Origin of the sequence: Mycobacterium sp. GA-1285 (assembly GCF_001499905.1) — a bacterium.
Lineage (GTDB): Bacteria > Actinomycetota > Actinomycetes > Mycobacteriales > Mycobacteriaceae > Mycobacterium.
The window spans coordinates 1-55,951 of the sequence record NZ_LQIS01000019.1; the positions used below are offsets into that span (position 1 = coordinate 1).

Consider the following 55,951-nt stretch of genomic DNA (forward strand, 5'->3'; position numbering starts at 1 on the left):
CATCAGACAACAACTCAAATCGCGACATCCCTCAAGCCTCAGGCACAACACCCGAAACCTTTGTCAGACACGCCCTAGTCGAACGACTGCCACCCGGGATTCCCTGGCCACACCGCGCCGTCGACCAACACCCGCTCGGCGCCGTCCTGCACTCGGCCGATCTCTCTCCAGCCGGACGGCGGTGCCCCCGGGAAGGTCGCGACCAACGCATGGTCCTCTCCGCCCCCGAAAACCCACGCCCACGCATCGGCACCGACCGCTTCGGCCGCGCCGGCGAGCAGGTCGCGGTCGGCGGTCAATGCCGTGGTGGACAGGTCGATGCCGACGCCGGACGCCTCGGCGATGTGGCCGAGGTCGGCCAGCAACCCGTCGGACACATCGGTCATCGCGGTGGCACGGCTCTCGGCGGCGACGCGGCCCTGACCGTACGGCGGCCGCGGCGCGACATGGCACCGACGCAGCTCATCGAATCGTCGAATACCGGTGCGCCACAACTCGAATCCGGCCGCCGAACGACCGATGTCACCGACGACGGCCACCACGTCACCGGGCCGTGCCCCGCTGCGGCGCACCGGCTCACGGCCGCCGAGGTCACCGAGCGCCGTCACCGAGATCACCCATTGCGGCGCGCTGACGAGGTCGCCCCCGACGATGCCCGCGCCCATCGACTCGGCCTCGCGCCACATTCCGTCGGCAAGCTGCAGTGCGTGATCTGTCGGCGTATCCGAGGGTGCGCCGAACGCGACGACGAACGCCGTCGCGCGTGCACCCATCGCCTCGAGGTCGGCGGCGTTCTGCGCGATCGCCTTGCGCCCCACGTCATGCGGCGTCGACCAGTCCAGCCGGAAGTGTCGCTCGGCCACCAGCATGTCGGTGCTGACAACCGTCTTGCCGTCGGGCGCGAACAGCACCGCGGCGTCGTCACCGGGCCCCAGCGCGACGGTGTCCGGCTGGCGGCGCCCGGCCACCAATCGCCGGATCACCGCGAACTCGCCCACTTGCGCCAGGGTCTCGGCGTCGGACGCCATGTCACCTCCCGTCGCGGCCGCACCGTGTCCGTTTCGTGCCGGCCTGAACACCGGCCGCACCTGCGGTACGTTAAGCGCCTGCGGCGTGGAGTCTATGCAGCGATGTGGAGGGACAGCGGAGTGGTGTCCGCGGAGTCCGTGACGGGACAACAGGTGAACCGGTATCACCCGCACGCTGACCTGTCCGATTGGCGACGGGATGCCACCCTAGGGTAGGGCCGTGGCTTCGCAGACCGGTGACGGGCCGCCGCGGGCACTGCTGATCGCCGCTCTGGTGGTGGCGCTCTCGGCGATCGTGACGATTCTGGTGATCGCCGCGCTGCGCCAGAATCCGGCGCAGCAGCGGGCGGTGCCGCTGGTCTCGGTGCCCGCGCCGCAGGCCACGAGCTCCGAATGCACCGAGCTGATCGCCGAACTGCCAGAGGAACTCGGCGAAAACACCCGCGCACCGTTGGTCGATCCCGCGCCCGCCGGTGCGGCGGCGTGGCGGCCCGAGGGCGAGGGTGAACCGATCGTGCTGCGCTGCGGAGTGGATCGGCCCGCCGAGTTCGTCGCGGGCGCGCCGGTTCAGGTGGTCGACGACGTCCAGTGGTTCCGGGTGAGTGAGGCCGCCCAGGATGCGGGCGCAGAAGAGTCGCGCAGCACGTGGTACGCCGTCGACCGCGGCGTGTACGTTGCGCTGACACTGCCGCAGGGTTCCGGACCGACGCCGATTCAGCTGCTGTCCACGGTTATCGCCGAGACACTTTCCGCCAAGCCGGTCGCTCCCGCGCCGGTGCGTTGATCGTGCGCTGCGGCCGCAGACGACCTGCGAACCCCGCCATGGTCGAAGGTGATGACCGCTCAGCGCAGACCGGTACCGCGTTCGAGCGCGGTCTCCACCATCGTCGCCAGCAGGGTCGGGTAGTCGACGCCGCTGGCCGCCCACATCCGCGGATACATCGAGATGGTGGTGAATCCCGGCATGGTGTTGATCTCGTTGATCACGGGCCCGTCATCGGTGAGGAAGAAGTCGACGCGCGCCAGCCCCTGACAGTCGATCGCATCGAACGCCTCAATCGAGAGTTGTCGGACCGCGTCGGCCACGTCGTCGTCAACCTTTGCGGGCACGTCGAGTTCGGCGGCGTCCTCGAGGTATTTCGTCGCGAAGTCGTAGAAGCCGTCCTCGCGGCCGCGCACGCCGGCGACCCGGATCTCGCCCAGCGCACTGGCCTCGATCCGGCCGTCGGGGAATTCGAGCACGCCGCATTCCAGCTCTCGCCCCGGCACCGCGGCTTCGATGATCACCTTCGGGTCATGGCGGCGCGCCTGTTCGATCGCCGACGCCAGCTGATCCCACGCAGTGACCCGGCTGACGCCTATCGACGACCCCCCGCGCGCCGGCTTGACGAAAACGGGGAGGCCCAGCCGCTCGCGCGCCTCGAAACTCAACGTGTCCCGGCGGGGCCGAAGGACCTCGTGATCTCCGATCGGCAGCCCGGCGGCGCCCAGCAGCTTCTTGGTGAACTCCTTGTCCATGCCAACCGCGCTGGCCAGGACACCCGCCCCGACGTAGGGCACCCCCGCCAACTCGAGCAGACCCTGGATCGTGCCGTCCTCGCCGTACGGACCGTGCAGCACGGGAAACACCACGTCGACGGTCGCCAACGTGTCCCCCGCCTCGCGGCCGAGCGACAGCAGCTGCCCGCCGCGGCCCGGATCGGCGGCCAGGGCCAGTTCGGTGCCCGACGCGGCGGTCACCTCCGGCAACCGGCCGTCGATGATCGCGAGGGTGTCCGGCTGCGCGTCGGTCGCCATCCACGCCCCCTCCGGGGTGATGCCGACGGCGACGACGTCGAACCGCTGCGGATCAAGATTGCGCAGGATGCTGCCTGCGGATACGCAGGAGATCGCGTGTTCGGAGCTACGTCCGCCATAGACGACGGCAACCCGGACGCGTCCGGTGTCGGGGTCATGGCGGGCAGTCACAACCTAGAGAGGCTACCGTCCGTGTGCTCGGCCGGTCGTCCGGCGACGGCCGTCTGCGCGGTCAGCCCAGCGCCTGCTCGATATCGGCGACCAAGTCATCGGTGTCCTCGATCCCGAGCGAGATGCGCGCGAACCCGTCGCTGACGTCGTCACCCCAGCGGGCGCGACGGTCCACCGAGGTATGAATTCCGCCGAAACTCGTCGAAGCGATCAACAGCGCGCTGCGCTCGACCAGGCTGTGCACCGCCGCCGCGTCGGGCAACTCGACGGCGATCAGGCCGCCGAACCGTTTCATCTGCGCGCACGCGATGCGGTGCGAGGGATCGTCGGGCAGACCGGGATAGCGCACGGCGCGCACGGCGGGGTGTGCGTGCAGGGCCACGGCGAGCGCCGCCGCGTTGTGGCATTGCCGTTCGAACCGCAGCCCGGCGGTCCCCAGGCTGCGCAACAGCAGCCACGCCTCGAACGCGCCGAGGATGGCACCGGAGTGCAGTCGTTCGCGATCCACCTCGACCATCAGGTCGGTGTGCGCACTCGCGACATAACCGGCGAGCAGATCACCGTGGCCCGCCAACGCCTTGGTCGCGCTGGCGACGACCACGTCTGCGCCCAGCGAAAGCGGTTGTTGGCCGAACGGGGTGGCAGTGGTGTTGTCGACGACGAGCGTCGCGCCACGGCTACGGCACTGCATCGCGAGCCGGTGCAGATCCACGACATCCAGCCCCGGATTGGCCGGGCTTTCGGCGAGCACGACATCCGCGTCCGCCGACGCCGCACACATCTCGTGACTAGCGGCTTCCACCACCGTAACTCCTTGCTCAGCAAGGTATTCCGAGGCATATCGGCGGACTTGGTAATAGCCGTCGGCGGGTACGACGAGCCTACTTCCCGGCTCGGCCAGCACCCGCAGGACGGACGTGATGGCGGCCATCCCCGACCCGAAGGCCAGCGCGGACGGCGCGCCCTCGAGCTGCGCGAGTGCCGACTCCAGGTGGCGCCAGGTCGGATTCGAGCTGCGGCCGTACGAGTCCAGCGGTTCCGAGTGGTCGGACGACAGGTGGAAGGTGGACGCCGGAACCGGTGACGGCGCCACCGCTTGTCCTGGAATGCGTTCAGAGGCAATGGATTTGACGCTGCGAGTGGAATCGCCGTACTGACCGTCCACCGGTCACTCCGGTTTGGTGCTGCGCCCGAGCAACAGGATGACGGCCTCGTCGACCGACAAACCCCTGTGACACACCCGGAATACGGCATCGGTCAGCGGCATCTCGACGTCGTAGCTCTCGGCCAACGCGAGCACCGATTCACACGATGCGACGCCTTCGGCGACGTGGCCACCGGTGGCGAGCATCGCGGACTCGATCGTGCCGCCCTGACCCAGGCGCAGCCCGAATGTGCGGTTGCGCGACTGCGCGGATGTACACGTCGCGACCAGGTCGCCCACCCCGGCCAAGCCCGCGAGGGTCGCGGGCTTGGCGCCCAAAGCGATTCCCAATCGCATGATCTCGGCCAGCCCACGGGTGATGATCGCCGCGGCGGTGTTCTCCCCCAGTCCGACCCCGGCCGCCATCCCGCACGCGAGTGCAATCACGTTCTTGCACGCACCACCGACTTCGGCGCCGATGACATCGGCATTTGTATAAGGCCTGAAGTAAGCCGTCGAAAGGGCCCGCTGCAAGGCGACGGCCCGTCCGGAGTCATTGCAGGCGACGACCGTGGCCGCCGGTTGCTCGTCGGCGATCTCGCTGGCCAGGTTCGGGCCCGAAACCACCGCGACGCGTGCCGGATCGGCACCGGTCACCTGGACGATCACCTGGCTCATGCGCATGAGCGTGTCCAGTTCGATGCCCTTGGCCAGGCTCACCAACGTGACTTCGTCGTCGATCAATCCAGACCACTGCTGCAGGTTGGTCCGAAGCGTCTGGGCGGGCACCGCGAACAGCACCGTGCATGCCCCGTCCAGCGCTTCGCCCGCATCGCTGGTCGCCCTGATGGCCTTTGGCAGTTCGGTGTCACCGAGATATCCCGAGTTGCGATGGGTGTCGTTGATCTCGTCGGCGACTTCTCGGTGACGCGCCCAAAGCGCCACCTCGTTGCCCGCATCGGCTAGGACCTTCGCCAGTGCGCTCCCCCACGCACCGGCCCCCATCACCGCCGCCTCGACCACGCCTTCAGCGTAACCCGAGGCCGACTGCTGGCAGGATTACGCACATGAGCGGGCCACCCGACGGCGACATCGCGTTGGTGATCGCCGTAAAACGCCTCGCCGCGGCCAAGACCCGGTTGGCTCCCGTGTTTTCCGCTCCCACCCGCGAGAAGGTCGTTCTCGCGATGCTGATCGACACGATCACCGCCGCCTCCGCGGTTCCGGCCATCGGCTCGGTCACGGTCGTCACACCGGACGAAGCCGCCGCCGAGGCCGCGGACCGACTCGGTGCGCGGGTGCTCACCGACCCGACGCCCGAGCGCCACCACGACCCGCTGAACAATGCGATCGCCGCCGCCGAAGCCGAAGTCCGTGACGAGACAGCGAACGTCGCTGTGTTGCAAGGGGATTTGCCCGCGCTGCAGACCCACGAACTGGCGGCCGCCGTCGCGGCGTCCCGCAAACACCTACGCAGCTTCGTCGGCGACCGACACGGCACCGGCACGTCGGCGTTGTTCGCGTTCGGAGTCGCCCTGAACCCGCAGTTCGGCGCTGACTCCGCTCGACGCCACCGGCGTTCCGGAGCGCTTGAGCTCACCGGCGCGTGGCCCGGACTGCGCTGCGACATCGACACACCCGACGACCTGCTGGTGGCGCGCCGGCTCGGTGTCGGTGCGGCGACGGCAGCGGCCATCGCCGTTTCGAATTGAACCGTTCAACTGCGCGCTGGCACGAAGACCGTTGGATAGGGAATCATCGCAGGCATGACGAAAGCCGGGATCGAGGTTCGTGACAGCGATGGCGAACCACCATCGGCAAGCATCCGAACGATGCCGTCGGACTCCGGTGACTCGGCGCCCGAAGCTCCTCCCGCGGCAACCTCCCCCGCGGTCGAGAACGCGCTGCCCGACGATCGCTACCTGAACCGCGAGCTGAGTTGGCTCGACTTCAACTCCCGGGTGCTGGCATTGGCCGCCGACCCGTCGCTGCCCTTGCTGGAGCGGGCGAAGTTCCTTGCGATCTTCGCGTCGAATCTCGATGAGTTCTACATGGTCCGGGTCGCCGGGCTCAAACGCCGCGATGAGACGGGGCTTTCGGTGCGCTCCGCCGACGGGCTCTCTCCCCGCGAACAATTGCGCCGCATCAACGAGCGAACCCAGCACATCGCCGACCGGCACGCCCACGTGTTCCTCGATTCGGTGCGCCCCGCGCTGGCCGACGAAGGCATCGTGATCGTCACCTGGGCCGAACTCGACGAAGCCGAACGCGCGCGGCTGTCCACCTACTTCCACGAGCAGGTGTTCCCGGTACTGACGCCGCTAGCAGTGGATCCGGCCCATCCGTTTCCGTTCGTGAGTGGCCTGAGCCTGAACCTTGCGATCACCGTCAAACATCCCGACGACGGTGGGCAGCATTTCGCCCGAGTCAAGGTGCCCGACAATGTAGAACGGTTCGTCGAACTGGCCGCCCGCGAAGGCGATGCCACGATCGTTCGCTTCCTGCCGATGGAGGAACTGATCGCGGCGTTCCTCCATGTGTTGTTCCCGGGGCTGGAGATCGTCGAGCACCACGCGTTCCGCATCACACGCAATGCCGATTTCGAGGTCGAAGAGGATCGCGACGAAGACCTGCTACAAGCGCTCGAACGGGAACTGGCGCGGCGCCGCTTCGGTTCTCCCGTCCGCTTGGAAGTCTCCGACGACATGACCGAGAGCATGCTCGAGTTGCTGCTGCGCGAACTCGACGTCGCCCCGGGCGACGTCATCGAGGTGCCCGGGTTGCTCGATCTGTCCTCGCTGTGGCAGATCTACGATCTGGATCGCCCCGCCCTCAAAGACCGGCCGTTCGTACCCGCCACCCCTCCGGCGTTCGGCGAGCGCGAGACACCCAAGAGCATCTTCGCGACGCTGCGCGACGGCGACGTGCTGGTGCACCACCCGTACGACTCCTTCTCCACCACCGTGCAGCGGTTCATCGAACAGGCCGCGGCAGACCCGAACGTATTGGCGATCAAGCAGACTCTGTACCGCACCTCGGGTGACTCGCCAATCGTCAACGCGCTCATCGATGCCGCGGCCGCGGGCAAGCAGGTCGTCGCGCTGGTCGAGATCAAGGCCCGGTTCGACGAGCAGGCCAACATCAAGTGGGCGCGTGCGCTCGAGCGTGCGGGCGTGCACGTGGTGTACGGGCTCATCGGACTCAAGACTCATTGCAAGACGTGTCTGGTGGTGCGCCGGGAGGGCTCGCTGATCCGGCGCTACTGCCACATCGGCACCGGTAACTACAACCCCAAAACCGCGCGGCTGTATGAAGACATCGGGCTGCTGACCGCCGCGCCCGACATCGGCGCCGATCTCACCGACCTGTTCAATTCACTGACGGGTTACTCGCGCAAGGGCTCCTACCGCAACCTTCTGGTGGCTCCCCAGGGAGTCCGAAGGGGGATCATCGAGCGCATCGAACGAGAGATCGTCGCCACCCGCGACGGCGCCGACGGGCGGATCAGGCTGAAGGCCAACGCGTTGGTGGACGAGCAGGTCATCGATGCGCTGTACCGCGCTTCGCAGGCCGGTGTGCGCGTCGAGGTGGTGGTCCGGGGTATCTGCGCGCTACGACCCCATGCCCCTGGCTATTCGGACAACATCGTCGTCCGCTCGATCTTGGGCCGGTTCCTGGAACACTCGAGGATCATTCACTTCCGCGCAATCGACGAATTCTGGATCGGCAGCGCCGACATGATGCATCGCAATCTCGATCGGCGCGTCGAAGTGATGGCCGAAGTCAAGGAGCCGCGGCTGAAGGCGCAACTGCACGACATCTTCGAATCGGCGATGGACCCCTCGACCCGGTGTTGGGAGTTGGGCGTCGATGGTAAGTGGACGGCGTCACCGCAGGAGGGTCTGACGGTTCGCGACCATCAGGTCTCGTTGATGGAACGCCACCGGCAACCATGACGGACCTCGTCAACGTCAGCGACTTTCAGAATTGTCGTCGTGGGCCGCTGGTGCCCGGAAATATCTGCAGGAGTTGAGGTGCCGAAGCGGACATCTGAGACCGGCTCCGAGGCGGAGAAGATCCTGGCCGCCGGAGCGGTGTTGTGGCGGTCGAATGGCGAACCCGATGCACCGGAAGTCGCGCTGATCCATCGCCCTCGCTACGACGACTGGTCGCTACCGAAAGGCAAGGTGAACCCCGGCGAGACCGAGCCCGTCACCGCCGTTCGCGAGGTATGGGAAGAGACCGGATACACGGCACATCTCGGCCGACGACTCAGTTCGGTGAGCTATCCCGTCGAAGGCGGTGTGAAGAAGGTGCGCTACTGGGCGGCGCGGATGGTGCGCGGCGAGTTCCAGCCGAACGACGAGGTCGACGAGCTCAAGTGGTTACCCGTGCGGGCGGCGATCAAGCAACTGGACTATCCGCACGACCGAAAGGTGCTGCGCCGCTTCGCGAAGTATCCGGCCGACACCAAGACGGTGCTGATCGTCCGCCACGCCACCGCTGGGAGCAAGTCCCGGTTCAAGGGCGATGACCGCAAACGGCCGCTGGACAAGAACGGCCGCACGCAGGCGGAGTCACTGGTCGGGATACTGCTCGCCTTCGGCGCCGACCATCTGTTCGCGGCGGACAGGGTGCGCTGTGTGTCGACATTGGAACCACTGGCAGAAGAACTCGGGGTGACGATCCAGCGCGACGGGCTGCTGACCGAGGAGGCGTACGCGGAGAACCGCAAAGCGGCCCGGCAACGCTTCCTCGAAATCGCCGACACCGGTGGCACGCCGGTGATCTGCACTCAGGGCAAGGTGATTCCGGACCTCATCGAATGGTGGTGCGAACGCGACGGCGTGCGGCCCGACAAGTCGCGCAATCGCAAGGGCAGCACGTGGGTGATGTCGCTTCACGACGGTCGGTTGATAGCGGCGGACCACATGGGCAGCCCACTCGCTGTGAAGTGATGCCCGAACATTGAATGCAAATTCCGGCGGATCCGCGCTCGGAAGCGGTGAGCCATAGAACTTTTGGCGGGCATGCGCCGCGGATACGCCGTGGGTCGTGTAGACCCACGGCGTATCCGGTCGAAACTACTTGCGGCCGCGCTTGGCCGGCGCCTTGCGAGCCGGAGCCTTCTTCGCGGTCTTCTTGGCTGCCGTCCGCTTGGTCGCGGCCTTCTTGGCCGGAGCCTTCTTGGCCGCACTCTTCTTGGCCGGTGACTTCTTGGCGGCGGTCTTCTTGGCTGCCGTCCGCTTCGTTGCCGCCTTCTTGGCCGGTGACTTCTTGGCGGCGGTCTTCTTGGCTGCCGTCCGCTTGGTCGCGGCCTTCTTGGCCGGTGACTTCTTGGCGGCACTCTTCTTGGCCGGTGACTTCTTCGCGGCCTTGCGGGCACCTCCCGCCGTAGCGCCTCTCTTCACTGCTGGTCCTTCCGCCGGGAGGCGCTGTGCGCCAGAGACAACCGCTTTGAACTGAGCGCCGGGCCGGAAGGCCGGCACAGACGTGGGCTTGACTTTCACGGTCTCGCCGGTGCGCGGATTACGCGCGACGCGGGCGGCGCGGCGGCGCTGTTCGAAAACGCCGAAGCCGGTGATGGTGACACTGTCACCCTTGTGAACCGCACGCACGATGGTGTCAACGACATTCTCCACCGCGTCGGTCGCCGTCCGGCGATCGGTATTGAGCTTCGTCGTGAGTACGTCGATGAGCTCTGCTTTGTTCATGCATAACCTCCGGAAACCAGTGGTCCTCTTTGGACCGACTAGGGGACACGGTAAACCCATTCCCTATTGATTTCCAAGAGCCACGCGCAGTTTCAGGCGAAGCCAGCGAACTTTCTTGCCCCCCTTGACCTCCAGAGCAGGCCTCGGAGAACCGGGTCTGGGGGTGGTGAATTCGGCTCAGCGGTGGCCGTTATCCGGCGGGCAGAGTCCGCGGTTTCCAGTCCGGCCTGCGCGCTTCATAGGCCTCGATCTCAGCGCATTTGCGCAGCGTAAGACCTATATCGTCGAGTCCTTCGAGCAATCGCCAGGCCGTATAGTCGTCAATTCTGAACGGCACCATAACCGTTCCGGCGGCGATGGTTCGATCTTGAAGATTCACAGTGATTTCCAGCCCTGGCTGCTGCTCGATGAGCTTCCATAAAATTTCCACATCATCTTGCGGAATTTCGGCCGCCAGAAGCCCGGCCTTGCCCGCATTGCCCCGAAAGATGTCGGCGAAGCGGGACGAGATGACGACCCGGAAGCCGTAATCCATAAGTGCCCACACGGCATGTTCACGTGACGAGCCGGTGCCGAAATCGGGGCCTGCGACCAATACCGAGCCCTTGTCGAACGGGGGCAGATTCAATACGAATGACGGGTCGTTGCGCCAGGCGGCGAAAAGGCCGTCCTCGAAACCCGTTCGTGTAACTCGTTTCAGGTAGACGGCCGGGATGATCTGGTCGGTATCCACATTCGACCGGCGCATTGGCACCCCGATGCCGGTATGGGTATGGAAAGCCTGCATGGCCTGTGCTCCTATCAGTCGGTCAGGTCCGCGGGTGAGGACAACGTGCCGCGCACCGCGGTGGCCGCCGCGACCGCGGGAGACACCAGATGAGTACGACCGCCTTTGCCTTGCCTGCCCTCGAAGTTCCGGTTGGAGGTCGACGCACAACGCTGACCCGGTGACAGCTGGTCGGGATTCATCCCCAGGCACATCGAGCAACCCGCCTGACGCCACTCCGCTCCCGCAGCGGTGAAGATTTCTCCGAGCCCTTCTGATTCGGCCTGCAGCCGCACGCGCATGGACCCCGGCACGATCAGCATGCGCACCCCGTCGGCGACCGTGCGTCCGCGCAGCACGTCCGCGGTCACCCGGAGATCCTCGATGCGGCCGTTGGTGCACGAGCCGACGAAGACGGTGTCGACCGCGATGTCACGCATAGCTGTGCCGGGCCGAAGGTCCATGTAGGCCAACGCCTTTTCCGCCGCTTGGCGTTCTCCGTCGTCGAACATCAATTCGGGGTCGGGCACCGAGCCGGACAGCGGCACCCCCTGGCCCGGGTTGGTACCCCACGTGACGAAGGGACTCAGCGTCGAGGCGTCGATGTAGACCTCGGTGTCGAATTCGGCGCCCTCGTCGGTGCGAAGGCTGCGCCACGCGGCGACCGCTTCGTCCCACTGTGCGCCCCGCGGAGCGTGCGGGCGTCCGCGCAAGAACTCGAACGTGGTGTCGTCCGGTGCCACCATGCCGGCCCGCGCACCCGCCTCGATGCTCATGTTGCAGATCGTCATCCGGCCCTCCATCGACAGCGATTCGACGGCGCTGCCCCGGTATTCGATGACGTGTCCCTGGCCTCCGCCGGTGCCGATCTTGGCGATCACGGCCAGAATGATGTCCTTGGCGCTCACTCCGTCGGGAAGTTCACCGTCGACGTTGACCGCCATGGTCTTGAACGGGCGCAACGGCAGCGTCTGCGTGGCGAGTACGTGCTCGACTTCCGACGTGCCGATCCCCATCGCCAGTGCGCCGAACGCGCCGTGCGTCGAGGTATGGCTGTCGCCGCACACAACGGTCATGCCGGGCTGCGTCAATCCGAGCTGCGGACCGATGATGTGCACGATTCCCTGCTCGGCGTCGCCCATCGGATGAAGCCGGATACCGAATTCTTCGCAGTTGCGCCGAAGGGTCTCCACTTGCGTGCGCGACACCGGGTCCGCGATCGGCTTGTCGATGTCGACCGTCGGCACGTTGTGGTCCTCGGTGGCGATGGTCAGGTCTGGCCTGCGCACCGGACGCCCCGCCATCCGCAGCCCGTCGAACGCCTGGGGGCTGGTCACCTCGTGCACGAGATGCAAGTCGCTGTAGATCAGATCGGGTTCACGGGCAGCGCCCTCACCGCCCCCTTCGACGACGACGTGATCGGCCCACACCTTTTCGGCCAACGTGCGGGGCCTCTCACCGCGTCCGCCCGCGGCACTGGAAACATCGGTCGACATCTTGACTATCTCACAATCTGGGAAGTTAGTATCTCTTTGTGAGACAGGATAGCGGCATCGGCGTTTTGGACAAAGCCGTGGGAGTTCTGCATGCGGTGGCCGACTCGCCCTGCGGGCTGGCTGAACTCTGCGAGCGCACGGGATTGCCGAGGGCCACGGCGCACCGCCTCGCCGCGGGGCTGGAAACCCACCGCTTGCTGGCGCGCAACGGCGACGGCCGCTGGCGACTCGGTCCGGGGTTGACGGAGTTGGCCGGCCAGGTCAACGATCCGCTCGCGGCCGCGGGTGCGGCGGTGCTGCCCCGGTTGCGCGAGATCACCGGCGAGAGCGTGCAGCTCTACCGCCGCGAAGGCACCTCGCGGATCTGCGTGGCGGCGCTGGAACCCCCTGCCGGACTGCGGGATACCGTGCCGGTCGGCAGCACGTTGCCGATGACGGCGGGATCCGGCGCGAAGGTTCTACTGGCGTATGCCGACCCGGCCACCCAGCAGGCCGTGCTCCCGAACGCGAAGTTCACCGATCGCACGCTCGCCGAGGTGCGCAAGCGCGGCTGGGCGCAGAGCGCCGCCGAACGCGAGCCGGGAGTGGCGAGTGTCTCGGCCCCGGTGCGTGACGGTCGCGGTGTGGTGATCGGCGCGGTGTCGGTGTCGGGTCCGATCGACCGGATGGGCCGGCGACCCGGTGCGCGGTGGGCTGCCGATCTGGTGGCCGCTGCCGACGCTCTGACGCGGCGCCTGTGAAGGGGGCGCAGTTCGCTGTGCGAAACCTGTACCCCCGATGGGATTCGAACCCACGCTACCGCCGTGAGAGGGCGGCGTCCTAGGCCGCTAGACGACGGGGGCTAGAACTTTCGGATGGCCAGCATAACTCAGCGAGATATGTCGGCCTAATCACGGTCATTGGCTGGGGTACCAGGACTCGAACCTAGAATGGCTGAACCAGAATCAGCTGTGTTGCCAATTACACCATACCCCATCGGCAGTCCGTAACCGCAGGTCACAGACCTATTTCGGCCCCCTCGCGCGGCGGGCGGAACCCGGCTCGCGTGGTATCGGACCGACGTGCAGACTACCAAAGATATTCAACCCGCTTTTCACGCCCGGGCTTCCGCGGCGGCGTGCTCACGGCCGGCCCGTAGGCGGGCCAGGCTGCGTTCGCGCCCCAGCAAGTCAAGCGACTCGAACAGCGGCGGGCTGACCGAGGCGCCCGTCGCAGCGACGCGGATCGGACCGAACGCCTTGCGCGGCTTCAACCCGAGGCCGTCGAGCAGCGCCTCCTTCAGGGCCGCCTCGATCGCCGCGGTGGTCCAGTCGCCGATGCCCTCGAGGGCGATCAGCGCGGCATCGAGCACGGGGACCGCCTCGGCCCGCAACTCCTTGGCCGCGGACTTCTCGTCGAGCCCGAACTCCGCATCGTTGAGGAACCGCAACAGCTCCCACGCGTCGGCGAGAACCACGATGCGGGTCTGCACGAGCGCGGCGGCTTCGGCGAACCGGACGTCGTCGAGGCCCGTATCGTGACCGTGCTCGGCGAAGTACGCGCCCAGCCGGGCGACGAACTCGTCCTCGCTCAACATCCGGATGTGTTCGGCGTTGAGCGCGTCGGCCTTCTTCTGGTCGAACCGGGCCGGATTCGAGTTGACGTCGGCGACGTCGAAGGCGGCCACCATCTCGTCGAGGCTGAACACGTCTCGATCCTCGGCGATTCCCCACCCCAGCAGGGCCAGATAGTTCAGCAGACCTTCGGGGATGAAGCCCCGATCGCGGTGCACGAACAGGTTGGACTGGGGATCGCGTTTGGACAGCTTCTTGTTGCCGTCTCCCAGAACGCTTGGCAGATGCGCAAATTCGGGAATCCGGTCCGCCACGCCGATCCGGATCAGCGCCTGGTACAGCGCGATCTGGCGTGGAGTCGAGGACAACAGGTCCTCACCGCGCAGCACGTGGCTGATCTTCATCAGCGCGTCGTCGACCGGATTCACCAAGGTGTACAACGGCTCCCCGTTGCCGCGCGTCAACGCGAAATCGGGTACCGATCCGGCCGGGAACGTCGTCTCCCCGCGCACGAGGTCGCGCCAGCCGACGTCCTCGGACGGCATCTTCAACCGCACCACCGCGCGCCTGCCCTCGGCGCGATACTCCGCCCGCTGCTCCTCGGTCAGGTCGCGGTCGAAATTGTCATAACCGAGTTTGGGATTGCGCCCCGCGGCCAAATGACGTGCTTCGACTTCCTCAGGCGTGGAGAACGACTCGTATGCCTCACCGGCCTCGAGGAGCTTGGCGATCACGTCGCGGTAGAGATCGAGTCGCTCCGACTGGCGGTACGGCCCGTAGGGGCCGCCGACTTCGGGGCCTTCGTCCCAGTCGAGTCCGAGCCAACGCAGCGCATCGAGTATCGCGCGGTAACTCTCCTCGGAGTCGCGCGCCGAGTCGGTGTCCTCGATCCGGAACACGAAGGTCCCGCCGGTGTGGCGGGCATACGCCCAGTTGAACAACGCGGTGCGGATCAGGCCGACGTGCGGCGTCCCGGTGGGCGACGGGCAGAACCGCACCCGGACGGTGTTCGCGTTGGTCATGACTTTCCTTTGCGCACAACAGGATTCGTGAGAGTCCCGATACCCTCGACAGTGATGCTGACGGTGTCGGAGTCCTCGATCGGACCGACACCCTCCGGCGTTCCTGTCAGGATCAGATCGCCCGGCAACAACGTCATCACCCGGGAGATCCACTCCACGATCGCGCCGACGTCGTGGATCATCATCGACGTCCGGCTGTTCTGCTTGACAACGCCGTTGACCTCGGTGCGGATTTCGAGGTCCGAGGGATCGACGTCGGTCACGATCCACGGCCCGACGGGGCAGAACGTGTCATGCCCCTTCGCGCGGGTCCATTGGCCGTCCTTCTGCTGCTGATCGCGGGCCGAGACATCGTTGGCGATCGTGTAACCGAGGATGCTCTCCGCCGCGCGAGCGGCCGGTACGTCCTTGCACGGCCGGCCGATGACCGCGGCGAGCTCACCCTCGAAATGCACGGGGTCGGCGTCGGCGGGCAGCTGGATCAGTACGTTCGGCCCGATGATCGCCGTGTTGGGCTTCATGAAGATGATCGGGTCGTCGAATGTGGCGGAATCCGAACCGCCCCCGGTGCGTGCGGCCATCTCCGCGATGTGGGCGGCGTAGTTCTTGCCCACGCACACCACCTTGGTCGCGAGGATGGGAGCGAGCAGGCGTACGTCGGCCAGCGGCCACTGCCTGCCCGTGAACTGTGGATTGCCGAACGGGTGCTCGGCGATCTCCCTTGCGATCGCCTGCGCGGGGTCGTCGGGTGGGCCCTCGACGCTGACGAATGCGACACCGTCGGGGCTGGCGATTCGGCCAAGGCGCATGGCGTTCAGCCTAGTAGCCGACCCGGTAGCGGCCGCCGACCGCTCCCACGGCAGCGTCGTCTCGGGATATGAGACTGAGATTCAGCATCGTGAGATCGCTGTGCCACGATGGACCGATGTCCGTCGAGCCGCTCACCACCGCCCGGCGATGGTCGCTGCTGTGTATCGCGCTGGCGGCGACGACGAGCGCCAACGTGTTCATCAACGGCGCCGCGTTCCTCATCCCGACGTGGCACGGCGAGCGCGGCCTCGACCTCGCGGCGGCGGGTCTGCTGTCCGCGATGCCGAGCTTCGGGCTCGTGACCACGTTGATCGCATGGGGTTATGTCGTCGACCGTTACGGCGAGCGCATTGTGCTGACGGTCGGTTCGGTGCTGATATCCGCGGCGGCGTTCGCCGCTGCCATCTCCGAATCCCTGGTCGCCGTGGGCGCTTTCCTGTTTCTCGGTGGGATGGCGGCCGCGAGCAGCAACTCGGCCAGCGGTCGGTTGGTGGTCGGCTGGTTCCCGGCCGAACGACGCGGGCTGGCCATGGGGATCCGGCAGACGGCCACCCCGTTGGGAGTCGGGCTGGGAGCGCTGGTGATTCCGCGGCTGGCCGAAAGCCATGGTGTGACTGGTGCGTTGCTCTTTCCTGCGGCGGTGTGCGCGGTGTCGGCACTGGTGTGTCTGGTCGCGGTGATCGATCCGCCACGACCGCCGCGTACCGAGGCGCCGATCGAACACCTCACGAACCCGTATCGGGGGTCCCCTGTGCTGTGGCGGATTCACGCCGTTTCGGTGCTGCTCGTCGTGCCGCAGGCGGTGGTGTGGACCTTCACGCTGGTGTGGTTGATGTCGGAGCACGGCTGGTCGGCGGGCTCGGCCGGCCTACTCGTCATGGTGGCCCAATTGCTCGGCGCCGCCGGGCGTATCGCGGCGGGGCATTGGTCGGATCGGTCGGGTCACCGGCTTCGCCCGATCCGTGCGATTGCCGCCGCCGCGGCGCTCACCATGGGCGCACTCGCGTTGTCGGACTGGCTGCACTCTCCGGTCGCGGTGGCGGTGATGATGGTGGCTTCGGTGATCACGGTGTCCGACAACGGGTTGGCGTTCACCGCCATCGCCGAGATCGCCGGGCCGTTCTGGAGCGGCCGCGCTCTGGGCACCCAGAACACGAGCCAGCATCTCGCGTCGGCGGCCGCCGCGCCGCTGTTCGGGGGCTTGATCGGGGTCGTCGGTTATCCGGCTGCGTTCGCCGTCTGCGCACTGTTCCCGCTCGCGGCGATCCCGATCGTGCCCGCCGACTCGTCGGGTTCGCGGAAACCTGCGCCGGGCCTGTGATTCGGCAGTGTCAGTTCCAGGCCAGCTTTCCCACGAGCGTCGTCAGTCTCCGCCGGGCGACCACTTGTGCCGTTGCCCGCCTCCGAGCGAATAAGTCGCTCACAGCGAAGTATTCGCTCGGAGGTGGGAAGTACGGGGACACAGTCGCCGGGGGTAGAGAGGCGGCCGTGGCCGCCGAAATCGGTGACCCGCGCTACAAATAGCCTGCGATCCGGTCGCCGACCGCGGTGGTGGACAACTTCTCGTCACCGCGCGTGGCCAGATGCTGCTCGACGGCCTTGTCGACGCGAGCGGCCGCATCCGTCTCGCCGACATGGGCCAGCAGCAATGCGACCGACATGATCGCCGCGGTCGGGTCCGCGATCCCCTGGCCCGCGATGTCGGGGGCGCTGCCGTGCACGGGTTCGAACATCGAGGGATTGGTGCGCGTGGCATCGATATTGCCGCTCGCCGCAAGGCCGATACCGCCACACACCGCGGCGGCGAGATCGGTGACGATATCGCCGAACAGGTTGTCGGTGACGATCACATCGAAGCGGCCCGGGTCGGTGACGAGGTGGATGGTCGCGGCGTCGACGTGCTGGTAGGCGATCTCGACGTCGGGGAAGTCGGCGGCGAGTTCCTGCACGGTGCGCCACCACAGCGCGCCGGCGAAGGTCAAGACGTTGTTCTTGTGCACCAGCGTCAGATGCTTGCGGCGCTGGTGCGCGCGGACGAACGCGTCCGTCACGACGCGACGCACACCGAAGGCGGTGTTGACGCTGACCTCGGTGGCGATCTCGTGCGGTGTGCCGACACGGATCGCCCCGCCGGTGCCGGTGTAGGGACCCTCGGTGCCTTCCCGCACGACGACGAAGTCGATGTCGGGGTTGCCGGCCAGCGGGCTGTTCACGCCGGGGTACAGCCGGCCGGGCCGCAGGTTGATGTGGTGGTCGAGTTCGAAGCGGATACGCAGCAGCAGACCACGCTCGAGCACGCCGCTGGGCACCGACGGGTCCCCGATCGCGCCGAGCAGGATCGCGTCGTGCCCGCGGAGTTCGTCGAGCACCGACACGGGCAGCACCTCTCCGGTGGCGTGGTAGCGGCGGGCACCGAGGTCGTAGGCCGTCTTGTCCACGCCCGGAAGCACCGCGTCGAGAACCTTGACGGCCTCCCCGACGACCTCCGGACCGATCCCGTCGCCGGCGATGACCGCCAGTTTCATTGCCGAAGTCACGACAGATCAACCACTTCCAACAGCATCGCGCCGACGTCCTCGGCGATGGTGGACCGGACGTCGGCGGGAACGTCACGGTCGATGCGCAGCAGTATGGTCGCGCCGGGGCCTTCGGCGTCCTCGCTCAACTGGGCGGCGTGGATGTTGATGCCCGCCGATCCGAGGATGGTGCCGATCTTGCCCAGCGTGCCCGGCTTATCGACGTAGTTGATGATCAGGTAGACGCCCTCGGCCCGCAGATCGAAGTTGCGCTCGTTGATCTGAACGATCTTCTCGACCAGTTGTGTACCGGTCAGCGTGCCTGCGACATTGGCTGTCGATCCATCGGCATAGACGGCCCGCACGTCGACCACGCTGCGGTGGTTGGGACTCTCGCTGGCGGTGCTGATCTCGGCCTGTACACCCCGCTCGGCGGCGAGCGCGGGTGCGTTGACGAACGTCACGGGATCTTCGATGACTGCCGAGAACAGTCCGCGCAACGCCGAAAGGCGAAGCACCTCAACGTCTTCGGCGGCGAGCTCACCCTTTACCTGCACCGCCAGCGACACCGGCAGCTCGCTGCACAACACACCGACCAGCAGGCCGAGCTTGCGAACGAGATCCAGCCACGGCGCGACTTCCTCACCGACGACTCCCCCGCCGACGTTGACCGCGTCGGGAACGAACTCCCCGGCCAGGGCCAGCTTCACGCTGGCCGCGACGTCGGTGCCCGCCCGATCTTGGGCCTCGGCGGTGGACGCACCGAGATGCGGCGTCACGACGACCTGCGGCAGCTCGAACAGCGGGCTTTCGGTCGTGGGCTCGTTGGCGAACACATCGATGCCCGCCGCGCGTACATGACCCGAGCGCACGGCCTCGGCCAGCGCGTCCTCGTTGATCAGGCCACCGCGAGCGGCGTTGACGATGATCACGCCGGGCTTCGTCTTGGCCAGTGCCTCCTTGCCGATCAGTCCCGCCGTCTCCGGTGTCTTGGGCAGGTGCACGGAGATGAAGTCGGCCCGCTCCAGCAACTCCTCGAGGCTGCACAGCTCGATACCGAGCTGTGCAGCGCGGGGCGCCGACACATAAGGGTCGTAGGCGACGATGTGGGTTCCGAACGCGGCCAGGCGCTGGGCCACCAGCTGGCCGATGCGGCCAAGACCGACAACGCCGACGGTCTTGCCGTAGATCTCGGTGCCCGAGAACGACGACCGTTTCCAGGTGTGCGCGCGCAGCGACGCGTCGGCCGCGGGGATCTCGCGCGCCGCGGACAGCAGCAAGGCCAGGGCGTGCTCGGCCGCGCTGTGGATATTGGAGGTCGGCGCGTTGACCACCAGCACACCCCGGGCGGTGGCGGCGTCGACGTCGACATTGTCGAGGCCCACTCCGGCGCGGGCGACGATCTTGAGCTTGGGCGCGGCGGCGAGCACCTCGGCGTCGACGGTCGTCGCGGAGCGCACCAGCAGCGCGTCGGCATCGGCCACCGCGGCCAGCAGCTTGGGCCGGTCCGGACCGTCGACCCAACGGACTTCGACCTGGTCACCGAGGGCGGCGACCGTCGACTCGGCCAATTTGTCGGCGATCAATACAACGGGCAGACTCACGCGGTCAGCCTAATGGGCTTGAATGTCCGGGTGGCGGGTGGGAGAAACGCAGAGGTGGTGGGCGGGAGAAACGCGAGCGTGGACGTCACCGTCGTGGGCAGCGGACCCAACGGATTGGCGGCTGCCGTCATCTGTGCCCGGGCCGGACTGTCGGTTCAGGTGCTCGAGGCGCAGCCGACCCTGGGAGGCGGCGCGCGCACGCTTCCGGACCCGGAGTTCCCCGGCGTTTGTCACGACATCTGTTCGGCCGTTCACCCACTCGCGCTGGCGTCGCCGTTCCTAGGCGAATTCGACCTGCCCGCCCGCGGCGTGAGCTTGCGGGTGCCCGAGGTCTCCTACGCCAATCCACTTCCCGGAGCGCGCGCCGCGATCGGCTACCACGATCTCGCCCGAACCGTCGCGGAGCTCGAGCACGGGCACTCGTGGCGCAGGTTGTTCGCACCCTTGGTGGAACGCGACGGCGCCGTTCTCGACCTGCTGCTCGGCGACAAACGCTCGGTGCCGAGCAATCCGATCGCCGCCGTCCAGGTGGCGAGCCGGCTGCTCGAGCAGGGCACTCCGGCATGGGGTGCGCTCAAGGGTGCCGACGCGCGCGCATTGTTCAGCGGCGTTGCCGCGCATGTGATCTCGCGTATGCCGTCGTTGGTGTCGGCGGGTGGGGGCCTCATGTTGGCGACGCTCGCGCACACCGTCGGCTGGCCCATCCCCGTCGGAGGCAGTCAGGCCATCGCCGATGCGCTGATCGAGGACCTCCGTGCGCACGGAGGCGTGATCACGACCGGTCACGAGGTCACCGAACCGCCCAGCGGCGTCGCACTTTTCGACACCGCTCCCACGGCGCTGGCTCGCATCTACGGTGACAAGCTGCCCCGTCGTTACGCAAAAACATTGCAGCGATATCGGTTCGGGCCCGGCGTTGCCAAGGTCGACTTCGTTCTCTCCGAGGATGTGCCGTTCACCGATGAGCGCCTACGCCGGGCCCCCACGCTGCACATGGGCGGCACCCGCGAGCAGATGGCTCATGCCGAGCGGGAGATCGTCGTCGGGCGGCACCCCGAGTGGCCGATGGTGCTCGCCGCGCTGCCGCACCTGCAGGATCCGAGTCGCATCGACGACGGGGGCCGCCGACCGCTGTGGACGTACGCGCACGTCCCGAACGGGTCGACGGTCGACCAGACCGAGCGCATCACCGACATCTTCGAACGCTTCGCTCCCGGCTTCCGCGACATCGTCGTCGCCGCCCGGTCCGTTCCCGCCGCGCGCCTGTCCGAGCACAACGCCAACCTCGTCGGCGGCGACATCGGCGTCGGTGGCAATACCCTCTTGCATGCGCTGACGGGGCCGACTCCTCGACTGAACCCCTGGACCACGCCGATCCCCAGGGCATATCTGTGCTCGTCGGCGACGCCGCCCGGCGGCGGGGTGCACGGTATGGCGGGTTATTTCGCCGCACGCACGGTGTTGCGCCGCGAGTTCGGCATCACGACCATGCCCGCGCTGTCTCCCTGATTCGACCGTGCTAATCGATGCACTTTCGATGCATAGGGTGCGGCCAGATCGGGTACCCCGATTGAGTTCGGCCGATTCGGGTACCTGTCATCGCATCGAGTGAAGGGGACGCTGCTTGAGCGGTATCAACGGAAACACGCGGACCCCCCTCCTGCCGATGACGCATCTCGCCGGTCCACCCAGAGGGTTGATGACCACACCGTTCCCCGTCTGGCGCGAGACGATCCGGGGTGAGGTGCAGCGGTCACTCAACGACTTCGTCAAGACGCGCTGCGCCGACGATCTCAAAGCGGCGGGAGTCGAGATCACCGCTGACGTCCTGCAGGATTTCGTCGACGGCGGAAAGTGCGTGCGCTCGACCTTCGTCTACCTGGGTTGGTTGTGCAACGCCGACGACGATCCGGGTGCGCTGCGGGCGGCGGCGAGCTTCGAGTTGCTGCACGCGTTCGCGCTGTTGCAGGACGACGTGATGGACGGTTCCCCGCTGCGCCGCGGGCGACCCTCGGCTCACGTCAGGTTCACGCAGTGGCACCGCGAACGGGCGTTGTCGGGTTCACCCGAACGTTTCGGTGAGGCCGCGGCCGTCCTTCTCGGTGATCTGTGCCTGGTGTGGGCACAGCAGATGTTCCGGGAAAGCGGCATCGACGAGACGGCGCTGGCGCGTGGTTGGCCGCGATACGACGCGATGCGCACCGAACTCGCCGTCGGCCAGTTCGCCGACCTGGTCAACGATGCCGCCGAATTCCCGGACTGGGAACGGGTTCTCGACGTGTTGCGGCGCAAGTCGGGCAACTACACCGTGCGCAGACCGCTGGAGATCGGCGCCGATATGGCCGGCTGCCCGTCCGGGGTGCTGACGGTGCTCGGCGGGTACGGCGAGGCGGTCGGCGAGGCCTTCCAACTGCGCGACGACGTCCTCGGCATCTTCGGGTCTCCCGAGATCACCGGTAAGCCGGCGGGCAGCGACCTGTTCGAGCACAAGGCGACCAGCGTCGTGGTGGCCGCCTACCGCCTCGCGGACGCGACCCTCCGCCGCGACCTCACCCGACTGATGAGCGCCTCCGACCTGGACGACGAAGACATCCGGGAGTGGCGAAAGCTGATCGTCGCGACCGGCGCATTGGAATGGGTTGAACAGCTAATCGATTCGCGGCTTGCCCATGCACTCGACTTGATCGACAACCGCCAGCTGAATCCGGTGATCCGCACCGCGCTGGCCGACATGGCCGCGGCCTGCACAGAACGGGCCGCCTGATGCGCATCGTCGGGGGCCGCACCGACCACGTCGTGGTCGTCGGCGCGGGGTTGTCCGGGCTGTCGGCGGCGCTACAGCTCGCAGGCCGCGGTCGTACCGTGACGGTCCTCGAACGCGGACGGCATCCGGGTGGCCGCGTCGGCCGCCTCGACGTCGACGGCTATCGCCTCGACACCGGACCGACGGTGCTGACGATGCCCGACATCATCGACGACGCGTTCGCCGCCGTCGGCGAAACTACTGCGGACCGACTGGAGCTGATCAACGTCGACCCGGCATACCGCGCGTCGTTCGCCGACGGCAGCTCGCTGCACGTCCACGCCGACGCCGACGCGATGGCCGCCGAGATCGAGGGGTTCGCCGGCCGCGACCAAGCGGACGGTTATCTGCGCCTTCGTAATTGGCTGACCAAGCTGTACCGGGTCGAGTTCGACGGGTTCATCGCCGCGAATTTCGACTCGCCGTTGTCGCTGCTGACACCGCAGCTTGCCCGGCTGACCGCCATCGGCGGCTTCCGGCGATGGGACAGGATGGTGCGTCGCTTCATCAGCGATGAGCGACTGCAGCGGGTGTTCACCTTTCAGGCCTTGTACGCGGGCGTGCCGCCGCACCGCGCGCTGGCGGTGTACGCCGTGATCGCCTACATGGACACGATCTCGGGTGTGTACTTCCCCCGCGGCGGTGTTCGTGCGTTACCCGACGCACTCGCCGCGGCCGCGACTGACGCCGGGGTCGAGTTCCGTTACGGTTCAGCGGTTTCGGCGTTGGAGCGCACAGGCGACCGGGTGGTCGCGGTGCACACCGAGCGCGGCGACCGGATACCCGCCGACGCGGTGGTGCTGACCACCGAGTTGCCCGACACCTACCGATTGCTCGGCCGCACACCGCGGCGTGCGCTGCCGCTGCGGCCCGCACCGTCGGCGGTGGTGGCCCACGTCGGCTGCCGCACAGTGGGCCCGGGCGTCGGGCACCACACCATCGTCTTCGGTGACGAGTGGGAGAAGACGTTCACCGATATCATCGACGACGGACGCGTGATGTCGGACCCGTCGCTGTTGGTGACGCGGCCCACCGCCGGCGACCCGTCGCTGGCGCCCGCAGGTCGGGACCTGCTGTACGTCCTCGCTCCGGCACCCAATTTGGCAGTGGGACAGGTCGATTGGGCGTCGACGCGCGACGATTACGTGAGCCAGATGCTGGGTGTGGTGAGCGCGCGGCTCCCGCAGGTGGGGGTCGACGCCGAGGTGCTGCACGTCGTGGATCCTGCGGACTGGGCGCGCCAGGGGATGGCCGCCGGAACTCCGTTCGCGTTGGCGCACACGTTCGGCCAGACCGGCCCCTTCCGTCCCGCGAACACCGTTCGCGGCATCGCCAACGTGGTGTTGGCGGGCTCGTCGACCGTCCCCGGGGTCGGTGTGCCGACCGCGCTGATGTCCGGGCGGCTGGCGGCCGACCGAATCACTGGCCTGCCGGCCCGGCGGGCCCGTAGCCAGGTGGTGCAAGCATGATCGGTTCCGAACTCGATGCCGCAGGCGTACACGACCCGGCACTGCGCGAGGCGTATCGCCGGTGCCGCACGATCAACGCCGAACACGGCCGCACGTTCTTTCTGGCCACCCGGCTGCTCGCGCCCGAACAGCGTCCCGCCGTGCACGCGCTGTACGGTTTCGCCCGCCGCGCCGACGACATCCTCGACGACTTCGATCCCGCGCTCGGCATGAACGAGCGCGCCGATCGGCTGCAGCGGCTGGCCACCCAGCTGTTCAACCGACTCGCGCAGGGCAGCTGCGACGACGGCGATCCTTGTCTGGCCGCGGTGGTGCACTGCGCACGTCGCTACGGCATCGCGTGGGAGCTGTTCGACGACTTCCTCGGCTCGATGCGCATGGACCTGACCGTCACCGACTATCCCGACCGGGCCGCGCTCGATCGCTACATGTACGGCTCGGCGGAGGTCATCGGTCTACAGCTGCTGCCGGTACTCGGCACCGTCGGTCCCCGCGAGGAGGCCGCACCGTATGCGGCAGCGCTCGGAAAAGCGTTCCAGCTCACGAATTTCCTGCGTGACATCGACGAGGACCTCGAGCGCGGCCGCGTTTATCTGCCCGCCGACGAACTGGCCGCATACGAGGTCGACCGCGATGTGCTGACCTGGTGCCACGAGAACCGTCGCACCGACGCGAAGGTGCGCCGGGCGCTGGTCGAACAGCACGCGATCAACCGGCGCGTGTACGACTTCGCGCGGCGCGGCATCGCTTGTCTCAGCCCGCGGTCGCGGCCCTGCGTGACGGCCGCTCTCACCCTGTATTCCGAAATCCTGGACCGCATCGAGGAAATCGACTTCGCCGTGTTCAGCCAGCGCGCCACCGTCGGCACAGGCCGCCGCCTCCGCGTGGGGTGCGCCGGGCTGCTCGAGGCGTGGAAGGCACGGCGCCGGGAAGCCAAGGCGTGACGATGGACAAATGGCATTACCTGTTGGTCCTGGCCGCCTGTCTGGTGATCACGGCGCCGTTGGAGATCTTCGGTGACGGCGTATACCGGCAGGCTCGGCGGGCCGCGGCCGCTGTGCTGCCCGTGGCGGCGGTGTTCGTGATCTGGGATGTGATCGCCATCTTCGCCGACGTGTGGACGTACAACCCCAAGTACGTCACCGGAATCGACATCCCGGGCGTGATGCCGATCGAGGAACTCCTGTTCTTCCTCGTGATCCCACTGTGCGGGTTGTTGACCTACAACGCCGTGAGCACGATCCTAACCTGGACGCAGACGCGGTCACGACGTTCGCGGCACCCCGTGGAGCAAGCCAAATGACCGGACTCGGCTACACGGTGCCCGCCGTGCTCGGGGTGATCGCCGTGTGCGCCCTGGAATTGGGCGTCCTGCGCACCGGACTGTTCCGCAAGCCCGCGTACTGGATTTCGATGGCGATCGTGCTCGGCTTCCAGATACCGGTCGACGGTTGGCTCACGAAGCTGAGCGCGCCGATCGTGATCTACGACGAACGGCACACCAGCGGGATTCGCTTCCCGTTCGACATCCCGGTCGAGGACTTCCTTTTCGGCTGGGCGATGGTCACCGCGGTGCTGCTGCTGTGGGAGCGGCAGCGGCTACGCGCACAGAAGAGGGGCGCGTCGTGAAGGTCAATGCGGGCCGTGACGCCGATGACCCCTCGGATGTCCCCGCCGCCTTCGACGAAGGTGCGCCCGCCTACGACACGCTGGTCGACTCCAATCCCGGATATCATGCCCACCTTCGCATCTCGGCGCAGCGGATGCGGTTGCCCGATGAAGGCCGCGGGCTGCGGCTGCTGGACGCGGGATGCGGCACGGGGGCATCGACCGCGGCGCTGCTGTCGGTGGCGCCTCACGCCGAGATCGTCGGCGTCGACGGCTCGGAAGGCATGCTGGCCGAGGCGAGGGCCAAACAGTGGCCTCCGTCGGTGCGGTTCGTGCACAGTCGGATCGAGGACCTCGCCGCCGCCGGCGTCAGTGGCCCCTTCGACGGCATCTTCGCCGCGTACCTCGTCCGCAACCTGCCCGACCCCGACGCCCAGCTGCGTGAGTTCCGCGGCCTGCTGCGGCCGGGTGCGACGCTGGCCGTCCACGAGTATTCGGTCCGTGACTCACGGCTCGCCACCGCTGTGTGGAACGCCGTCTGCGCCGCGATCATCATTCCCAGCGGTCGCCTCCGCAGCGGTGACGCATCGCTGTATCGATACCTGCGACGCAGTGTGAACCGCTTCGACGGAGCCGTCGAGTTCCGAAACCGCCTGCTCCGCAACGGATTCACAGCGGTGCGCAGCGAGACGATGCCGGGCTGGCAGCGCAACATCGTGCACACGTTTCTCGCCGAGGCGCCACGATGACCGATCCTCGCCGCATCACACACTCGGCGCCGACACCCGACGTCGGAGTACGTCGGGACAAACCGCGCGTGGTCGTCGTCGGCGGCGGTATCGCCGGTCTGGCCGCGGCCACCGGTCTGGCCGAACGCGGTGTGAGCGTCGACGTCCTCGAACGCGAGACGTACCTCGGTGGCCGCGTCGGCGGGTGGACCGACTCGCTCGACGACGGCTCCCCCGTCGCCATGAACCGCGGCTTCCACGCCTTCTTCAGGCAGTACTACAACTTGCGAAACCTGTTGCGGCGCATCGACCCAACACTGGGCATGCTGACTCCGGTCTCGGACTACCCGCTCGTCGACGCGCACGGTCGACGCGACACGTTCCGTGGTCTGCCGCAGACGCCACCCTGGAACGCGGTGGCCTTCGCGCTGCGCAGCCCCACGTTCCGGTTCCGTGACCTGGTACGGCTCAACGCCCGCGCCGCGGCGCCCCTGGCCGCGGTGTCGGTCCCGGAGATCTATGACCACCTGGACCACGTCGACGCCGACACGTTCCTGCGTGACATCAACTTTCCCGAACCCGCCCGCCACCTGGCCTTCGAGGTCTTCTCCAGGAGCTTCTTCGCCGAACCGACCAACCTCTCGGCCGCCGAGTTGGCGACGATGTTCCACATCTACTTCCTGGGCTCCAGTGAGGGCCTGGTGTTCGACGTCGCAAACGCGAACTTCGACACTGCGCTGTGGAATCCGCTGCGCGCCCATCTGCAATCGCTGGGGGTCCGGGTCCACACCGGGGTGTCGGTGACCGAGATACGCACCGGCAACCGGTTCACGGTGCACTCCGACGGAGGTGACCCCGTCGAGGCCGACGGGGTGGTGCTCGCCACCGACGTCTCCGGCCTTCAGCACATCGTCGGCAATTCGGCGTCGCTCGGCGACGAGGAATGGCGCTCCCGGATCGCTGAGATGGGCACTGCCGCACCGTTTGTCGTGCAACGCCTGTGGTTGGACCGGCCCGTCGATGCGGAACGTGCGGCTTTTCTCGGGACAGGTGGACGACCGCCGCTGGACAATGTGAGCGTGCTGGACAGATACGAGCGCGAGGCGGCGACGTGGTCGCGCCGCACCGGCGGTTCCGTGGTGGAGTTGCACTCGTATGCGGTGACCGACAGGACACCGGACGTACTCGAGCGGCTACCGCTGCGGATGGCCGAACTGTATCCCGAGACCGCCGCCGCCAGAATCGTCGGCGAACGGGTGCTGTGCCGTCAGGACTGCCCGCGCTTCGCTCCGGGTGACTTCGCGCGCCGCCCGACGGTCGCCACGCCGCACGCCGGCCTGGCACTGGCCGGCGACGGTATCCGCATCGACCTGCCGGTCGCGCTGATGGAGCGGGCCGCCACCACCGGATGGTCGGCGGCCAACCTGCTGCTGAAGCGCTTCGGCCTCACCGGCCACGACCTTCAGACGGTACCCACCCAGGGTCGCTTTGCCCCGCTACGGCGACTGGCCGAAAGGCAGTACGCATGACCATGCTCGCCGAACTCAAGGCCCGATTGGCGAAAACCACGCCGTTTCACGTGCTTCCACGCACGGCGTGGTCAAGTCAGCGGCCCACGTACGACGATGCCCAACCGTCGTTGATCCACGGTGCGCTGCGGCGCTCACAACGCAGGCCGAGCGGAAACTGGTATGCGTTCGCGGCCAGCAACACCATCGGCGAGCGACCGGTCAGCGCCACCGTCGGCGGCATCGAACTGGTCGCGTGGCGCGCCCAGGACGGCGTGCTCGCGGCTGGTCCGGCATCCTGCCCGCACCTCGGCGCGGACCTGTCCACCGGAACCGTCGAGTGCGGCACGTTGATCTGCTCGTGGCACGGCCTGCGTTTCGACGGCGGCCGGACCTGGAGCTGGCGGCCATACCCGGCCCACGACGACGGGGTGCTCGCGTGGGTCCGGCTGGACGCGTTGGGAGGTGAAATCCCCACCGAGGCACCGATATTGCCGAGGCGACCGGACGAGCCGCGGCTGTCGGCGGTGACGCGGCTGGTCGGCACCTGCGAACCCGGCGACGTGATCGCCAACCGGCTCGACCCGTGGCACGGGGCGTGGTATCACCCGTACTCGTTCACGCGGCTGGAGGTGTTGTCGGCGCCGGCCGCCGACGACGACGTCCCCGAAGACGCCGACCGCTTCCTCGTCGCGGTCACCTTCCGGATCGGGCGACTCGGTGTCCCGGTGATCGCGGAGTTCACCACACCGGAGCCGCGCACCATCACCATGCGCATCATCGACGGGGAAGGCACGGGAAGCGTGGTCGAGACGCACGCGACGCCGGTCGGTCCCGGCCGCGACGGCGCGCCCCGCACCGCGGTCATCGAGGCGGTCATCGCACATTCCGACCGCCCTCGTTTCGTGCATGCACTTCGGGGCGCGCGACTGATCACCCCGTTCATGCGCTATGCGGCCACCCGATTGTGGCGTGACGATCTCGCCTACGCCGAACGGCTTTACCAGCACCGATCGAGGGCGTGAGCCCGTTTCGCGCGGAGTCGCCCGGGTATCCCGCCGGGATGGGCAAGGACATCGACAAGGGCGACAAAGTGCAATGGAAAAGTCACGGCACCACCGTCACCGGGACGGTCGAAGAGAAGATCACATCGGACACGAAGGCCGCCGGTCGCACGGTGCGCGCCGATTCCGATAACCCGCAGTACCGGGTGCGCAGCGACAAGAGTGGCCGTGACGCGGTACACAAGCCGGAATCGCTGAAAAAGAAGTAGTCACCTCGCCGAGCGACCGAGGACTCGGCGGGGGCTACTCGTCGGTGACCTGGGGTCGCGACCCCTGTAAGTCGGGCTCGTCGAGAAGCGGTATCTGTTCCATGGCCCACGGGCTGATCGACCAGGGCAGCCCGACCGCCGAGCGAAGTTGCTCCCAGGAGACCCACATCCACTCCATGACCTCACCGGGATCGGGGTGCAGCCGCCCGTCGCAGCGGGCGAAGAACACCGGACAGATCTCGTTCTCGACAGTCCCGTCGGCGGCGACCGCGCGGTACCGGAAGTCGGGCAGCACACAGACCGGGGCTTGAATCGACACACCCAATTCCTGCGCGGCGCGGCGGCGTACCGCATCTTCGACCTGTTCCCCCGGCGCCGGGTGTCCACAGAACGAGTTGGACCACACCCCCGGCCACGTCGTCTTGCCCAGAGCTCGCCGGGTCAAGAGCACGCGACCGTCCCCGTCGAACAGATAGCAGGAAAACCCCAGGTGTAGCGGTGTGGCGGCGTGGTGCACCGTGGTCTTGGCGGCGCTGCCGATCTGACGCCCCTGTTCGTCGAGGAGGACGACGGACTCGTCCGTCGTCGGCTGGTCCGTCGGCGTGGTCGTCGGCGTGGTCACTGAAGACACCTCATCTATGTACCCAAATCCGCCGAACTGACCGACGCATGGACGATGCACCCGGTCACAGCGGCGATACACACCACTCGACGGCCTCGCGCAGGCTGTGCACCCGCGTGGCCGGAACACCGCGGGGGGCGGCGTCCCACCCGGCCCCGCCCAGCACGACCTCAGCATGCGCGGTCGCCGCCACGACCATGTCCATGTCGGCGGTATCGGCCGTGTGCGACCACAGCACCAGTCGGGCGGGAGACCCCACGCGGCCGAGCGCCTCGGTCAGCGCCGCGACCGGAACGTCGGCGCCGAGCATCAACGCGCCGCGTCCCTGTTCGGCGAGGGCAGCGCGAAGCGCCTCGAGCGGCAGAACATGCGCTTCGCGGGCAGTACACGCCAGGACGATCGCCGTCGACCCGTCGAGGTGCATGAGCGGCGTGCCGTGCAGCGAGCGCGACACCGCCCACGACAGGGCGTGCTCGACGTCGACGCAGCCGCCGTCCTCCTCCTGCTTCGTGACGATGGCCGCGAACGCTGGCCGGACCATCAGGTCCCACGTATCGACCACCCCGAAGTGACGCAGGTGGGTCTGCAGGAGCCGACCCAGCGAGGTGAGGTCGAGCTCGAATGCGGCCGAGACCAATGCGTCGACGTCGCCGCGGCGCGGCGCGACGGCTCCGGTGGCGAGTTGGGCGGCGCTGCGGGCGCTGGTGCCCTGTCCGATGAGCTGGTACATGTGCTGCACGGCGGCGACGTCGTTGTCGCTGTAGAGCCGGTGCCGGCCCGGGCGGTGCTGTGATGGCCCGACGCCGTAGCGCTGGCTCCAGCTGCGCAGTGTCGCGGTCGGCACGCCGACGCGCTCGGCCACCACGCGGACGGTGTACCGCGGTGTGTCAGCGTCATCCATGGGAGCCTGCTCACTGGGGTATCGGCCTAGCGAGTGTTCACCGTCAGCGCCGTGACCAAACCATCAATGCTGAAACGATGCAGTTGTTCGCTATGTGGACATAGCCGCGGCCGGTAGCGGGTACCTGAAGCGCCATGACCGATCAGCAGAAGGACGAACAACACAGCCGCCCCGAGGGACTCGACGACGCGACCGTCGAGGCCGTGGGCGGGGTCTCGGAGGCGCTGGAGTGGGTGGAACGGGCGCGCGGACATCTGTATTCGTTCCACCAACTGATGGGCCGTGCCGATCTTCTGCTCGGCGAGTCGTGTGACAAGTTGCGCGACGCCGGTCACGACGGCGTCGCGGAGCGTCTGGAGACCGAATTGGTCGGTCGCAACGTGCTTTACGGCCGCTGGACCTTCCAGATCGTCGAGGACTTCGACGACAGCTACTGGTCGGTGTTCCGCGACCACGAACGCCGGGTGCGCGACGAGCTCCAGCAGGGCCGCAGGCACGTGTTCGAGTCCGAGATGAAGGAGCGGCGCCGCACCCCAGGTCGCCCGGGGCACGAACACCGCCCCTGATTCGGGTGATTTGTGGAGCGGCAGCGGCGGTGAACGCCGCCGCGGCTCCACGAATCGCGGTCTAAGCCGTCTCGGTGATGGGCCGGTCGACCCAGCTCATCAAGTCGCGCAGCTTCTTGCCGGTCACCTCGATCGGATGCTCTGCGTTCTTCTTGCGCAGCGCCTCGAGCTCCTTGTTGCCGCCCTCGACGTTGGCCACGAGCTTCTTGACGAAGGTGCCGTCCTGGATCTCTGAGAGAATCGCCCGCATCCGCTCCTTGGTGTCGGCGTCGATGACCCGCGGCCCGGACAGATAGCCGCCGAACTCCGCGGTGTCGGACACCGAGTAATTCATCCGCGCGATGCCGCCCTCGTACATCAGGTCCACGATCAGCTTGAGCTCGTGCAGCACCTCGAAGTACGCCAGCTCCGGTGCGTAACCGGCCTCGACCATGACGTCGAAACCGGTCTTGACGAGTTCCTCTGTGCCGCCGCACAACACGGCCTGCTCGCCGAACAGGTCGGTCTCGGTTTCGTCCTTGAACGTGGTCTTGATGACGCCTGCGCGGGTGCCGCCGATGCCCTTGGCGTACGACAGCGCCAGCGCCTGCCCCTCACCCTTGGGGTCCTGATCGATCGCGATCAGGCAGGGCACGCCCTTGCCGTCGACGAACTGCCGGCGCACCAGGTGACCCGGACCCTTCGGGGCGACCATGCCGATCGTGACGTTGGCCGGCGGCTTGATCAGGCCGAAGTGGATGTTGAGGCCGTGGCCGAAGAACAGCGCGTTGCCGTCCTCGAGATTGGGTTCGATGTCGCCTGCGAAGATCTCGGCCTGTGCGGTGTCGGGCGCCAGCAACATGATGACGTCGGCCCACTTGGCGACCTCGGCGGGCGTGTCGACCTCGAGGCCCTGCTCGGTGACCTTCTCACGCGACTTCGAGCCTTCCTTGAGGCCGACCTTCACCTGTACGCCGGAGTCGCGCAGGCTCAGCGAGTGCGCGTGACCCTGGCTGCCGTAGCCGATGACGCCGACCTTGCGTCCCTGGATGATCGACAGGTCCGCGTCGTCGTCATAGAACATCTCTACTGCCACTGAATTTCCTCATCTCTCAGTTGATTTAGGGCTACTCACTTGGTTTCGCGCTCACTTGGCGGTGCCGATACCACGGGGACCGCGAGACAGCGACACCACGCCGGACTGCACGATCTCGCGGATTCCGAAGGGCTCCAACACCCGCAGCAGCGCCTCGAGCTTCTCGGGCGTGCCGGTCGCCTCGACCGTCAACGACTCGGTGGACACGTCGACGACCTTCGCGCGGAACAGGTTCACCGCCTCGATGACCTGGCCGCGGGTCGACGCGTCGGTGCGCACCTTGATCAGCGCCAGCTCACGCGAGACCGAGTTCTCTTCTTCCTGCTCGACGATCTTGATCACGTTCACCAACTTGTTGAGCTGCTTGGTGATCTGCTCCAACGGCGCTTCGTCCACGCTGACGACGATGGTCATCCGCGACATGTTCTTCTGCTCGGTCGCACCGACCGCGAGGGACTGGATGTTGAATCCACGCCGGGAGAACAACGACGCGACCCGCGCCAGGACACCGGGTTTGTCCTCGACCAGCACCGACAACGTCTGCGTAGTGGCGGTACTCATCAGGCGTGCCCTTCTTCCGGATCGTCGAACAGCGGACGGATGCCACGCGCGGCCTGGATCTCGTCGTTGCTCGTGCCCGCCGCGACCATGGGCCACACCTGGGCGTCCGCGCCGACGATGAAGTCGATCACCACGGGACGATCGTTGATCTCGCGCGCTTGGCGGATTACGTCCTCGACGTCTTCGGCTCGCTCACAACGCAGTCCGACGCAGCCGAGCGCCTCGGCGAGCTTGACGAAATCAGGGATGCGACGCGAGTGGGTGGCCAGATCCGTTTGGCTGTACCGCTCCTCATAGAACAGCGTCTGCCACTGGCGCACCATGCCGAGGTTGCCGTTGTTGATGAGCGCCACCTTGATCGGCGCACCCTCCACCGCACAAGTCGCCAACTCCTGGTTGGTCATCTGGAAGCAGCCGTCGCCGTCGATCGCCCACACCTCGGCTTCCGGGCGGCCGAACTTCGCGCCCATCGCCGCGGGCACGGCGTAGCCCATGGTGCCCAGGCCGCCGGAGTTGAGCCACGTCTTCGGGTTCTCGTACGAGATGAACTGCGCGGCCCACATCTGGTGCTGGCCGACGCCGGCGACATACACCGCGTCGGGCCCGGCCATCTTGCCCAGCGTCTCGATGACGTACTCCGGGGACAGGCTTCCGTCGCTCTGCGGCCCGTAACTCAGCGGGTAGGTCGCCTGCACGCCGCGCAGGTACTCCATCCAGTTGTCGATCTTGAGCGTGACGCCGTCCCGGCGCTCCGCCCCAATCGCGCCGTCCCGGCGCTCCGCCCCAATCGCGCCGTCCCGGCGCTCCGCCCCAATCGCGCCGTCCCGGCGCAGGGCCACGACCAGGTCGGCGATCACGGCCTTGACGTCACCCACAATCGGCACGTCGGCGTGACGGTTCTTGCCGATTTCGGCGGGGTCGATGTCGGCGTGGATGACCTTGGCCTCCGGCGCGAAGGAATCGAGCCGCCCGGTCACCCGGTCGTCGAAGCGGGTGCCCAGTGCGATGAGCAGGTCGCTGCGCTGTAGGGCGGCCACCGCGGACACCGTGCCGTGCATGCCGGGCATGCCCATGTTCTGCGGATGACTGTCGGGGAACGCGCCGCGCGCCATCAGCGTCGTGACGACCGGAATTCCGGTCAGCTCGGCCAGTTCCAGCAGTTCGGCGCTGGCTTCGCCGCGGATCACGCCGCCACCGACGTAGAGCACCGGCTTGCGGGCCGCGGCGATCAGCTTCGCGGCCTCGCGGATCTGGCGGTTGTGCGGCTTGGTGTTCGGCTTGTAGCCCGGCAGGTCGATGCGCGGCGGCCAGCTGAACGTGCACAGCCCCTGCAGAACGTCCTTGGGGATGTCGACGAGCACCGGTCCCGGGCGGCCCGACCCCGCGATGTGGAACGCCTCGGCGATCGCCTGCGGGATCTCGTCGCCGCTGCGCACCAGAAAGTTGTGCTTGGTGATCGGCATGGTGATGCCGGAGATGTCGGCTTCCTGGAAGGCGTCGGTACCGATCAGTCCACGCCCGACCTGGCCGGTGATCGCCACCACCGGGATCGAATCCATGTGCGCGTCGGCCAACGGCGTCACGAGGTTCGTTGCGCCGGGCCCCGACGTGGCCATCATCACGCCGACCTTGCCTGTCGCGTGGGCATAACCGCTGGCCGCGTGCCCGGCGCCCTGCTCGTGACGGACCAGGATGTGGCGCAGCTTCTTGGAGTCGAACAACGGGTCGTACACCGGCAGCACCGCGCCGCCCGGGATCCCGAAGATCGTGTCGACGTCGAGTTCCTCCAGCGACCGGATGACCGCCTGGGCACCGGTCATCTGTTGTGGCGCAGCACGATTGGCTGATGCGGGCGCAGACTTGGCCGGAGGTTTCGTGACATGTCCGTCGTCGGGCACGGTTGCCGCCACCTGCTCCAGCGGTCGGGTTGTCGGTGCGCTCACGGTGTTCGTTCTCCTCAATCCTTTTTCGGATCGGTCTCTAGGGTCTCAAATTCGGTTCGGGCAAGAAAAAACCCTCGTCAGCCGGGCTGCTGTACGAGGGTCGCGCGTTGGTGCCGGAGTTATGCCCGAGTAAGGGCGAGCGCGGCATCAACGCGCTTCCCGATTACTACGAGCAACCCCAGGGCCTGCATAACCGTCGACGGTAGCCTCTGCACTGGTCACAGGTCAAATTGCGGCACGGTGCGAAGATGGCGGGGTGAGTCCCGAGGCCGCGCCCGCCCCCGTCGTCATCCGCATCTCCCCCATGGCGCATTTCGCCGTCGCCTTCCTGGCGTTCAGCATGCTTTCGCTGGTTCTCGCGGGCGTCACCTGGGTGGCGGCGCTGCTGATCATCCCGGTCGTGTTGTCGGTCTTCGTCGCGCGTCACCGCACGGTCGCCGACCGCGACCACGTGACCGCGCGAACGCTGCTGGGCAGCGAGACTGTCGACTGGGACGACATCGACGGCCTGCGATTCGGCAAGGGGTCATCGGCCTACGCCCACCTCAAGGGCGGCAGGGATCTGCGGCTGCCCGCGGTGACGTTCGCGACGTTGCCGCTGCTGGCCGAAGCCAGCGGCGGGCGTGTGCCCAATCCGTATTCGAAGGACTAGGCGAACGGGTTGCCGCCGTTGAGCAGCACCCAGATCGCCACACCCGCGCCCGCGCCGAGCACCAGCGCGCCGAGCGATCCGAGGAACGGCCGGCGCGCCCACCCGCGTCCGGCGTCGAACCCGTACCGGCCGGGCCCGGTCAACACCAGCGCCGCCACCGCACAGGTCAGGAACACCTTGTACTCGTGTCCGTCGGTGAGGAAGTCCGACAGCCGCGCCTCCTCGTGGGCGACCATCGCCTCGGCCAGGACGCCGGTCACGAGATAGGCCAGCGCACCCGCGGCGGCGACGGGAGTGAAGAGACCCAGGATGAGCAGCACCCCGGCGGCGATCTGCCCGAAGGCGCCGACGTAGGTCAGGATGTCGGCATAGCGAAAGCCCATATCGGACAGCTCCGCCTCCCATCCGTTGAGCCCGGGGCCACCCCACAATCCGAATGCCTTCTGCAGGCCGTGGCCGACGAACAGGGCGCCCACCGCGAGCCGCAACAGCAGAAGGCCGAGGTCGAGCGTGCCGCGGCGCTCCGGCGAAGCCCGGAACGGATCGGGGCCGATCTCCGCCGGTTCGGCCGAGTAGTCGAGTGCATGCCGGCCGCCGGGCTGCACGTACGGCAGCGGCTCGGGATCGTTGAGCAGCCCGAAGCCCGTGGAGACCGGCGCACCGGTGGTCGAGTCGTAATGCGGGATCGCGGTGGTCTCGAAGTCGCCGGCGTAGCTGGCGGACGGGAGGTCGTCCTCGGGGTCGACCAGGCTTGCCGACACGGGCCGCCCGGGCGCGTCGTCGGGCCGCTGCCAGGCGCGTGGGTCATTGGAATGACTGGTCACCATGCCAGCGTAAGTGCTTGTCACCCGGTAATCGGGTATTGGCGCGGTGCTTTCGGGGCCTTAATTCGCGGACGTTTCGCGCTGCCGTCCAGCGGGTGTGCGTGGCGCACCCGTCCGAATGATCCGTAACCTGGCTCGCATGAAACTGCGCCGGCCGATGCGGGGTGTGCTCGCCGTGGCGTGCGCGGCGTTGCTCGCCGGGTCGGGCTGCGCGCGGTTCGACGATGTGCAGTCGCAACCGTTCACCACCGAGCCCAAGCTCGAGCCGGGCCCGACGTCGACGCCGCCCCCCCCCCCCCCGCTGCCGCCGACGCCTTTTCCCAAAGAGTGCCCGGCGCCCGGCGTCATGCAGGGCTGCCTGGAAAGCACCAGCGGCCTGATCATGCTGCCCGACAGCCAGTCGGCCCTGGTCGCCGAGCGCACGACCGGTGTGGTCAAAGAGGTGTCCGTCCGGGCCGAACCGAAGGTCAAGACCACGCTGCCGGTCGACGGGTCGGGCGACGGCGGGCTGATGGACATCGTGTTGTCGCCGACGTACCAACAGGACCGGCTGATGTACGCCTACGTCAGCACCCCGACGGACAACCGCGTCATCCGCATCGCCGACGGCGACATTCCCAAGCCGATCCTGACCGGCATCCCGAAGGGTGCCACCGGCAACACTGGCGCATTGATCTTCACGAGCCCGACGACGCTGCTGGTGCAGACCGGCGACGCGGGCAACCCCGCCGATGCCGCCGGTCCGGGATCGCTGGCTGGTAAGGCGTTGCGGATCGAGCAGCCCACCACGGTCGATCAGGCCCCGACGACCACCGCGCTGTCGGGCTTGGGCGCCGCGGGGGGTATGTGCATCGACCACTCGGACGGATCGCTGTACATCACCGACCGCGCCCCCTCCGGTGACCGGCTGCAGCGCATCACCAAGGATTCCAAGACCTCGACGGTGTGGACCTGGCCCGACCGACCCGGTGTTGCCGGCTGCACCGCCGTCGACGGGTCCGTCCTGGTCAATTTGGTCAACACCAAGCAGACCGTCGCCGTGCGGCTCGCGCCTGAGACCGGGGCGGTGACCGGCGATCCCGAGGTGGTGCGCCAGGACCAGCACGGCCACGCCTGGGCGCTGGCGATGTCGCCCGACGGCAACATCTGGGGCGCCACGATCAACAAGACCGCAGGCGATGCGGGGAACCTCGACGATGTGGTCTTTCCGCTGTTCCCGCAGGGCGGCGGCTTCCCGCGCAACCCGGCGGACAACACCTGATCGCCTGCGCGGCAGGAACTTTCAGCCCTCGACGGTGCGCAGGCCGATGACGCCGACGACGATCGCGGCGAGAAACGCCACCCGTGCGGCGCTCGCCGGCTCCCCGAGCAGAAGGAAGTTGTCGGCGATCGCTGAAGCAGCCATCGGGGCTTGGAACGGCCTGACTGGGATCTGACACCGGACGCCATGCTCCACATTGCAGCCAAGGCTGTGGTTCACCGACCCACAGCCCTGGCTGCGATCTCACGACACTAGCTGCAGGCCGCCAAGACCAGCTCGCGCACGCGTGACGCGTCGGCCTGACCCTTGGTGGCCTTCATGACGGCGCCGACGATCGCACCCGCGGCCTGCACCTTGCCGCCCCGGATCTTCTCGACGATGCCGGGATTGGCCGCGAGCGCCTCGTCGACGGCGGCCTGCAACGCCGAATCGTCGCGCACGACCTCCAGTCCGCGGTCCTTCATCACCTGCTCGGGCTCGCCCTCGCCGGCGAGCACACCCTCGACGACCTGACGCGCCAGCTTGTTCGACAGCTTGCCCTCGTCGACGAGCTTGACGACCGCGGCCACCTGTGCGGGCGTGATCGGAAGTGCGTCGAGTTCCACTCCGGCTTCGTTGGCCTTCTGCACCAGGAAATTTCCCCACCACGCCCGGGCCGCGTCGCTGGACGCGCCCTGTTCGACGGTGGCCGCGATCAGATCGAGCGCACCGATGTTGACGAGGTCCCGCATGACCTCATCGGAGATCCCCCAGTCGTCTTGAATCTTCTTGCGCAGCACCCACGGAAGCTCGGGGATCGTGGCACGCAACCGCTCGATCCACTCCGCATCGGGAGCTACCGGTTCGAGGTCGGGCTCGGGGAAATACCGATAGTCCTCGGCGGTTTCCTTGCTGCGCCCCGGTGAGGTGTGCCCGTCCTCGTGAAAGTGCCTGGTCTCCTGGGTGATTCGACCTCCGGACTCGAGAACCGCTGCCTGGCGGCGCATCTCGTATCGGACGGCGACTTCGACGCTCTTGAGCGAGTTGACGTTCTTGGTTTCGGTTCGCGTGCCGAATTCCTTCTGCCCTATCGGTTTGAGCGACACGTTGGAGTCACAACGCATCGAGCCCTGGTCCATGCGGACATCAGAGACGCCGAGACCGCGTAATAGATCCCGCAGCGCCGTCACGTAGGCGCGCGCGATCTCGGGGGCGCGCTCACCGGCGCCCTCGATGGGCTTGGTGACGATCTCGATCAGCGGCACACCCGAACGGTTGTAGTCGATCAGCGAGGTCGTCGCGCCCTCGATGCGACCCGTCTCACTACCCAGATGGGTCAGTTTGCCGGTGTCCTCCTCCATGTGCGCGCGCTCGATCTCGACGCGCCAGGTCGAACCGTCGTCGAGCGGCACGTCGAGATGGCCGTTGATCGCGATCGGCTCGTCGTACTGCGAGATCTGGTAGTTCTTCGGCATGTCCGGATAGAAGTAGTTCTTCCGCGCGAATCGGCACCACGGCACGATCTCGCAGTTCAGCGCGAGCCCGATCCGGATCGCCGACTCGACGGCCTTCTGGTTGAGCACCGGCAGCGACCCGGGCAGACCCAGGCAGACGGGACACACCTGGGTGTTGGGTTCGGCGCCGAACCTGTTGGCGCAGCCACAGAACATCTTGGTCGCGGTGGACAACTCGACGTGGACTTCCAGGCCGAGCACGGGCTCGTAGCGCGGAACGACGTCGGCGTAATCCAGCAGGTCGGCGGTCGCAGCAGTCATGACCCCGATCCTAGTGAGCGGGCTCAGCCGAAGAACTCCGCGGCGTCGTCGTACCGGCTCTGCGGGACCAGCTTCAGCTGGCGGGTGGCGTCGGCCAGCGAGACGCGGCCGATCTCCTGGCCGCGCAGCGACACCATCATCCCGTACTCGCCCGCGTGCGCGGCGTCGGCGGCGTTGACGCCGAAGCGGGTGGCCAGCACGCGGTCGAACGGCGTCGGCGTGCCGCCGCGCTGTATGTGACCGAGAACCGTTACGCGCACTTCTTTGTTGATCCGCTTCTCGACCTCGAGGGCGAGCTGCTGCGCGACACCGGTGAAGCGCTCGTGGCCGAACTCGTCGAGTCCGCCCTGGCGCAGTTGCATCGACCCCGCCGCGGGCTTCGCGCCTTCTGCCACCACGCAGATGAAATGCGAATCGCCACGCACGAAACGTTGCTTGATCAGTCGGCAGACCTCTTCGACGTCGAAGGGCTGTTCGGGGATGAGGGTCATGTGCGCACCGGAGGCCAGTCCGGCGTTCAGCGCGATCCAGCCCGCGTGGCGGCCCATCACCTCGACGAGCATCACGCGCTGATGCGACTCCGCCGTGCTGTGCAACCGGTCGATGGCCTCGCTCGCCACCCCGAGCGCGGTGTCATGCCCGAACGTCAGGTCGGTGCAGTCGATGTCGTTGTCGATGGTCTTCGGCACGCCGACAACCGGGACGTTCTCCTCCGAGAGCCAGTGTGCCGCGGTGAGCGTGCCCTCCCCGCCGATCGGGATCAGCACGTCGATGCCGTTGTCGTCGAGCGTCTGCTTGATCTGTTCCAGCCCGGCGCGCAATTTCTCCGGATGCACCCGCGCCGTGCCGAGCATGGTGCCGCCCTTGGCCAGCAGCCGGTCGTTGCGGTCGTCGTTGGCCAGTTGTATGCGACGGTTCTCCAGCAGGCCGCGCCAGCCGTCCTGGAATCCGACGACCGACGAGCCGTAGCGCACGTCGCACGTGCGCACCACGGCCCGGATCACCGCGTTCAATCCGGGACAGTCGCCGCCACCGGTCAGCACTCCGATCCGCATGGCTACATCCTCCCCGAGATCCTCCCCGAGTGCGCCGGTGTTTGCGTCCTCTGTATGCGTTTGCGTCCGACAAACGCGCGCTCGAGGCGCCTAAACCGCGGTCGGTAGCGGTCCGCGTGCCGCTTCGTAGGCCGCACCGACCCGGTACAACCGGTCGTCGGCCAGGGCGGGCGCCATGATCTGCAGTCCGACGGGCAGCTCGTCGTCGGGTGACGGAACCGAAGGCACCGACATTCCGCAGTGTCCCGCGAGGTTCACCGGCAGCGTGCACAGGTCGGTCAGGTACATCGCCAACGGGTCGTCGACCTTCTCCCCCAACGGAAATGCCGTGGTCGGTGTCGTCGGGGAGATCAACACGTCGACCCTCTTGTACGCCTCGTCGAGGTCGCGCGCGATCAGCGTGCGTACCTTCTGCGCCTGGTTGTAATACGCGTCGTAATAGCCTGCCGACAACGCATATGTGCCAATCATCATGCGGCGCTTGACTTCAGGACCAAATCCCGCAGCGCGCGTCAACGCCATGACTTCCTCGGCGCTGTGCGTGCCGTCGTCGCCGACGCGCATCCCGAAGCGCATTGCGTCGAACCGCGCGAGGTTGCTGGAGACCTCGGACGGAAGGATCAGGTAGTAGGTGGACAGCGAATAGTCGAGATGCGGGCAGTCCACCTCGCTGAGCTCGGCGCCCAGCGCGGTCAGCTGTTCGACGGCGGCGTTGAACGACTCCAGCACGCCGGGCTGGTATCCGTCGCCGCGTAATTGCTTCACCACGCCGATCCGCATGCCCGCCAGGTCGCCGGCCGCCCCGGCTCGCGCGGCACCGACAACGTCGGGCACCGCCGCGTCGACCGACGTGGAATCCTTCGCGTCGTGCCCGGCGATCACCTGGTGCAGAAGGGCGGTGTCAAGGACGGTGCGTGCGCACGGACCGCCCTGATCCAGCGACGACGCGCAGGCGACGAGCCCGTAGCGCGACACGGTTCCGTACGTCGGTTTCACGCCGACCGTCGCCGTCAACGCGGCTGGCTGGCGGATCGAGCCACCGGTGTCGGTACCGATCGCCAACGGCGCCTGGAACGCGGCCAGCGCCGCCGCGCTGCCGCCGCCAGACCCGCCGGGAACGCGCTCGACATCCCAGGGGTTGCGGGTGGGCCCGAAGGCGGAGTTCTCGGTAGACGAACCCATCGCGAACTCGTCCAAGTTGGTCTTGCCGAGGATCGGCAGGCCCGCCGCACGCAACCGCAAGGTGACGGTCGCGTCGTATGGCGATGTCCAGCCCTCGAGGATCTTCGATCCACAGGTGGTCGGCATGTCGGTGGTGGTGAACACGTCCTTGAGCGCCACCGGCACCCCCGCCAGCGGCGAGGGCAGATCTTCTCCGGTGGCGACGGCCGCGTCGACGCGTGCCGCTGCTGCCAGCGCTCGATTCTCCGCGACGTGCAGGAACGCGTGATAGCGGTCGTCGGTCGTCGCGATCTGGTCCAGGTGCGCCCTGGTGACCTCGGTCGACGACACCTCCTTGGCGGCGATCTTCTCCCCGAGCGTCGCCGCGTCCATCCTGACGAGGTCGGTCACTGCGCCTCCCCCAGGATTCGCGGGACCGCGAACCGGCCCTCGGCCGCCTTGGGCGCCTGATCCAGCGCCTCCTGCTGCGTCAGGCACGGCTCCACCACGTCGGGCCGGAACACGTTGACCTCAGTGAGGGGATTGCCGGTCGGCTTGACCCCTTCGACGTCGACGGACTGGATCTGACTGACGTGACCGAGGATGACGTCCAGCTGTCCGGCGTAGTGGTCAAGCTCGTCTTCGCTCAGCGCGAGGCGGACCAGACGCGCCAGGTGAGCCACCTCGTCTCGGGAGATCTGCGACACGACAAGCAAGCCTAGTCACCGCCGTCGCGGCCGCCGAAGCCGGAATGCCTGCCCTCCCGTCCTGTGCGACAGTGTTGCGCGTGCCTACGTACCTGCTGCGGATCCAGCTCGAGGACCGACCCGGCAGCCTCGGCTCGCTCGCCGTGGCGCTCGGGTCGGTGGGCGCCGACATTCTGTCGCTCGACGTGGTCGAACGATCGGCGGGCTATGCGGTCGACGACCTCGTGGTCGAGCTCCCCCCCGGCGCCATGCCGGACATGCTGATCACCGCCGCCGAACAGCTCAACGGTGTCTACGTCGACTCCGTCCGGCCGCACACCGGCCTGCTCGAGGCGCATCGCGAACTCGAACTCATCGACCACATCGCCGCCGCCGACCGAAAGAACAAGTTGCAGGTCCTCGCCGACGAAGCGCCCCGCGTGTTGCGGGTGGGCTGGACCTCCGTGGTGCGCCTGACCGAGCGGGGAGCTGAGCGTGTCGTCGGCAGCTCCGGTGCGCCCGAGACACAGCCGACCGAGATCCCGTGGCTGCCGCTCGAGCACGCAAAAGCCCTCGACGGCGAGGCCGCCTGGGTGCCGCAGGTGTGGCGCGACATGGCGACCACCCTGGCCGCCGCCCCGCTCGGCGACCCGCGCACCGCGGTCGTGCTGGGACGGGCGGGCGGACCACAGTTTCGGCCGTCCGAGGTCGCCCGGTTGGGTTACCTCGCGGGGATCGTCGCAACGATTCTGCGCTGACCGTTACAGGACGGTTGCGCGGGAAGACACCTCGTCAGCCGCCGGCCGGTACCGGCCAGCGGTCGTTGACGTCGGCGTTGGTGTCCTTGCGGGCACAGTGCGCGCAACAGAACATCGCCTCTTCGGTCTCGATGCCGTGACCGAGGATTCGGCAGCCGCAGTGCGCGCACTCCGGCGCGAGCTGCACCGCCGCGCACTCGACGCTGTCGAACGTCGCGCTGTGGCCGTCGGGCCACGTCACGGTGAACGCCTTGTCGTAGTCGTTGCCACAGGTATCGCAGATCGCCATCACAACTCCTTGTCGATTCGCCCAATCGAGTGCCCCGAGGAGGGGGTGGACAAACGCGGCAGCGTTCAGAACGAGCAGCGACTCAGACCCCGTCGGGCCCGTTTTCCAGCAGCCGTGCGAAACCGTCCTCGTCGAGAATCGGCACCCCCAACTCGACGGCCTTGTCGTACTTCGAGCCTGGGGAGTCGCCTGCGACCACGTAGGCCGTCTTCTTCGACACCGACCCGGCCGCCTTGCCGCCGCGCGCGACGATCGCCTCCTTGGCTTCGTCGCGGGAGAAGCCGGTCAGCGATCCCGTGACGACGATCGACAACCCCTCCAGCGTCCGTTCGATGCTGGCGTCACGTTCGTCGGCCATCCGCACCCCGGCCGCGCGCCACTTGTCGACGATCGCGCGGTGCCAGTCGACGGTGAACCACTCGGTGACCGCGGCCGCGATCGTCGGGCCCACGCCCTCGACGACGGCAAGCTCGTCCTCCGAGGCCGCCATGACGGCGTCGAGGCTGCCGTACTCGGTGGCCAGGGCGCGCGCCGCCGTCGGCCCGACGTGCCGGATCGACAGCGCGACAAGCACGCGCCACAGCGGTTGCGATTTGGCCTTGTCCAGGTTGGCCAGCAGCCGCTTGCCGTTGGCCGAGAGCTGACCGTTCTTCGTGGTGAACAGGTCCGTGCGAAGCAGGTCCTCGTCGGTCAGCGTGAACAGGTCGCCCTCGTCGGCGATGACGCCGGCCTGCAGCAGCGCGGTGCCCGCTTCGTAACCCAGTCCCTCGATGTCGAAGGCGCCGCGACCCGCGACGTGAAACACGCGCTCGCGCAACTGAGCCGGACAGGATCGGGTGTTCGGGCAACGGATGTCGGCGTCGCCCTCCTTCGCGGGCGCGAGCTTGGTTCCGCACTCCGGGCAGTGGGTCGGCATCACGAACTCGCGTTCGGAGCCGTCGCGCAGATCGACGACCGGACCGAGCACCTCGGGGATCACGTCACCGGCCTTGCGGATGACCACCGTGTCGCCGATGAGCACGTCTTTGCGCTTGACCTCCGAGGCGTTGTGCAGCGTGGCCTGGCTGACCGTCGAGCCGGCCACCTTGACCGGCTCCATCCACGCGAACGGGGTGACTCGGCCGGTGCGCCCGACGTTGACCCTGATGTCGAGCAGTTTGGTCTGCGCCTCCTCGGGCGGGAACTTGTAGGCGATGGCCCAGCGCGGCGCCCGTGAGGTGGAGCCGAGCCTGCGCTGCAACGCGACATCGTCGACTTTGACCACCACGCCATCGATTTCGTGGTCGACGTCGTGGCGGTGCTCGCCCCAGTAGGCGATGCGTTCGGTGACCGCGTCGATTCCCGTCACCTGGGCGGTGTGCTCGGAGACCGGCAGCCCCCAGGCCGCCAGCGCGCGATAGGCGTCGTGCAGTGTCTTGGGCCGGAACCCCTCGGCTCGTCCTATGCCGTGGCAGATCATCCGCAGCTTGCGACGCGCGGTGACGGCGGGGTTCTTCTGCCGCAGCGAACCCGCGGCGCTGTTGCGTGGATTGGCAAACGGCGGCTTGCCGTCGGCGACCAGGCCGGCGTTGAGCTCCTCGAAGTCGGCGACCCGGAAGAACACCTCGCCGCGTACTTCGAGAACCTTGGGCAGCGGGAATTCGTCACTGTCCGTGAGCTTTTGGGGCACATCACCGATGGTGCGGGCGTTCAACGTGACGTCTTCACCGGTGCGGCCGTCACCGCGGGTGGCCGCGCGCTCCAACCGGCCGTCGCGGTACACCAGTGAAAGCGCCACCCCGTCGATCTTGAGTTCGCACAGGAATTGCGCCTCCTGCAGCACGTTTGGTCCGATCTCGCCCTTGAGTCGCCCCGCCCACGCGGCGAGCTCCTCGGGGGTGAACGCGTTGTCCAGGCTCAACATCCGCTCGAGGTGCTCGGCGGGGGTGAAGTCGGTGGAAAAGCCGGCCCCGCCGACCAGCTGCGTCGGCGAATCCGGGGTCCGTAGTTCCGGGTGCTCGTCTTCGAGCGCTTCTAGTTCGCGAAGCAGCGTGTCGAATTCGGCGTCGGTGATGATCGGCGAGTCCCGTACGTAGTAGCGGAACTGGTGCTCGCGCACCTCGTCGGCGAGCACTTGCCAGCGGCGACGCACGTCGGCGTCAGGGTCGTCGTCGGCCTGTGCGGCCAGCGCGTCTTCCGCACCCTTGGAGGTCACCTTCGCAGGCTAACCGAGCGGCCCGACAGCACCGCACCGTTACCCTGGCCCCATGCCGCATCCGATCATGTTCCGCGACGACGACCCGGTGCTGGCCCGGGTACGGACGGTGGCATTGGCGTTTCCCGAGGCTTATGAAAAGGTTTCGCACGGACGGCCCGCCTTCTTCGTCGCCAAGATGTTCGCCATGTACGGCGGCAGCGTGAAACCGCCGAACAAGGGCGACTACATCCAGTACCCGCAGTCGATCCTGGTCAAGGTCGACGACAGTGAACGACAGGCGCTGCAGCAGGACGCCCGGTTCTTTTCGCCTGCCTACCTCGGACCCTCGGGGTGGCTCGGGCTCGACCTGTCGGCTCGCGAGAACATCGACTGGGATGAGGTGCGGGAGCTGATCGATGCGTCGTTTCGGTTGACCGCGCCCAGGAAACTCGTCAAACAGCTCGACGACGTGTGAACAGGTAGGCGACAGACCATGATTCGATCGGAGACGCCATGAGTTTCGCGAGCCCCTTCCCCGAAGTCGACATCCCGTCCACCAGCATCTACGACTACCTGTTCGGTGGTATCGCCGAAGCCGACCTCGACCGCGTCGCACTCGTCGACGCGAAGTCCGGGCGGGAGACGACCTACCGCGAGACGATCGCGCGCATCGACGCGTTCGCGGGCGCGCTTGCCGGGCGCGGCATCGGGGTCGGCGATGTGGTCGGCTTGCTCGCGCCGAACAGCTCGGGGTTCGCCGTCGCATTCCACGGCATCCTGCGTGCGGGCGCGACTGCCACCACCATCAACGCGCTGTTCACCGCCAAGGACATCGCCAAACAGTTGACCGACTCGAACGCCAAGATGCTCGTGACGGTCTCGCCGCTGCTGGCGCACGCCGAAGAAGCGGCCGCAGCCGTCGGCATTCCCGACGACGGACTCGTGGTGCTCGACGGACCCGGTCAGGCCGCCGACGGACATCTCAACGCCGACGACCTGATGGGCCCCGGCCATCCGGCGCCGGAGGTGAGCTTCGCGCCCTCGTCTCACGTGGCGGTGCTGCCGTACAGCTCGGGTACGACCGCAAACCCGAAGGGCGTCATGCTCACCCACCGCAACCTGGTGGCCAACGTCGCCCAGATCCGCCCGCTGCACGGCATGGTCGCCGACGACACCGTGCTGGCCGTCCTCCCGTTCTTCCACATCTACGGGATGACCGTGCTGCTCAACGCGGCGCTGCACGCCCGGGCCCGATTGGTCATCATGCCGAGCTTCGATCTCGGCGACTTCCTGGGCAATATCCAGAATCACGCCTGCACCATCGCGTTCATCGCGCCGCCCGTCGCCGTCGCGCTGGCCAAGCATCCGCTGGTCGACGAGTACGACTTGTCGTCGTTGAATGTCGTGATGTCGGGCGCTGCCCCGTTGGACGCCGACCTCGGCCACGCCGTCGCCGAGCGTCTGGGGTGCCGCGTGGTCCAGGGTTACGGCATGAGCGAGCTCAGCCCGGTCAGCCACATCACGCCGTTCGACGGCGGTCAACAGGAGATGAACATGGTGGCCCCGCTCAGCTCGGTCGGCTGGACGGTGTCGAACGCCGCGTCGAAGATCATCGACCCAGAGACCGGTGACGAGATCGACCCGCCGACAGAGGGTCTCAGCGAAACCGGCGAACTGTTGTTCAAAGGCCCCAACGTGATGGCGGGCTACCTCGGCAACGAGAAGGCCACGAGGGAAACGATCGACGACCAAGGATGGTTGCACACCGGCGACCTCGCACAGGTCGACGCCAACGGCTGTGTCTACATCGTCGACCGGCTCAAGGAGCTGATCAAATACAAGGGTTATCAGGTGCCGCCGGCCGAACTGGAGGCCGTCCTGCTGAGCCATCCCGACATCGCCGACGCGGCCGTAATCGGAGTCGTCGACGCCGAAGGCGAAGAGGTGCCGAAAGCGTTCGTGGTCAAGCGATCCGGAGCCGAGTTGACCGAGCAGCAGGTGATCGAATTCGTCGCCGGCGAGGTGGCGCCCTACAAGAAGGTCCGCCAGGTGGCGTTCATCGACGCGGTACCGAAGTCGGCGTCCGGCAAGATCCTGCGCAAGGATCTGCGCGGCTGATCAGGGCCGCCCAATCCGTTCGACGGCCTGCGCCGCACGCGCCTGCCGGTAGCCCAGCGCGGCGCCCGCGACGGGGATCAGAAGCAACCCGGCCAGGCCCCACATCGGGTCGCTCGTCCCGGCCCCCGGCGCGACGACGAACTGGCGTACCACCGCCGACGGGGTGGCCTCCCAGTCGAGCGTCGCCGGCACGGGCGGTGCCGGGGAGAGCGGTGGCGGGGATAACGGCTGCTCAGACGCTTCGAACGCCAGAGGTGGTGGCTGCCAACCGGTTTCGGCTTCGGGATTGCGGCTCTCGGGCTCGCGCCCGTTGCCGAACATCACGTGAGGCGGCTCGAACGCGGGTGCCGGCGCACTCGCGGCACCGGATCCGCCGGAGGCGACCGGGTCGCTCGCCGACGCGGCGTTCACGGGCACTTCGACCGCGGGCGTCGCGGCGGTGACGGCCGGCCGGTTACTCGACGGCGGCTTCGCGAGGTCGTCGCGGCCTGACCCGACTCGCGACTCCGGACCGGTGCCCGGCCCGTCGATGCCCCCGGCCCGCTTGCTGCCGGTGGCGCGCTTGGCGTCGCCGCTGTCGTGGTTGCCGCCACGGTCTGCACTGTGTCCCCGGTCGGAGCCGCGCGAATCACCGGGGCGGGCTTGTGCGAGTGCCGCACCCGGTCCGGTCGCCAGGAGAACTACGGACACCACGCCGGCAGTTGCGGCGAGGCGCGGGTTCATCCGGACACCATATCCCTTCTCGGCATCCCTTCTCAGCAAAGGCGATCGACGCCGCCCGCGGAGCATTCTCGCATGAGCGGGCGCGCAGTATGCGGTGTCCGGTAGGAACGCCGCAGATCGCTTCGGCGAGGCTTGTTCTCAGTGATCCTCGACGTGGGCCCGCAGCCGTTCGATGGCGCGGTCCCACCGTTGCGACAGCTTCTCCAGGTACTCGCCGGCCTCCGCGAGGGGCGCAGGCTGCATCCGCCAGATGCGTTCACGGCCGCTGCGCCGGCTGCTCACCAGGCCCGCCGACTCCAACAGCAGCAGATGTTTGGTCGTTGCCTGCCGGCTGACCGGTATCACCTCAGCGACTTCGCTGGTCGAGCATGGCCCGCCGTCGCACAGTCTGGTGACGATGCGCAGGCGGTTCGGATCTCCCAGGGCGTTGAACAACGACGACACCGGCGCTTCGGCCGTCGATGTGCTCACACCGCCTCGCTGACTGCGAGGTACTTGCGCACCAGTTCGGTCTGCGTGGCCCAACCCTGTTCGTTGCCCTCGAACGCCGATGTCCGACGGTGTGGGGGAAGCGCGTCGAATCCGGACTCGACGATGCGCAGCAGCACACCTTCGGCGACCTCTTCGAGCGTGAACTCGACCAAGGTGGTCGGTTCGTCGGCGGCATCGACGCCTTCTTCGATTCCGTAGGGACGCCAGCGGAACGCCAGCCGTCGTTGCGGTTCGACCGCCTCGATATGCCACGCATCCGCCGTGCCGGCATACGGTTCCTGTTGCTTGGCCACGTCGGCGTCGACCGCCGTCGGCGTCATGACACCGGTGATCGAGGTACCGGCGACAAACGGCCCGTCGAACCGCACCCCGAACCACTGTCCGAACTCGTCGGCGTCGCTGATCGCCCGCCACACGCGTTCCAGCGGCGCCCTCAGCACCACTTCCTTCTCGATACGATCCGTACTCATATGCAACCTCCTGGTTGCGCCTCAATGTAGCGCGTGCACCCTTTTAACGCAACCTTTTGGTTGCTCTTCCAGTGTATACGCCGAATTCGTCTGCGCGGTATCGGTTTTCGGCCGGCCACGACTCCGACGCGGACTCCGTCGGCGGCTAGATCGCGTCGGGGTCCTCGGTGAGGGCGTCCGCCGCCTTCTGCGACAATTCGATCGCGGTGCGCGCCCAATCGGCGGTCGCGCCCGCCAGACCGCACGCGGGCGAGATGCCGATCCGCTCCTTGAGCACGGATCGGGCGAAGCCGAGTCGATCGGTCAGCGACACGGCGGCCTTGGCGATCTCTTCGGCCGACGGACGGGTCTCCGGCGCTGTCGGCGGCACCACGCCCAACACCACCGTGCAACCGGAGTCGACGAACTCCCCCACACCGTCGAGATCATCGGCCGCCAGTGTGGACACATCGACGGAAGCCGCGTCGATAGAACTGCGCTGCAACACATTCCACGGAACACCCGATGCACAGCTGTGTACGACCACCGGCGCGTCCACCGCGGCCGCGCATTCGTCGAGCAAGCCGACGGCCACTTGGCCGTCGACGGCATGCACCGGTGTCAGACTGGTAACGCCCGCCAGTCGGCCCTGCAGCGCCGGGGCTAACAGTGGTTCGTCGAACTGGACGACAACCGCGGCGTCCAGACGTCGACCGACATCCGCGCGGTGCGCTGCGACACCTTCGGCCAGCGAAGCGGTGAGGTCACGCACCGCGCCTCGGTCGGTCAGCGCGCGATGGCCGTTGGCGAGCTCGAGCTGCGTCGCCAACGTGACCGGTCCCGGCGACTGAACCTTGACGGTGCGGCCACCGCCGCGCAAACCTGCCTTCTCCCAAGCCTCTTCGAGCGCGTCGAGGTCCTCGTCGAGTAGGCTCCTCGCTCGTCTGAGCACCGCCGTGCGGCCGGCCGCGATTCGATATCCGCGGGGCACGGTGTCCATACCGATGTCGACCAGAATCGCCCCGGCCCGGCCGATCATGTCGGCGCCGATACCGCGGCCCGGCAGTTCCACCAGATGCGGCAAGGTGAGCAGTTCGCCGACGACGACCTCGGCGGCCTCGCGTGCCGACGTTCCGGGCCAGGACCCGATGCCGGTGGCCGCAGCGAAAGCACTCATTCGTTTCACGATATTCGACGGGGCTAATCTCACTCCGGAAGGGTTGGGGAAGGACAGGCCATGCCCGCAGCGCTACGGTCGATCGCCCTGTGGTGCGCGGTGGTCGCAATGACGTCTGGGTGCACTCACGTCATCGGCGGCGACGCGCTGCGGGCGACACCCGGCATCGACGCTGGATCGTTGTCACCGGTCGATGTGGAGACGATCATGCTCGACCAGTCGCAGATGCGCGCGATCACCGGAGCCGGCGACGACCTCACGATCATCCCGACCATGGACGGCAAAATCCCGGTCGACATCGAACCGCTCGCCGAGAGCACCCCCCTGCAATGTCAATGGATCTTCGCCGAGACCCAGACTTTCGGACCCGAGGTCGAAGAATTCCATAAGACCACCTTTCAGCACCCGCCGGAAGGTGGACTGATCTCCCAAGGCGCCGCGGCGTATCGCGACACCGCGACGGCACGACAGGCATTCGACTCGCTCGTCGCTCTCGTCGAGGGTTGCAGCGCAACGCCTTTGGGTCCGATGTTCGTCGGCGACTGGACCGTCGGCATGGACACCCTTCAGACCCGGCCATCGGGCGCCTGTGGTCGCGATTACCGCGTGAAGTCGGTCGTGCTGGTGGAGGTGATGGCGTGCCGGTTCGCAGAGTCGGTGCCCGAGATCGTCATGGCGAACATCCTGGCCAACGTTCCCGGATAGCTACCGGGTGATCGTCGCGCTGCCCAGCACCTCGTCGCCGGCGAGGTCGGGGCGGTACAACACCATCGTCTGGCCGGGGGCGACTCCGCGCAGGGGCGTCCGCAGCTCGACGACGAGCCGGCCGTCGCGCAGTTCAGCCACGCCGTCTCCGATACCGCCGTGCGCGCGGACCTGCACCTGGCATTCGGTCGGCCCCGGAGGCGCGACACCGGAGGTGAAGACCGGCCGCTCACCGGTCAAGGCCCACACATCGAGGTCGTCGGCGCCGCCGACTCGCACGGTCGCGGTCTGCGGGTCGATCCGCGTCACATAGCGCGGCTGTCCGTCCGGCCCGGGCCCGGCGATGCCCAGCCCCTTGCGTTGACCGACCGTGAACCCGTGCACGCCGTCGTGTTCAGCGAGCACCGTACCTGCCGCGTCGACGACCGAACCGCGTCGCACGCCGATTCTGGCCCCGAGGAACGCGCGGGTGTCACCGGAGGGAATGAAGCAGATGTCGTGACTGTCCGGTTTGTCGGCGACCGCGAGCCCACGACGCGCCGCCTCCTCGCGGATCTGCGGCTTCGGGGTGTCGCCGACCGGGAACACCGCGTGCCGCAGCTGCTCGGCGGTCAGGACAGCGAGCACGTACGACTGGTCTTTGGCGGCATCGACAGCGCGCCGCAATCGGCCGTCCGACAATCGGGCGTAATGTCCGGTGGCCACGGCATCGAACCCCAGCGCCAGCGCGCGGGCGGCCAACGCCGAGAACTTGATCCGCTCGTTGCACCGCACGCACGGGTTGGGCGTCTCCCCGCGGGCGTATGACGAAACGAAGTCGTCGATGACATCCTCTTTGAACCGGTCGGCGAAATCCCAGACATAGAAGGGAATGTCGAGAATATCGGCGACCCGGCGCGCGTCGCCCGCGTCTTCCTTCGAACAACAGCCGCGGGAGCCGGTGCGCAGCGTGGCCGGAGACGGTGACAGAGCCAGATGAACACCGACGACGTCGTGGCCGGCGTCGACCATCCTGGCAGCCGCGACCGAGGAGTCGACGCCACCGCTCATGGCAACGAGTACCCGCACTATTCGACCACTCCCGAACTTGCCAGAGCCGCCTGTCGAGCCCGTTCGACCGCGCCGGGCAGTACCGCGAGCGCGGCATCGACGTCCGCCTCACTGCTGGTGTGCCCCAACGAGAGTCGCAGCGAGCCGCGGGCACTCGCCGGGTCCGCACCCATCGCGATCAGCACATGCGAGGGCTGTGCGACACCGGCCGTGCACGCCGAACCCGTCGAACACTCGATGCCTTTGGCATCCAACAACATCAGCAACGAGTCGCCCTCGCAGCCGCGGAAAGTGAAGTGGCAGTTCCCGGGCAGCCGTGCGGCGCCCGTCGCGCCGTTCAACTCGACGTCGTCGATGGCGGCGAGCACGCCCTGGATCAGGCGGTCACGAAGCGCCGACACCCGTGCGCCGTTGATCCCGAGCCCTTCGATCGCAACCCTCGCCGCCGCGGCCATCGCGACAGCACCGGCGACATACGGTGTGCCGGAGCGGACGTCGCGCTCCTGGCCGCCGCCGTGCAGCAGTGGGACGCACACCGTGTCGCGGCGCAGCAGCAAAGCACCGATCCCCGTGGGGCCACCGAACTTGTGTGCAGCGATGCTCATCGCCGAGAGCCCACTCCCGGTAAAGTCGACAGGGATGTGGCCGACGGCCTGAACGGCGTCACTGTGCATCGGCACGTCGAATTCTGCTGCTACGCTGGCGAGCTCGGCGATCGGCATGATCGTCCCGACCTCGTTGTTGGCCCACATCACCGAGATCAGCGCCACGTCGTCGTTGTCCTGCAACGCCTGTCTCAGCGCCGTCGGCGTGACCGCACCGTCCTTCTCGACGGGCAGCCAGGTCACGTCGGCGCCCTCATGCTCGACCAGCCACTCGACCGAATCGAGTACGGCGTGGTGCTCGACCGGCGTCGTCACGATCCGCCTGCGGCGCGGATCGGCGTCGCGACGGGCCCAGAAGACGCCCTTGACCGCGAGGTTGTCGCTCTCGGTGCCACCCGCGGTGAAGATGACCTCCGACGGGCGGGCGCCCAGCAGATTGGCCAGCGACTCGCGCGACTCCTCCATTCGCCGCCGCGCCGTGCGGCCCGTGCCGTGCAACGACGACGCGTTGCCGACCGTCGTCATCGCGGCCGTCATCGCCTCGATGGCAGCGGGATGCATCGGGGTGGTGGCGGCGTGATCGAGGTAGACCGGCTGATCCGAGGTCATAACCCGTCAAGAATAGCCGTCGAGCCGCGGCTCCCCCGATCCGCTCAGGCCACGAGCGCGTGACCGGGCGGGTGTCGCGTCGGATCGCCCCGCACCGCCGTCTCGCAGCGGAACGCCAGGTCACGGCGGTCGGTTCCGGGTAGTTGCAGCGACCCCACGTGCATCCGCGCGACCGTGCGCTTGGTGGTGACCAGTCGTCGGATCGACGTGAGCAGTGTGTCGTCGCCCACATAGGCGGCGACGGTCGAGGCGGCGCCGTCGGCGTGGTGATACGTCAGCCGCAGCGGTTGGACCGGCCTGCCCGCGTCGATGGCGGCCTGGAACATGGCGGGGCGAAAGCGGCCGTACGCCAGGCCGCAGTAGGTCGTGCCCTCCGGGAAGGCGACCACGGTGTGGCCCGCACGCAGGTTGCGCGTGACGGCACGCACCACGTCGGGAAGGCGCCGAAGATTCCCCCGCTCGATCGGGATCACCTTGAGCAGTCGGGCCAGCAGTCCGAGGCCCGGCCAGCTGACGAGTTCGGACTTGGCGACGAACCGGCCCGGCAGCACCGAGCCGATCACGAAGACGTCCACCCAGGAGATGTGGCCGCTGACCACCAGAACGCCGCTCAGATTGCGGATCGGGCCGCCGGAGACCCTGGTGCGCACTCCCAGGCAATACAGCAGCAGCCGACAGTAGCCGCGCTGGAGATGAGAACGGCCGGGAGCGGGGACGGCCAGCAGCGGCGCCAGCAGCAGGAGCAGCACCGCCAAGGTGACCCGCACCGCGGCGCGGCAGGCGATGATCACCCGGCGTCCGGAAAGCCCGGTACCGACGCCGACGCAGCTCGCATCACAGGACGCCCGTGGCACCCAGGTACCGAGGGTGCTCACGACGCCATCCCGTCGGTCACCGTGGCGGCCGCCTCCACGGATCTCAGCCTGCGCAGGTAGCGCATATCGGCCCGGCGTTTGTCGAGCAACGCCGGAAAGTCGCCCACACCGAAGTCGGTGTCGTGCGCAGGTTCGCCGCAGACCTGCGCGCCGAGCCGCAGGTAGCCGCGCATCAGCGGGGGAACGGCGAGCCTCTCCGGCGGGTCGATGTCGTCGAGGACCCTGCCATCGATGGTCACCGGGCGGTACGGGTGCACGGTGTAGAGCGCCGGTGCGGCGTGGCGACGACGGACGAAATCGCGGACGCCGCGGATCTGTGCACCCGGCGCGTAGCCATCCGGGCCCTGGACGGGTACCGACACGCATCCCGTCACGTAGTCGTATCCGCAGCGGTCGAGGTAGGCCAGAATCCCGGCCCACATCAGCAGCACGACGGCTCCGTTACGGTGATCCGCCCGTACCGCGGCCCGCCCCATCTCGACCAGGCCGGGTCGCAGCGGATCGAGCGCGCGGACATCGAATTCGGTTGCGCTGTAGAGATTTCCGGCGGCCAGGGCCCCTGCGGGTGGCAGCATCCGATAGCAGCCGACGAGCTCACCGGTGACATCCTCGCGTACCAGCAGATGGTCGCAATGCTGGTCGAAGCGGTCGGCGTCCACGCCGTCGGCAGCGCGGAGGGTGAAACCGGGCTCGGCGGTGAACACCTCGTGGCGCAGGCGCTGCGCCGCCTCGACGAGCGTCTCATCCGTCGTCAGCAGCAGGGTGTAGCGCGGGGCCGGTCCGGACAACCCGGTCCGGCCGCGGTCGATCTCCTCAGGGGCGATGAGTACAGAAGCAGTGCTCATGGATGCACGGTCGCCTAGCCGCGTCTCCGGGCGGCATCTGACGCGTGACGTGTCGATGAGCGCCAGGTGACGAATTTCCCCAAGGCATGCAAAAGGCCCCCGAGCCGAACCCGGGGGCCTTCGCGCGATGGCTCAGCCCTTGCGAGCCTTGACCGCCTCGGTCAGCTGCGGTGTGACCTTGAACAGGTCGCCGACGATGCCGAGGTCGGCGATCTCGAAAATCGGCGCCTCTTCGTCCTTGTTGACCGCGATGATCGTCTTGGACGTCTGCATGCCGGCGCGGTGCTGAATCGCGCCGGAAATGCCCAACGCGATGTACAGCTGCGGCGAGACCGTCTTACCGGTCTGGCCCACCTGGAACTGGCCCGGGTAGTAGCCGGAGTCGACGGCGGCACGGGAGGCGCCTACAGCGCCGCCGAGCGAGTCCGCCAGTTCCTCGACCACCTTGAAGTTCTCGGCGCTGCCCACACCGCGGCCTCCCGAGACGACAACCGTTGCCTCGGTGAGCTCCGGGCGGTCGCCCGCGACGGCGGGTTCGCGCTTGGTGATCTTCGTCGCATTCTCGGCCTGCGCGGGCACCTCGACGTTGACGACCTCGCCCGCACCGTCGGCGGGTTCGGCGTCGATGGAACCGGCGCGCAGCGTGATGACCGGTACCTCACCGGTGGACTCGGCCTCGACGGTGAACGCACCACCGAAGATCGAGTGAACGCCCACTCCGCCGTCCGTGATGTCGACGACGTCGCTGAGCACACCGGAGCCGATCCGGGCCGCCAGGCGACCGGCGATCTCCTTGCCGTCGGCGCTGGAGGCCAGCAGCACGCCGGCCGGCGAGGCGGACTCGACCAGCGAGGCCAGCACGTCGACCTGCGGCGTGATCAGATAGCTCTCCGCATCCTCGGACTCGGCGACGTACACCTTCGCGGCACCGGCGGCCTTCAGCCCGTCGACGAGCGGTTGTGCGGTGCCCGGCGCGCCGACGACGACGGCCGAGGGCTCGCCGAGCTTG

General features: G+C 67.7%; 56 protein-coding genes and 2 tRNA genes (1 of these 58 cut by a window edge). 23 read left to right on the plus strand and 35 right to left on the minus strand.

What is annotated here, in order from left to right; all coding sequences use genetic code 11:
• Nucleotides 1–74: 74 nt before the first annotated feature.
• Nucleotides 75–1,028, minus strand: coding sequence for a thiamine-phosphate kinase (locus tag AU193_RS12575; RefSeq protein ID WP_064422769.1), 954 nt, complete (start codon nucleotides 1,026–1,028; stop codon nucleotides 75–77).
• A 220-nt stretch (nucleotides 1,029–1,248) separates the two neighbouring features.
• On the opposite strand from AU193_RS12575, the gene AU193_RS12580 reads away from it, so the two are divergent.
• Nucleotides 1,249–1,812 (plus strand): DUF3515 domain-containing protein, encoded by a 564-nt coding sequence (locus AU193_RS12580; RefSeq protein ID WP_064422719.1) that lies wholly within the window; start codon nucleotides 1,249–1,251, stop codon nucleotides 1,810–1,812.
• Between the two features lie 59 nt (nucleotides 1,813–1,871).
• Here the strand turns inward: AU193_RS12580 and AU193_RS12585 are convergent, their stop codons facing one another.
• The 3 genes from AU193_RS12585 to AU193_RS12595 all read right to left on the minus strand — a co-directional run bounded on the left by AU193_RS12585 (nucleotide 1,872) and on the right by AU193_RS12595 (nucleotide 5,145).
• Nucleotides 1,872–2,996 carry a D-alanine--D-alanine ligase family protein gene (locus AU193_RS12585; RefSeq protein ID WP_064422720.1) on the minus strand — a complete coding sequence of 375 codons (1,125 nt, stop codon included), beginning with the start codon at nucleotides 2,994–2,996 and terminating at the stop codon, nucleotides 1,872–1,874.
• 61 nt (nucleotides 2,997–3,057) lie between these two features.
• Nucleotides 3,058–4,161, minus strand: coding sequence for a cystathionine gamma-lyase (locus tag AU193_RS12590; protein ID WP_064422721.1), 1,104 nt, complete (start codon nucleotides 4,159–4,161; stop codon nucleotides 3,058–3,060).
• A gap of 3 nt (nucleotides 4,162–4,164) precedes the next feature.
• Nucleotides 4,165–5,145: an NAD(P)H-dependent glycerol-3-phosphate dehydrogenase gene (locus AU193_RS12595; protein ID WP_156425192.1), complete on the minus strand. Its 981-nt coding sequence runs from the start codon at nucleotides 5,143–5,145 to the stop codon at nucleotides 4,165–4,167.
• Between the two features lie 62 nt (nucleotides 5,146–5,207).
• Here AU193_RS12595 and cofC point away from each other — a divergent pair, with 62 nt between their 5' ends.
• From cofC to AU193_RS12610, 3 genes are all read left to right on the plus strand, one after another.
• A complete protein-coding gene (gene cofC, locus AU193_RS12600; RefSeq protein ID WP_064422723.1) occupies nucleotides 5,208–5,852 on the plus strand; it encodes a 2-phospho-L-lactate guanylyltransferase in 645 nt (214 codons plus the stop codon).
• 120 nt (nucleotides 5,853–5,972) lie between these two features.
• Nucleotides 5,973–8,096, plus strand: a complete 2,124-nt coding sequence (locus AU193_RS12605; RefSeq protein ID WP_253867794.1) for an RNA degradosome polyphosphate kinase — start codon at nucleotides 5,973–5,975, stop codon at nucleotides 8,094–8,096.
• A gap of 78 nt (nucleotides 8,097–8,174) precedes the next feature.
• Nucleotides 8,175–9,098: an NUDIX hydrolase gene (locus AU193_RS12610; RefSeq protein ID WP_064422725.1), complete on the plus strand. Its 924-nt coding sequence runs from the start codon at nucleotides 8,175–8,177 to the stop codon at nucleotides 9,096–9,098.
• A gap of 126 nt (nucleotides 9,099–9,224) precedes the next feature.
• Here the strand turns inward: AU193_RS12610 and AU193_RS12615 are convergent, their stop codons facing one another.
• The 3 genes from AU193_RS12615 to leuC all read right to left on the minus strand — a co-directional run bounded on the left by AU193_RS12615 (nucleotide 9,225) and on the right by leuC (nucleotide 12,116).
• Nucleotides 9,225–9,854 carry an HU family DNA-binding protein gene (locus tag AU193_RS12615; RefSeq protein ID WP_064422726.1) on the minus strand — a complete coding sequence of 210 codons (630 nt, stop codon included), beginning with the start codon at nucleotides 9,852–9,854 and terminating at the stop codon, nucleotides 9,225–9,227.
• Between the two features lie 190 nt (nucleotides 9,855–10,044).
• The gene (leuD, locus tag AU193_RS12620) at nucleotides 10,045–10,641 is read right to left on the minus strand and encodes a 3-isopropylmalate dehydratase small subunit (RefSeq protein WP_064422727.1); all 597 of its coding nucleotides are present in this window, start codon (nucleotides 10,639–10,641) and stop codon (nucleotides 10,045–10,047) included.
• Nucleotides 10,642–10,655: 14 nt separating this feature from the next.
• The gene (leuC, locus tag AU193_RS12625) at nucleotides 10,656–12,116 is read right to left on the minus strand and encodes a 3-isopropylmalate dehydratase large subunit (RefSeq protein ID WP_064422728.1); all 1,461 of its coding nucleotides are present in this window, start codon (nucleotides 12,114–12,116) and stop codon (nucleotides 10,656–10,658) included.
• 38 nt (nucleotides 12,117–12,154) lie between these two features.
• Here leuC and AU193_RS12630 point away from each other — a divergent pair, with 38 nt between their 5' ends.
• Nucleotides 12,155–12,856, plus strand: a complete 702-nt coding sequence (locus AU193_RS12630) for an IclR family transcriptional regulator (protein ID WP_064422729.1) — start codon at nucleotides 12,155–12,157, stop codon at nucleotides 12,854–12,856.
• Between the two features lie 29 nt (nucleotides 12,857–12,885).
• Here the strand turns inward: AU193_RS12630 and AU193_RS12635 are convergent.
• The 4 genes from AU193_RS12635 to AU193_RS12650 all read right to left on the minus strand — a co-directional run bounded on the left by AU193_RS12635 (nucleotide 12,886) and on the right by AU193_RS12650 (nucleotide 15,500).
• A tRNA-Glu gene (locus AU193_RS12635) sits at nucleotides 12,886–12,958 on the minus strand.
• Between the two features lie 58 nt (nucleotides 12,959–13,016).
• Nucleotides 13,017–13,091 (minus strand) — tRNA-Gln (locus AU193_RS12640).
• Between the two features lie 118 nt (nucleotides 13,092–13,209).
• The gene (gltX, locus tag AU193_RS12645; RefSeq protein ID WP_064422730.1) at nucleotides 13,210–14,691 is read right to left on the minus strand and encodes a glutamate--tRNA ligase; all 1,482 of its coding nucleotides are present in this window, start codon (nucleotides 14,689–14,691) and stop codon (nucleotides 13,210–13,212) included.
• Nucleotides 14,688–15,500, minus strand: coding sequence for a fumarylacetoacetate hydrolase family protein (locus AU193_RS12650; RefSeq protein WP_064422731.1), 813 nt, complete (start codon nucleotides 15,498–15,500; stop codon nucleotides 14,688–14,690). The genes gltX and AU193_RS12650 overlap by 4 nt, the downstream gene beginning before the upstream one ends.
• A gap of 116 nt (nucleotides 15,501–15,616) precedes the next feature.
• On the opposite strand from AU193_RS12650, the gene AU193_RS12655 reads away from it, so the two are divergent.
• On the plus strand, nucleotides 15,617–16,822 hold the full coding sequence (locus AU193_RS12655; RefSeq protein WP_064422732.1) for an MFS transporter: 1,206 nt from the start codon (nucleotides 15,617–15,619) through the stop codon (nucleotides 16,820–16,822).
• A gap of 193 nt (nucleotides 16,823–17,015) precedes the next feature.
• Here AU193_RS12655 and AU193_RS12660 read toward each other — a convergent pair whose 3' ends face one another.
• Nucleotides 17,016–18,026 (minus strand): 3-isopropylmalate dehydrogenase, encoded by a 1,011-nt coding sequence (locus AU193_RS12660; protein ID WP_064422733.1) that lies wholly within the window; start codon nucleotides 18,024–18,026, stop codon nucleotides 17,016–17,018.
• An 8-nt stretch (nucleotides 18,027–18,034) separates the two neighbouring features.
• Nucleotides 18,035–19,621 (minus strand): phosphoglycerate dehydrogenase, encoded by a 1,587-nt coding sequence (serA, locus tag AU193_RS12665; protein ID WP_064422734.1) that lies wholly within the window; start codon nucleotides 19,619–19,621, stop codon nucleotides 18,035–18,037.
• A 78-nt stretch (nucleotides 19,622–19,699) separates the two neighbouring features.
• Between serA and AU193_RS12670 the strand changes: the two genes are divergently transcribed.
• From AU193_RS12670 to AU193_RS12715, 10 genes are all read left to right on the plus strand, one after another.
• Nucleotides 19,700–21,130 carry an NAD(P)/FAD-dependent oxidoreductase gene (locus AU193_RS12670; protein WP_064422770.1) on the plus strand — a complete coding sequence of 477 codons (1,431 nt, stop codon included), beginning with the start codon at nucleotides 19,700–19,702 and terminating at the stop codon, nucleotides 21,128–21,130.
• Between the two features lie 190 nt (nucleotides 21,131–21,320).
• Complete coding sequence (locus tag AU193_RS12675) at nucleotides 21,321–22,385, plus strand: polyprenyl synthetase family protein (protein ID WP_064422735.1); 1,065 nt, start codon at nucleotides 21,321–21,323, stop codon at nucleotides 22,383–22,385.
• Nucleotides 22,385–23,893 carry a phytoene desaturase family protein gene (gene crtI, locus AU193_RS12680; RefSeq protein WP_064422736.1) on the plus strand — a complete coding sequence of 503 codons (1,509 nt, stop codon included), beginning with the start codon at nucleotides 22,385–22,387 and terminating at the stop codon, nucleotides 23,891–23,893. The genes AU193_RS12675 and crtI overlap by 1 nt, the downstream gene beginning before the upstream one ends.
• A complete protein-coding gene (locus AU193_RS12685; protein WP_064422737.1) occupies nucleotides 23,890–24,837 on the plus strand; it encodes a phytoene/squalene synthase family protein in 948 nt (315 codons plus the stop codon). Before crtI ends, AU193_RS12685 begins: the two co-directional genes overlap by 4 nt.
• Nucleotides 24,838–24,839: 2 nt before the next feature.
• Nucleotides 24,840–25,196 (plus strand): lycopene cyclase domain-containing protein, encoded by a 357-nt coding sequence (locus tag AU193_RS12690; protein WP_064422771.1) that lies wholly within the window; start codon nucleotides 24,840–24,842, stop codon nucleotides 25,194–25,196.
• The gene (locus AU193_RS12695) at nucleotides 25,193–25,522 is read left to right on the plus strand and encodes a lycopene cyclase domain-containing protein (RefSeq protein WP_064422738.1); all 330 of its coding nucleotides are present in this window, start codon (nucleotides 25,193–25,195) and stop codon (nucleotides 25,520–25,522) included. The genes AU193_RS12690 and AU193_RS12695 overlap by 4 nt, the downstream gene beginning before the upstream one ends.
• Nucleotides 25,519–26,250 (plus strand): class I SAM-dependent methyltransferase, encoded by a 732-nt coding sequence (locus AU193_RS12700; RefSeq protein WP_064422739.1) that lies wholly within the window; start codon nucleotides 25,519–25,521, stop codon nucleotides 26,248–26,250. Before AU193_RS12695 ends, AU193_RS12700 begins: the two co-directional genes overlap by 4 nt.
• Nucleotides 26,247–27,758, plus strand: coding sequence for an FAD-dependent oxidoreductase (locus AU193_RS12705; RefSeq protein ID WP_064422740.1), 1,512 nt, complete (start codon nucleotides 26,247–26,249; stop codon nucleotides 27,756–27,758). The genes AU193_RS12700 and AU193_RS12705 overlap by 4 nt, the downstream gene beginning before the upstream one ends.
• The gene (locus AU193_RS12710; RefSeq protein ID WP_064422741.1) at nucleotides 27,755–28,762 is read left to right on the plus strand and encodes a DUF5914 domain-containing protein; all 1,008 of its coding nucleotides are present in this window, start codon (nucleotides 27,755–27,757) and stop codon (nucleotides 28,760–28,762) included. Before AU193_RS12705 ends, AU193_RS12710 begins: the two co-directional genes overlap by 4 nt.
• Before the next feature lie 38 nt (nucleotides 28,763–28,800).
• A complete protein-coding gene (locus AU193_RS12715) occupies nucleotides 28,801–29,010 on the plus strand; it encodes a DUF2945 domain-containing protein (RefSeq protein ID WP_064422772.1) in 210 nt (69 codons plus the stop codon).
• A gap of 34 nt (nucleotides 29,011–29,044) precedes the next feature.
• Here the strand turns inward: AU193_RS12715 and idi are convergent, their stop codons facing one another.
• Nucleotides 29,045–29,632, minus strand: coding sequence for an isopentenyl-diphosphate Delta-isomerase (gene idi, locus AU193_RS12720; protein WP_064422742.1), 588 nt, complete (start codon nucleotides 29,630–29,632; stop codon nucleotides 29,045–29,047).
• Nucleotides 29,633–29,696: 64 nt separating this feature from the next.
• Nucleotides 29,697–30,533, minus strand: coding sequence for a MerR family transcriptional regulator (locus tag AU193_RS12725; protein WP_064422743.1), 837 nt, complete (start codon nucleotides 30,531–30,533; stop codon nucleotides 29,697–29,699).
• Nucleotides 30,534–30,667: 134 nt separating this feature from the next.
• On the opposite strand from AU193_RS12725, the gene AU193_RS12730 reads away from it, so the two are divergent.
• Nucleotides 30,668–31,099 carry a hypothetical protein gene (locus tag AU193_RS12730; RefSeq protein ID WP_064422744.1) on the plus strand — a complete coding sequence of 144 codons (432 nt, stop codon included), beginning with the start codon at nucleotides 30,668–30,670 and terminating at the stop codon, nucleotides 31,097–31,099.
• Nucleotides 31,100–31,160: 61 nt separating this feature from the next.
• Here the strand turns inward: AU193_RS12730 and ilvC are convergent, their stop codons facing one another.
• The 3 genes from ilvC to ilvB form a co-directional block, all read right to left on the minus strand.
• The gene (gene ilvC, locus AU193_RS12735) at nucleotides 31,161–32,162 is read right to left on the minus strand and encodes a ketol-acid reductoisomerase (RefSeq protein WP_172798295.1); all 1,002 of its coding nucleotides are present in this window, start codon (nucleotides 32,160–32,162) and stop codon (nucleotides 31,161–31,163) included.
• Nucleotides 32,163–32,225: 63 nt separating this feature from the next.
• The gene (ilvN, locus tag AU193_RS12740; RefSeq protein ID WP_064422746.1) at nucleotides 32,226–32,735 is read right to left on the minus strand and encodes an acetolactate synthase small subunit; all 510 of its coding nucleotides are present in this window, start codon (nucleotides 32,733–32,735) and stop codon (nucleotides 32,226–32,228) included.
• Complete coding sequence (gene ilvB, locus AU193_RS12745) at nucleotides 32,735–34,555, minus strand: biosynthetic-type acetolactate synthase large subunit (protein WP_371259194.1); 1,821 nt, start codon at nucleotides 34,553–34,555, stop codon at nucleotides 32,735–32,737. The genes ilvN and ilvB overlap by 1 nt, the downstream gene beginning before the upstream one ends.
• Nucleotides 34,556–34,982: 427 nt before the next feature.
• Between ilvB and AU193_RS12750 the strand changes: the two genes are divergently transcribed.
• A complete protein-coding gene (locus AU193_RS12750; protein WP_064422748.1) occupies nucleotides 34,983–35,330 on the plus strand; it encodes a PH domain-containing protein in 348 nt (115 codons plus the stop codon).
• On the opposite strand, the gene AU193_RS12755 is transcribed toward AU193_RS12750, so the two are convergent.
• The gene (locus AU193_RS12755) at nucleotides 35,327–36,154 is read right to left on the minus strand and encodes a DoxX family protein (protein WP_064422773.1); all 828 of its coding nucleotides are present in this window, start codon (nucleotides 36,152–36,154) and stop codon (nucleotides 35,327–35,329) included. The genes AU193_RS12750 and AU193_RS12755 overlap by 4 nt on opposite strands.
• 139 nt (nucleotides 36,155–36,293) lie before the next feature.
• Between AU193_RS12755 and AU193_RS12760 the strand changes: the two genes are divergently transcribed.
• A complete protein-coding gene (locus AU193_RS12760; RefSeq protein WP_064422749.1) occupies nucleotides 36,294–37,415 on the plus strand; it encodes a sorbosone dehydrogenase family protein in 1,122 nt (373 codons plus the stop codon).
• A 21-nt stretch (nucleotides 37,416–37,436) separates the two neighbouring features.
• On the opposite strand, the gene AU193_RS23730 is transcribed toward AU193_RS12760, so the two are convergent.
• The 5 genes from AU193_RS23730 to gatC form a co-directional block, all read right to left on the minus strand.
• The gene (locus AU193_RS23730; protein ID WP_256364339.1) at nucleotides 37,437–37,559 is read right to left on the minus strand and encodes a hypothetical protein; all 123 of its coding nucleotides are present in this window, start codon (nucleotides 37,557–37,559) and stop codon (nucleotides 37,437–37,439) included.
• Nucleotides 37,560–37,666: 107 nt separating this feature from the next.
• Nucleotides 37,667–39,169, minus strand: coding sequence for an Asp-tRNA(Asn)/Glu-tRNA(Gln) amidotransferase subunit GatB (gene gatB / locus AU193_RS12765; protein WP_064422750.1), 1,503 nt, complete (start codon nucleotides 39,167–39,169; stop codon nucleotides 37,667–37,669).
• Nucleotides 39,170–39,192: 23 nt separating this feature from the next.
• Nucleotides 39,193–40,224, minus strand: coding sequence for an ATP-dependent 6-phosphofructokinase (locus tag AU193_RS12770; RefSeq protein WP_064422751.1), 1,032 nt, complete (start codon nucleotides 40,222–40,224; stop codon nucleotides 39,193–39,195).
• Nucleotides 40,225–40,314: 90 nt separating this feature from the next.
• A complete protein-coding gene (gatA, locus tag AU193_RS12775; RefSeq protein ID WP_172798293.1) occupies nucleotides 40,315–41,796 on the minus strand; it encodes an Asp-tRNA(Asn)/Glu-tRNA(Gln) amidotransferase subunit GatA in 1,482 nt (493 codons plus the stop codon).
• Nucleotides 41,793–42,092: an Asp-tRNA(Asn)/Glu-tRNA(Gln) amidotransferase subunit GatC gene (gatC, locus tag AU193_RS12780; protein ID WP_064422752.1), complete on the minus strand. Its 300-nt coding sequence runs from the start codon at nucleotides 42,090–42,092 to the stop codon at nucleotides 41,793–41,795. The genes gatA and gatC overlap by 4 nt, the downstream gene beginning before the upstream one ends.
• Nucleotides 42,093–42,172: 80 nt before the next feature.
• On the opposite strand from gatC, the gene AU193_RS12785 reads away from it, so the two are divergent.
• Entirely contained in the window at nucleotides 42,173–42,829 is a 657-nt protein-coding gene (locus AU193_RS12785) for a hypothetical protein (RefSeq protein WP_064422775.1), read from the plus strand.
• 34 nt (nucleotides 42,830–42,863) lie between these two features.
• On the opposite strand, the gene AU193_RS12790 is transcribed toward AU193_RS12785, so the two are convergent.
• Both AU193_RS12790 and ligA read right to left on the minus strand, forming a co-directional pair.
• Nucleotides 42,864–43,118, minus strand: coding sequence for a hypothetical protein (locus tag AU193_RS12790; protein WP_064402823.1), 255 nt, complete (start codon nucleotides 43,116–43,118; stop codon nucleotides 42,864–42,866).
• Nucleotides 43,119–43,200: 82 nt separating this feature from the next.
• Entirely contained in the window at nucleotides 43,201–45,285 is a 2,085-nt protein-coding gene (gene ligA / locus AU193_RS12795) for an NAD-dependent DNA ligase LigA (RefSeq protein WP_156425193.1), read from the minus strand.
• A gap of 79 nt (nucleotides 45,286–45,364) precedes the next feature.
• Here ligA and AU193_RS12800 point away from each other — a divergent pair, with 79 nt between their 5' ends.
• Entirely contained in the window at nucleotides 45,365–45,769 is a 405-nt protein-coding gene (locus AU193_RS12800; protein WP_064422754.1) for an MmcQ/YjbR family DNA-binding protein, read from the plus strand.
• A 38-nt stretch (nucleotides 45,770–45,807) separates the two neighbouring features.
• Complete coding sequence (locus AU193_RS12805; protein WP_064422755.1) at nucleotides 45,808–47,412, plus strand: 4-coumarate--CoA ligase family protein; 1,605 nt, start codon at nucleotides 45,808–45,810, stop codon at nucleotides 47,410–47,412.
• On the opposite strand, the gene AU193_RS12810 is transcribed toward AU193_RS12805, so the two are convergent.
• The 4 genes from AU193_RS12810 to AU193_RS12825 all read right to left on the minus strand — a co-directional run bounded on the left by AU193_RS12810 (nucleotide 47,413) and on the right by AU193_RS12825 (nucleotide 50,253).
• Complete coding sequence (locus AU193_RS12810; RefSeq protein ID WP_064422756.1) at nucleotides 47,413–48,135, minus strand: hypothetical protein; 723 nt, start codon at nucleotides 48,133–48,135, stop codon at nucleotides 47,413–47,415.
• A gap of 138 nt (nucleotides 48,136–48,273) precedes the next feature.
• Entirely contained in the window at nucleotides 48,274–48,606 is a 333-nt protein-coding gene (locus AU193_RS12815) for a helix-turn-helix transcriptional regulator (RefSeq protein WP_064422757.1), read from the minus strand.
• Entirely contained in the window at nucleotides 48,603–49,097 is a 495-nt protein-coding gene (locus AU193_RS12820; protein WP_064422758.1) for an SRPBCC family protein, read from the minus strand. The genes AU193_RS12815 and AU193_RS12820 overlap by 4 nt, the downstream gene beginning before the upstream one ends.
• Nucleotides 49,098–49,242: 145 nt before the next feature.
• Nucleotides 49,243–50,253 carry a methionine synthase gene (locus AU193_RS12825; RefSeq protein ID WP_064422759.1) on the minus strand — a complete coding sequence of 337 codons (1,011 nt, stop codon included), beginning with the start codon at nucleotides 50,251–50,253 and terminating at the stop codon, nucleotides 49,243–49,245.
• 60 nt (nucleotides 50,254–50,313) lie between these two features.
• On the opposite strand from AU193_RS12825, the gene AU193_RS12830 reads away from it, so the two are divergent.
• Nucleotides 50,314–50,958, plus strand: a complete 645-nt coding sequence (locus AU193_RS12830; protein WP_064422760.1) for a sensor domain-containing protein — start codon at nucleotides 50,314–50,316, stop codon at nucleotides 50,956–50,958.
• On the opposite strand, the gene mnmA is transcribed toward AU193_RS12830, so the two are convergent.
• From mnmA to AU193_RS12855, 5 genes are all read right to left on the minus strand, one after another.
• Complete coding sequence (gene mnmA, locus AU193_RS12835; RefSeq protein WP_064422761.1) at nucleotides 50,959–52,026, minus strand: tRNA 2-thiouridine(34) synthase MnmA; 1,068 nt, start codon at nucleotides 52,024–52,026, stop codon at nucleotides 50,959–50,961.
• Nucleotides 52,026–53,222, minus strand: a complete 1,197-nt coding sequence (locus AU193_RS12840) for a cysteine desulfurase family protein (protein ID WP_064422762.1) — start codon at nucleotides 53,220–53,222, stop codon at nucleotides 52,026–52,028. Before AU193_RS12840 ends, mnmA begins: the two co-directional genes overlap by 1 nt.
• Nucleotides 53,223–53,266: 44 nt before the next feature.
• Nucleotides 53,267–54,097 carry a 1-acyl-sn-glycerol-3-phosphate acyltransferase gene (locus AU193_RS12845; protein ID WP_064422763.1) on the minus strand — a complete coding sequence of 277 codons (831 nt, stop codon included), beginning with the start codon at nucleotides 54,095–54,097 and terminating at the stop codon, nucleotides 53,267–53,269.
• Nucleotides 54,094–54,942, minus strand: coding sequence for a GNAT family N-acetyltransferase (locus AU193_RS12850; protein ID WP_064422764.1), 849 nt, complete (start codon nucleotides 54,940–54,942; stop codon nucleotides 54,094–54,096). The genes AU193_RS12845 and AU193_RS12850 overlap by 4 nt, the downstream gene beginning before the upstream one ends.
• 132 nt (nucleotides 54,943–55,074) lie before the next feature.
• Nucleotides 55,075–55,951: the 3' portion of an electron transfer flavoprotein subunit alpha/FixB family protein gene (locus AU193_RS12855; RefSeq protein ID WP_064422765.1), read on the minus strand. It continues 80 nt past the right edge of the window; the window shows 877 of its 957 coding nt (coding positions 81–957); the start codon falls outside the window, past its right edge; its stop codon occupies nucleotides 55,075–55,077.

Bases quoted from the DNA above. Each gene is read 5' to 3' on its own strand.
- cofC (WP_064422723.1), top strand. From the start codon at position 5,208: ATGAGCGGGCCACCCGACGGCGACATCGCGTTGGTGATCGCCGTAAAA.
- AU193_RS12695 (WP_064422738.1), top strand. From the start codon at position 25,193: ATGACCGGACTCGGCTACACGGTGCCCGCCGTGCTCGGGGTGATCGCC.
- ilvN (WP_064422746.1), bottom strand. From the start codon at position 32,735: ATGAGTACCGCCACTACGCAGACGTTGTCGGTGCTGGTCGAGGACAAA.
- AU193_RS12710 (WP_064422741.1), top strand. From the start codon at position 27,755: ATGACCATGCTCGCCGAACTCAAGGCCCGATTGGCGAAAACCACGCCG.
- AU193_RS12660 (WP_064422733.1), bottom strand. From the start codon at position 18,026: ATGAAACTGGCGGTCATCGCCGGCGACGGGATCGGTCCGGAGGTCGTC.
- AU193_RS12750 (WP_064422748.1), top strand. From the start codon at position 34,983: ATGGCGCATTTCGCCGTCGCCTTCCTGGCGTTCAGCATGCTTTCGCTG.
- AU193_RS12760 (WP_064422749.1), top strand. From the start codon at position 36,294: ATGAAACTGCGCCGGCCGATGCGGGGTGTGCTCGCCGTGGCGTGCGCG.
- AU193_RS12840 (WP_064422762.1), bottom strand. From the start codon at position 53,222: ATGACCTCGGATCAGCCGGTCTACCTCGATCACGCCGCCACCACCCCG.
- AU193_RS12605 (WP_253867794.1), top strand. From the start codon at position 5,973: ATGCCGTCGGACTCCGGTGACTCGGCGCCCGAAGCTCCTCCCGCGGCA.
- crtI (WP_064422736.1), top strand. From the start codon at position 22,385: ATGCGCATCGTCGGGGGCCGCACCGACCACGTCGTGGTCGTCGGCGCG.
- ilvC (WP_172798295.1), bottom strand. From the start codon at position 32,162: ATGTTCTATGACGACGACGCGGACCTGTCGATCATCCAGGGACGCAAG.
- AU193_RS12800 (WP_064422754.1), top strand. From the start codon at position 45,365: ATGCCGCATCCGATCATGTTCCGCGACGACGACCCGGTGCTGGCCCGG.
- AU193_RS12820 (WP_064422758.1), bottom strand. From the start codon at position 49,097: ATGAGTACGGATCGTATCGAGAAGGAAGTGGTGCTGAGGGCGCCGCTG.
- ilvB (WP_371259194.1), bottom strand. From the start codon at position 34,555: ATGACCGGTGCCCAGGCGGTCATCCGGTCGCTGGAGGAACTCGACGTC.
- AU193_RS12825 (WP_064422759.1), bottom strand. From the start codon at position 50,253: ATGAGTGCTTTCGCTGCGGCCACCGGCATCGGGTCCTGGCCCGGAACG.
- AU193_RS12730 (WP_064422744.1), top strand. From the start codon at position 30,668: ATGACCGATCAGCAGAAGGACGAACAACACAGCCGCCCCGAGGGACTC.
- AU193_RS12685 (WP_064422737.1), top strand. From the start codon at position 23,890: ATGATCGGTTCCGAACTCGATGCCGCAGGCGTACACGACCCGGCACTG.
- AU193_RS12725 (WP_064422743.1), bottom strand. From the start codon at position 30,533: ATGGATGACGCTGACACACCGCGGTACACCGTCCGCGTGGTGGCCGAG.
- gltX (WP_064422730.1), bottom strand. From the start codon at position 14,691: ATGACCAACGCGAACACCGTCCGGGTGCGGTTCTGCCCGTCGCCCACC.
- AU193_RS12690 (WP_064422771.1), top strand. From the start codon at position 24,840: ATGGACAAATGGCATTACCTGTTGGTCCTGGCCGCCTGTCTGGTGATC.
- AU193_RS12705 (WP_064422740.1), top strand. From the start codon at position 26,247: ATGACCGATCCTCGCCGCATCACACACTCGGCGCCGACACCCGACGTC.
- AU193_RS12575 (WP_064422769.1), bottom strand. From the start codon at position 1,028: ATGGCGTCCGACGCCGAGACCCTGGCGCAAGTGGGCGAGTTCGCGGTG.
- leuD (WP_064422727.1), bottom strand. From the start codon at position 10,641: ATGCAGGCTTTCCATACCCATACCGGCATCGGGGTGCCAATGCGCCGG.
- AU193_RS12655 (WP_064422732.1), top strand. From the start codon at position 15,617: ATGTCCGTCGAGCCGCTCACCACCGCCCGGCGATGGTCGCTGCTGTGT.
- AU193_RS12810 (WP_064422756.1), bottom strand. From the start codon at position 48,135: ATGAACCCGCGCCTCGCCGCAACTGCCGGCGTGGTGTCCGTAGTTCTC.
- AU193_RS12595 (WP_156425192.1), bottom strand. From the start codon at position 5,145: ATGGGGGCCGGTGCGTGGGGGAGCGCACTGGCGAAGGTCCTAGCCGAT.
- AU193_RS12770 (WP_064422751.1), bottom strand. From the start codon at position 40,224: ATGCGGATCGGAGTGCTGACCGGTGGCGGCGACTGTCCCGGATTGAAC.
- gatB (WP_064422750.1), bottom strand. From the start codon at position 39,169: ATGACTGCTGCGACCGCCGACCTGCTGGATTACGCCGACGTCGTTCCG.
- AU193_RS12615 (WP_064422726.1), bottom strand. From the start codon at position 9,854: ATGAACAAAGCAGAGCTCATCGACGTACTCACGACGAAGCTCAATACC.
- AU193_RS12850 (WP_064422764.1), bottom strand. From the start codon at position 54,942: ATGAGCACTGCTTCTGTACTCATCGCCCCTGAGGAGATCGACCGCGGC.
- AU193_RS12715 (WP_064422772.1), top strand. From the start codon at position 28,801: ATGGGCAAGGACATCGACAAGGGCGACAAAGTGCAATGGAAAAGTCAC.
- AU193_RS12675 (WP_064422735.1), top strand. From the start codon at position 21,321: ATGACCACACCGTTCCCCGTCTGGCGCGAGACGATCCGGGGTGAGGTG.
- AU193_RS12805 (WP_064422755.1), top strand. From the start codon at position 45,808: ATGAGTTTCGCGAGCCCCTTCCCCGAAGTCGACATCCCGTCCACCAGC.
- AU193_RS12790 (WP_064402823.1), bottom strand. From the start codon at position 43,118: ATGGCGATCTGCGATACCTGTGGCAACGACTACGACAAGGCGTTCACC.
- AU193_RS12830 (WP_064422760.1), top strand. From the start codon at position 50,314: ATGCCCGCAGCGCTACGGTCGATCGCCCTGTGGTGCGCGGTGGTCGCA.
- AU193_RS23730 (WP_256364339.1), bottom strand. From the start codon at position 37,559: ATGGCTGCTTCAGCGATCGCCGACAACTTCCTTCTGCTCGGGGAGCCG.
- leuC (WP_064422728.1), bottom strand. From the start codon at position 12,116: ATGTCGACCGATGTTTCCAGTGCCGCGGGCGGACGCGGTGAGAGGCCC.
- AU193_RS12650 (WP_064422731.1), bottom strand. From the start codon at position 15,500: ATGCGCCTTGGCCGAATCGCCAGCCCCGACGGTGTCGCATTCGTCAGC.